Origin of the sequence: Microbaculum marinisediminis (genome assembly GCF_025397915.1) — a bacterium.
In the GTDB taxonomy this organism is placed as follows: Bacteria; Pseudomonadota; Alphaproteobacteria; order Rhizobiales; family Tepidamorphaceae; genus Microbaculum; species Microbaculum marinisediminis.
In genome coordinates this window covers 56,832-114,325 of the sequence record NZ_JALIDZ010000010.1, presented here as the reverse complement: position 1 = coordinate 114,325, position 57,494 = coordinate 56,832, and the positions used below count along the sequence as shown (strand labels likewise).

Sequence of the window (57,494 nt, the reverse complement as noted above, 5' to 3'; positions counted from 1 at the left end):
CGTCGGCGACAACCTGCGCGACCTTGATGAAAAGCCCCTGCCCCATCTCGGTGCCGCCGTGGTTCAAATGGACGCTGCCGTCAGTATAGACATGCACCAGGGCGCCGGCCTGGTTGAGATGGGTCGCGGTGAAGGAGATGCCGAACTTCACGGGCGTTATGGCGATGCCCCTGCGCAGGAGCGGCGCGGTCGAGTTGTGCTCGGCGATCGTCTGTCGGCGGTTTCGGTAGTCCGACACCTCCTCGAGTTTCGCCATCACGTCCGGCGCGATGTTGTCGAACACCGTCATGCCATAGGGCGTGACGTCCCGGTCCGGGCCGTAGAGATTGCGCGTCCTCAGATCGAACGGGTCGAGGCCGAGCGCATGGGCGGCCTGGTCCAGGACATGCTCGATCGCAAGGATCCCCTGCGGCCCACCGAAGCCGCGGAAGGCGGTGTTGGAGACCGTGTTGGTGCGCAGGCGTTTCGTTCGCGCCGCGATGTTCGGCACGAAATAGGCGTTGTCCGTGTGAAAGGCCGTACGGTCGACGACCGAGTCCGACAGGTCCGTGGAAAAACCGCATCTGGCGAGAAAGGTGATATCGACCGCACGCAGCAGGCCATCGTCGCCAAGGCCGACCCGCCAGCGCGCCAGCATGTCGTGGCGCTTGCCGGTCATGATCATGTCGTCGTCGCGATCGAGCCGCAGCTTGCACGGCCTGCCGGTGACGCGGGCCGCGAGCGCGGCCAGGCACGCCCATTGGCCCGCCTGGGATTCCTTGCCGCCGAAGCCGCCCCCCATGCGGCGCACTTCCGATGTGACGGCGTTGATCGCGATGCCCAGAACGTCGGCGACCGCCTTCTGCACTTCGCTGGGATGCTGGGTCGAGGACAGGACATACATGTCGCCGTCCTCCTGCGGTATCGCCAGCGCCGCCTGCCCCTCCAGGTAGAAGTGCTCCTGGCCGCCGATCGCCAACGTGCCGGACAGCCGGTGCGGCGCCCCACCGAATGCCTCCACCGGGTCACCGCGAACGATCTCGAAGTCAGGGGAAATATGGCTGCCCGCGGCCTCGGCCGTCTCGACGGTCAAGTGCGCTTCGGTGTCCTCTATCTCGATCCTGGCCCGTCGCGTCGCCCCTCGCGCTGCGTCGCGCGTCTCCGCGACAACGGCAAAGACCGGCTGGCCGTGGAACCGGACCTGGCCGTCCGCGAGCAGCGGGTCGTCGCCCGCCCCGACGGGGCTCACGTCATTGTGGCCGGGAATATCTGAGGCGGTGAGAACGGTGACCACGCCCGGGGCGGCGCGCACGGCGTCCAGGTCCAGCCTGGCGATCCGGCCGCGCGCTTTCGGCGATCCGCCCACCGCGACATGCAGCGTGCCCGCCGGTGTGCCGACGTCGTCGACGTAGAGCGCCGATCCGGAAACGTGCTTTTCCGCGCTGTCATGGCGGACGGCCTTGCGGACCGATCGCAGTTCACCGGTGGGGTTGTCGAAGGGGTCAAGTTCGAAGAGCATCATCGTGCTCCCGATATCCGACGAGGCGCGTCGTGCCCGTTTCAGCGCCAGAAACCTCGACCAGTGCCTTGTAGAGCAGGTTGCGGGCGACCTGCAGCCGGTAGCCGGCGCTGGCGCGATGATCGCTCATCGGTGTGAAATCCGACACCAGCGCGTCGAACGCCTCGGTCCATCTGTCGAAGTCCCGCAGCCCGGCGCCTCTCAATGCGGCTTCCGCGCTGCCGGCCCGCTTGGGGATGCCGGCCATTCCTCCGAATGCAACTCGCGCGTCCCGGATTTCGCCGGCGACGATATCGAAGGCGAATGCCGCGAGCACGGCCGAAATGTCCTGATCGAAGCGCTTGGAGATCTTGTAGGCGCGGATCTGGGTATGCGGTCCGGGCTTGGGAACATGGATGGACTCGACGAACTCGCCTGGTCCCCGGTCCTGCTTGCCGTAGTCGATGAAGAAATCCTGAAGCGGGACCACACGCGTCTGGGCGCCGCGCCTCAGCGTGATCTCGGAGCCGAGCACGATCAGCAGCGGCGGCGTGTCGCCGATCGGCGAGCCGTTGGCGATGTTGCCGCCGACAGTACCGGCCGCCCTCACCTGCGGCGATCCGAGACGGCGCAGGACTTCGGCGATGTCGGGATCGAGTGCCGTCAGCGCATCCCACGCCTCGGCATAGGTGGTCGCGGCACCGATGACGAGGGCATCGCCGGTATCGGCTATGCTGTTGAGGGCTGCCACACGGCCCAGATGTATGACCCGCTCGATGGGACGCATCTGTTTGGTGATCCACAAGCCGACGTCGGTTGCGCCGGCGACCAGGGTCGCGTCGGGATGCAGCACGTAGAGCGAGGCGAGTTCGTCGATGGTTGCCGGGGCTGCGAAAAACCGGGTCTCGTCACCGACGAAAAGTGACTTGTCGTCATCCAACCCGGCGAGTTTTCGAGCCGTTTCGATGGTCCCGAAACCATCGAGGGCAGGCGCCTTGCAGGCCTCCAGCGCGGCGGCGACGATTGGCTTGTAGCCCGTGCAACGACAAAGGTTTCCCGCGATCGCATCATTGACCGCCGCCCTGCCCGACTCTTCCGGGCTGCTTCGGTGGTAAAGCGCGAACAGGGCCATGACGAAGCCCGGGGTACAGAAACCGCATTGGCTGGCGTCGTGGTCCACCATCGCCTGCTGGATCGGATGCAAACGGTCATCCGTCGCCAGATCCTCGACGGTGACGACCTCGGCGCCATCCGCCATCCCGAGCAGGTGGATGCACGCATTGACCGGCCGGTAGACGACACCGCCGTTGCCGTCGAGGCGACCGATGGCGACGGTACAGGCGCCGCAGTCGCCTTCCGCGCAGCCCTCCTTGGTCCCGATCGCGTGGTCGCGCAGGCGCAGATAATCGAGCAGCGTCTCGGTTGGCGAAAAATCGGGGATCTCGACCGTCTTGCCGCGGCGCAGAATGCGAATGGCGTCACGGTCGGCCTGCATGTCAGCTTCCCCGATAGGTGGAATAGCCGTAGGGGGAGATGAGAAGCGGAACGTGATAGTGGGCGGTCGCGTCCGCGATCCCGAACCGGATCGGCACCACATCGAGAAATGGCGGATCGGGGAGCGTAACGCCGGCACCGCGGAAATAGTCCGCGACATGGAAGCGGAGTTCGTACGCTCCCGGCGTCAGCGGAGCGCCTTCGAGCAGCGGACTATCAAGGCGCCCGTCCGAGTTGGTTGTTGCGGTCAGAATGGCCTCATCCCGGCCGCTACGAAACAGCTCTATCGTGAGCCCGCCGGCGGGCCGCCCCGTGCTTGTGTCGAGGACGTGCGTGGTCAGTCGTCCCATGCTCACCTTTTGCGCAATTCATGAAACGCCCGTTTCGTGCGCAGACGCAAGGTATAATGGAGCGGGCCGGCGCGCGCTGCAAACGCGAACTTTGACCAAGTGGAAAAACTATTGGCCTTCGACCGGAGCCAGGCAGGCGTAGAACTTCTCCTCGTCCAACGCGACGTCGCCGCACCGGAGGAACTGCTCCAGTTCGCCCGGGAACCGGTAGTTGATGTAGGGATTGACGAGAAAGCGTCCGTCTTGCGACCGGAACGCGCCCAGGCGATCTATTTCGCCGTCGAGTTCCGGATATTTTGACGTGATGGCGTCGCGCAGCTCCTCCCCGGGAATGAAATTGTCGGGGAGCTGGTCGAAGGGGCCGTCGAAGTAATTGTTGGCTTCGACATTGCCGGCATACACGCCGACAAGGATCTTGCGCGGCTCGGGCGAAAAGCGATCCTCGTAGAAGGCGAAACCCGTCCGGGTACCGACGGTAAGCGCCGGATGATCCTCATTGTAGGGCAGCAAGACGTCATTCAGCAGTTCCGTCTCGTTCAGGACGAACAGGAATGCCTTGCGCGGTTCGTTGTAGACGAGAAAGAACGGGATGCCGGATTCGTCGAATGTCGGGCCAAGCAGCGTGTCACCTTCAGAAACGACACTGTCCGGCGCTTCCACGTCTCTCAAGTCGTTTAATTGGAAACGGACGGTCTTGCCGTCATAGGTGACGGCGTAGAGGAGGTCGTCGATCCGATCGACCTTCACCCCCTCCTTCTCGGTGAGCGGCCGGTAGTTGCTGAGGATCTCGACGTTCCACGGCTCGTTCTTGTTGAAATAGGCAAAATGCAGAACCCCGTCGTCTCGATCGGCGACGTCCAGGCGCATGTTGCCGGCAAACTCCATGCCGCTCCAAACGAATGTGAAATAGAAGTAGTTCTCGGTCGGATAAACGATCACGTCCGCTGGAAGCGCGGCGAAAACGTGCGCGAAAGCGGCCATCGGCTCGTCGATGTTGAATTCCGGCGCGCCGCGCAGACGATCGATCATCTGCTGGTTGAACTGGACTCCATATCCAGGCTCACCGGGATTCGGTTCGGCTAGGGCGGATCCAGCCAGAACCGCGACCGTCGCAGCCGCGGCCAGAGAACGCACTATCGATTTCACGCTATGCACGCGGTCCACTCCGCAAGATTCACTGTTTCACAGGGCCGGTATCCGGCACGGCGATGCACCTAGTCAGGCAGGAAGCCTATTTTTCGAGCTTCTGAAGTTGCCTCGACAATTTCTTGTCGTGCTGTTTCCGAGGCTGCTGTTTCTGAGTGGGCTTCTGCCGCGCCGGTCTGCTGGGAGCCGGTTTCGTGGCCTTCGGCTGCTGTCTCATCGCCGATACGGACGGATTGTGGGTCGGCTGCTTGGGCGCCTTCGGCTTCTGCCTGGCCGACGACACGGACCGGTTATGGGCCGGTTGCTTTGGCGCCTTCGGTTGCTGCTTCATCGCCGACACGGATGGATTGTGCGCCGGTTGCTTGGGGGCCTTGGGCTTCTGCCTTGCCGATGACTGGACCGGATTGTGGGCCGGCTGCTTGGGCGCCTTCGGCTGCTGCCTCATCGCCGACACGGATGGATTGTGCGCCGGTTGCTTGGGTGCCTTGGGCTGCTGCCTGGCCGACGACTGGACCGGATTGTGGGCCGGCTGCTTGGGCGCTTTCGGCTGCTGCCTCATCGCCGACACGGACGGATTGTGGGTCGGCTGCTTGGGCGCCTTCGGCTGCTGCCTTGCCGCCGACACGGTCGGACTGTGGACCGGCTGTCTGGGCGCCTTCGGCTGCTGTTTGATCGCCGACACGGATGGGTTGTGGGCAGGTTGCCTGGGCGTCTTCGGCTGCTGCCTGATCGCTGACACGGACGGATTGTGTGCTGGCGTCTTGCCCGCGCGCGACACCGCCGGCGCATGGACAGGCTGCTTCGGCGCCTTGATCGCCAAAGACTGAACCTGATTGTGCGACGGGGTGGTTGCTTTCGATGTGCGCCCCTGATGCTGCGCGGAGCCGCGGTTGCGGTGGAAGCTCGACACGGCCGGCTGATGCGCCGGCGAGACGCCGCCCGACGTCCGGTTGTTGTGCTGGGTCGACTTGCCGCTGCGGTGGAAGTTCGACAGCCCCATCTGGTGCGACGGCGAAACCCGGTTGGACGTCCGCGAGTTGTGAAGGCCGGACGCCGTATTGCGGTGGAAGCTCGAAACACCCTGCGCGTGGACCGGCGCCGCCCGCGACGTCGATGCGTTGTGCAGGCGCGACGGGCTGGTGCCGTGGAACGCGGAGATCCCGTTGGCGTGGGTCGGTCTGGCGCGCGACGTCGTGGGATTGTGCAGGCCCGAGACGTTGTTGCGATGGAACTGCGACAGGGTGCCGACGTGCTGGTTCAGGCGCTGCGTCGTGCGATTGACGTGGAGGGCCGACGGGTTGTTCCTGTGGAAGTTCGACAGTCCGGTCCCGTGCAGCGGGCGCACCCGCGACGTCAGCGCAACATGCTGTGCCGAGGCGTAGCTGCGATGGAAGCCGGAGATGTTGTTGAGATGTCCCGGGCGCCTGACTGACGTCGCCGGATTGTGCTGCGCGGATATGGCGTTGCGGTGGAATGTCGAAAGCCCGGGCTGGTGCAGCGGGCGCACCCGTGACGTCAGCGGGTCGTGCAGGTTCGACTGGTTGAAGTTGTGGAAGTTCGACAGCCCCGGATTGTGCAGCGGGCGCATCCGGGTGACGGCGCGATCGTGCAGGCCGGACGCGAAACGGCGATGGAACGCGGACAACTGCACCCAATGCAGCGGCGCCACGCGTGTCACGATGCCGTCGTGACGTGCCGAGTTCCAGGCACGGTGGAACCCGGACAGCTCGAAGCGATGGGCTGCCAGGAAGCCGGTCGTGCGGAAGTCGTGCATGACCGACCGGTTGGCGCCGTGGAAGACCGACAATGCCGGGGAATGCAGCGGAACGAACTGGGTGAACACGCTGTCGTGGAACGCCGACCCCCAGGTCAGATGGAACTGCGACATGGCCACGCGATGAAGCGGGATGGGCTCACTGACGGTCGCGTCGTGCAGCGAGGAACGCCAGGTCCGATGGAAGAACGACAGCTCCGGATCGTGGAAATCGTACGGTGCGCTGGTCGCCGGGTTGTGGTTGACCGAGTCGAAGCGGCGGTGGAAGCCGGAAACCTGGACCAGGTGGGCCGGCGGCGGCGGCACGTCGACCCGGATCAGACCGCAGTCTTGGTCGTTGGCCGGGCTCGCGTCCCCGTCCTGGCTGGCGTACTCGCCGAACAGATAGTCGACGAGATCCGGTGTGATCTGTCCCGTCTGAGCCATGCCGGCGGCCCCTTCCGCGGCGCGGATCGCCGCCGCGGTCTGCGGCCCCATGATGCCGTCGGCGGAGCCGGGATCGAATCCGGCCTGCTGGAGACCAGCCTGGACCGCGCGGATGCGGTCGCGCCCCTGCTGTCCAAGCCAGGTGACGGCGGCGCAGTTGTTGAGGCGCGGGTCGGAATAACCGCTCGACAGCCTCAGCGTCAGCGAGAAGGCCGTCGTCTCGCCAGGCGCCAGCGTCGCGGGCGGTAGCTGGCAGTAGACGTTACCGTCGGCCGGATAGCAGAACCACGGCTCCGGCTGGGCATCGGCAAGCGACACGCCGGGCGCACTGATGGTGTCGGTGAGGACGATTGGACCGTAATAGTCGACCGGGCCGACATTGGTGACCGAGATCTCGAAGAGGCAATCCCCGCCCGGGGCGCAGGAGCCGAGACCGGTCTTGGCGACGGCGAGATCCGGCAGCGGTGCTTCGGGCTGAAGCGCTTCCGGCGGCAGTTCCTCGACGATTTCCGGCGTCGGCTCGACCACCTGGACGATCTGGCTGACCGGTTCGCTCCGATAGATCGCGATATCGCCCATGCCGCCGAGAATGCCGCCGTCGGCGTCGGCGACCATGTAGGAGGAAAGCGGCCCCTCCGGCGGCGTCGCCGGGCGGGACGTATTCGCGCCCGGCTGTGCGGCTGCCGGTGGCACGAGTTCCACGGTGTTGGCGACGGGCGTCCCCTGGAAACCGCTGATCGGACCGTTGACGGTCGCCTGACCGGACTGGCGGTCGATGCACGGCCCGTTCGGCGCGCACAGCGGTGCGCCCGACATCCAGACGGTACCGTCTACGGCTTCGGGATCGAGGTCGCCGGTTTCGGTATAGCCGTTGCCAAGCGCCACGCCGCCGGCGGCGTTCGCGCGGATGTGCGGCGGCGAGTCGGGGCCGCGTTCGGGGAACCCGACGTCGTAACGGCCCTCGCTCTCCCAAATGCCGTCCTCGTTGCGGATGAACAGCAGGACGCGGGCGGAATCCGGCTCGACGAGAACCGGCGGACTGACGTCGAAATCGGGCGCGGGGCGACCGCGCTCGGCGAGCAGCATACCGCCGTCGGAGGAGAACGCGATATCGGTAACGGCCGGCGCTTCCGTCTGCCCCTCGCCTTCGACTTCGGGTACCAGCGGCGGAACGATGAACTCCCGCCGCACGTCGGTCAGGTCGAAACCGCCGTTTCCATCGAGAAGGACCGACCAGATAGTGGTGGCCGCGTCATCGCCGGCGGTGTCCCAGCCGTCGCTTCCCAGCGCCGCACCGCCCCAGACCGCGTAGTAGAGACGGACCGTATCCGTAATCGGGTCGCGATAGACACCGAGACCGAAGACCCGGCGGCGGAAGTCTGCGTAGTTCCAGCAGTCGGGCGTTTCTTCGAACCGGGCGGTCGCGCCCGACGCATCGGTGCAGTCGTCGAACCGCGGCGTCGTCTCCTCGCTGTCGGGAATGACGTCGAGCACCAGATATTCGCCGGAGGGGACGTCGAGGAAATAGGAGCGGCCGTCGAGGCCGTGGTCGAAAGTCTGCAGCGTCTCGCCGCTATCGAGAGCGATCCGGTGTATCAGGCCGGTCTGCAGGTCCGACACGAACAGCTGCTGGTTCCACGCATCGAAGGCGATGCCGCCAAGGCCCGGGCCTTCGTTCTCCGTGCCGTCGTCGCCGAGAAGGTTCGAGAACGGAACGGGGCTGTAGTTGTTGGTGGCGTCCAGTTTCCAGACGGTGCCGGGGCCGCCGCCGGGGCCCCACATGCCTCCGGCCCAGCCCTCGCCCGTCGGACTGCGATAGAGCCCGAAGACGGATGTCGCCGCCACATAGGCATTGGCCGGCTCGGCGTCGTCATAGGCGATGCCGAAGACCTGGCCGGTTTCGCGCGCGGTCAGCGAGAACATCACGGGGGGCGTGGGCCAGACCGACCCGTTTGCCGGAAATCCGGGATTGCCCATCGAGTTGGCGCGGACCGTCGCGCCGTTCGGATCGGGAAGAGGCTGGCCGGTCGGACCGGTCGTGAGGCCGGAGAATTGCGTGATGATGGCGTCGCCGGGAGACAGGATGCCGTCCTGCGCGCCGGCCGGCGTCAAAGAACCGGACACGATACCGGCGCCGGACGCGAAGAGCGCGCCTGTGACAATAATGCGGAGTGACTGGAGATTCAGTCTGGGGGCCATCAATTATGCCCGGCAGGACGCGATCGACCCGCCGCCTCTCTCAAATGATCCGTCCGTAGCCCCCGGACCTGAACAACTATACGGGTGGTTGGGGCCGATTCAAGGCAATCTGAATCGCATTGTTCGCGGCCGCGCGCAACGCAACCGTGCCATGGGCTAACAATGCGGGTTCGCTTCCGCTAGGGGATCAGCACCGTCGTGCCCGTGGTTTTCCGCCCCTCCAGGTCGCGATGCGCCTGTTCGGCGTCCTTCAGCGCGTAGGTCTGGTTGATCTCGATCTTCGCGACGCCGCTCTTCACGACATCGAACAGTTCGTTCGCGGTCGCGACCAGATCGTCCCGCTTGGCGACATAGGTGAACAATGTCGGCCGTGTGGCGAACAGCGATCCCTTCTGCGCGAGGATACCGAGATCCAGCGGCGGCACCGTTCCCGACGACTGACCGAACAGCGCCCACATGCCGAGCGGCTTGAGACAATCGAGAGACCCGGGGAACGTATCCTTGCCGACCGAGTCGTAGACGACTTCGACGCCTTCGCCGTTGGTGATCTCCTTGACGCGGTCAACGAAATTTTCCGTCCGGTAGTTGATCGTATGGTGGGCGCCGTGTGCCTTGGCGAGCGCGGCCTTCTCCTCCGAGCCGACCGTTCCGATCACGGTCGCGCCGAGATGGTTCGCCCACTGGCAGGCGATGAGGCCGACGCCGCCTGCGGCGGCATGGAACAGAATCGTCTGACCGGCCTCGACCCTGAACGTGCGGCGCAGCAGGTATCGCGCGGTCATGCCCTTGAGCATCATCGCGGCCGCGGTTTCATAGGAGATGCCATCGGGGACCTTGACCAGACGATCGGCGGCGATCACGCGCTCCTCGGCATAGGCGCCGACGGTCGTCGCGTAGGCAACCCGGTCGCCGACCGCCACCTCGGTGACGCCCTCCCCGACGGCGATCACGTCGCCGGCCCCTTCGCTGCCCGGTATGAGCGGCATCGAGGGAGCCTTGTACAGGCCCGTGCGGAAGTAGACGTCAATGAAGTTGAGGCCGACGGCCTTGTGCCGGACCAGCGCCTCGCCCGGCCCCGGCTTCGGCTGCTCGACCTCGGTCCATTTCATGACCTCGGGTCCGCCACACGCCTCGATCCGTATCGCCTGAACCATGTCGCACCTCCCTTGCTACGCACGCCCCGTGGCGGGCACCGTATCAGCGGCGGCGACCTTTCGGAAGGGTCGACAGGCCGGCCTCGACGATGGCCTTCTGATCGATCCGGTATTGACGGTAAAGGTCTGGAATTGTTCCGGTTTGGCCGAAATGCTCGACACCCAGCGATTCCGTCGGATGGCCGCGCACGGCACCCAGCCAGGAGAGCGTCGCCGGGTGGCCGTCGAGCACGGTAACCAGCCGGGTTTCACGCGACAACGGCTCCAGCAACCGCTCGACATGCGAGAGGGGCGGATCTTCGCCGATCTGCCTCGCCTTCTGCGCCGCCTGCCAGCCGGCATTGAGACGGTCGGCCGACGTCACGGCCAGAAGCCCGGCACCGGGCGAGAGTTCCAGCAACTGTCCGAGCGCCGAGGCGGATTCCGGCGCCACCGCGCCGGTATAGACGACGGCGAGATCGGCGCCCTCGGCGGGCGGGCGCATCCAGTAGCCGCCCTGAATGATGCCTTCGCGCAAGTCGTCGGTCATCTCGCGGATCGGCTGGTCGACCGGCCGGGTCGACAGGCGCAGATAGACCGAGCCGCCTTCGCGCTCGTGGAGCCAGTCGCCCTTCCCTGCCTTGGCGCCGCGCTGAATGTAGTTGAAGGCCCACTCGAGGATGACGGCGAGCTCGTCCACGTAGGCCGGCTCGAAGTAGGCCAGACCGTCCTGCGCCATGCCGATCAGCGGCGTGCCGACGGACTGGTGCGCGCCGCCCTCCGGCGACAGCGTGATGCCCGACGGCGTCGCGACAAGGATGAAGCGGGCGTCCTGGTAGCAGGCGTAGTTCAGCGCATCGAGGCCACGAGCGATGAACGGATCGTAGAGCGTGCCGATGGGCAGCAGGCGCTCGCCGAACAGGGAATGCGACAGACCGAGCGCGCCGAGATTGAGGAACAGGTTGTTCTCGGCGATCCCGAGCTCGATGTGCTGTCCGGTCGGGCTCATGTCCCATCGTTGCGCCGACATGAGCTTGCGTTCCTTGAACACGTCAGTGCGCGGCTCGCGGGCGAAGATGGCGCGGCGATTCACCCAGGGGCCGAGATTGGTCGAGACGGTAACGTCCGGTGACGTGGTCACGACGCGGTCGGCAAGCTCGGTATCGGACTTGGCGATGCCGTCGAGGATCTTGCCGAAGCCTTCCTGCGTCGACATGGCGCCGCGGATCGTCGGCAATGGCAGGTGCGGCACATCGATATGAGCGGCCTCCAGCCTGCGCCGGCCCTTTGCGTTGAAGGGCGCCGCGGCGAGCAGCTTCTCGAGCGCCGCCTTGCCCAGGCCGAGACCGGCGGCCGGCTCCCATTCTTCGCCGGGCGCGATCCCGTTGGCCTCGCGGAAGCCTTCCATCTGCTCCCTGGTCATCAGGCCGGCGTGGTTGTCCTTGTGGCCCTGGAATGGCAGTCCGTGCCCCTTGATCGTGTAGGCGATGAAGCACACCGGCTTGTCGCTGGGCGCGGACTCGAAGGCCTCGACCACGCTCTCCATGCAGTGACCGCCGAGATTGGTCATCAGCTTGTGCAGGCTGTCGTCGTCGAGAGCGTCGATGATCTTCAGCGTATCGGGTTCGTCCGACAGGTCTGCCTTCAGCTGGTTGCGGAAAGCGCCGCCGCCCTGGAAGACGAGCGCCGAATAGAGCATGTTCGGGCAATCGTCGATCCAGCGCCGCAGCGCCTCGCCGCCAGGCTTCTGAAACGCCGCTTCCTGCAGCTTGCCATACTTGATCATGACGACGTCCCATCCGAGCGCGCGGAACACGTCGGCATGCTTCTGGAACAGGGCGTCGGAGACGACGGAGTCGAGGCTCTGGCGGTTGTAGTCGATGACCCACCAGCAGTTTCGCAGGTCGTGTTTCCAGCCTTCGAGAAGGCACTCGAAGATATTGCCTTCGTCCAGCTCCGCGTCGCCCAGGAGCGCGACCATGCGGCCTTCCGGCCAGTCGGGCATCCAGCCGTGCGCGCGCACGTAGTCCTGCGCCAGGCTGGCAAACGCCGTCACCGCGACGCCGAGGCCGACCGAACCGGTCGAGAAATCGACGTCGTCGGTGTCCTTGGTGCGCGAAGGATAGGACTGGACACCGCCGAAGCCGCGGAAATTCTCCAGCTTGTCACGGGTCTGATGGCCAAACAGGTACTGGATCGCGTGGAAGGCGGGACTGGCATGCGGCTTGACGGCAATGCGGTCCTCGGGACGCAGCACCCGGAAGAACAGCGCGGCCATGACCGTCGACAGCGAGGCCGACGACGCCTGATGGCCTCCGACCTTGAGGCCGTCGGTATTGTGCCGGACATGGTTGGCGTTGTGGATGATCCAGGACGACAGCCACAGGATCTTTCGCTCGAGCATCTCCAGAGATGCGATATCGAGCAACTCTGACTTTCCCGCCTTTGCCGCCAGGGCCTTGGATCGAACAGCCACGGATCGCTCCTCCTACAGGGGTCGGTACAAACTATAGCGCGGTAGCGACCTTGGTCGACACGGCGACGGCGGGCGACCTGCACGGTCCGGCACCGTCGCGCTGGAAACCTCTGGCCGTCGTCATCCCCCCCTAGAGCCGATGCCGCGTTGACGCTGATGCCTGAAGGAATGCCAGCGACGGCGGGGTTTTAAATTGCTAACTTTGGCGCGATCGCTGAGCGATTTGGCAGAAAATTGCGCAGCACTCCAATGAAGCGACAAAAGACGATAGCCCAATCATGATCGATAGAATCGACCGCAAGATCCTTCGCGAACTGCAGGCCGACGGCCGCATCACCAACCAGGCGCTCGCCGAGAAAGTCGGCCTGTCGCCGTCGCCCTGCCTGCGCCGGCTGCGCAAGCTCGAGGACGACGGCGTGATCCGCGGCTATACCGCAACCGTCGACCAGGACCGCTACGGCCTGCCGATCAACGCCTTCGTCTCGGTGCGGCTGACGCGCCAGACCGAGGACGAAATTAGCGAGTTCGACAAGGCGATCGCCGATTGCGAAGAGGTGCTCGACTGCTATCTGATGACGGGAACGCGCGACTATTTGCTGCGCGTGGTCGCGTCGAGCCTCGAAGCCTACGAGCGATTCCTCAAGACGCGGCTCACGCGCCTGCCCTGTGTCGGCAGCATCGAGACGAGTTTCGCCCTCGGCACCATCAAGAAGACGGCGGTATATCCGGCGCTGTCGGACTGACTACTGCGCCCGCCGGGCACGGCGATTGCGGCGCGCGAGCACGTTGATCACCTCGACCCCGGCCGAAAACGCCATGGCGAAGTAGATGTAGCCGCGCGGAATGTGGAAGCCGGCACCGTCGGCGATCAGGGCGACGCCGATCAGGAGCAGGAACGACAAGGCCAGCATCTTGGTCGTGGGATGTTCCTTGATGAACTCGGAGACCGGACCGGAGGCCAGATACATCACGGCGACGGCGATCATGACCGCCGCGACCATGATCTCGATGTGCTGGGCCATGCCGATGGCGGTGACGATCGAGTCAATCGAGAACACCAGATCGATGACGATGATCTGGCCGACGATCACGGCGAAGGCGGCCGATGCCGACGCGGCGGCCGAATGGTCGTCGCCCTCGATGCCGGTGTGTATCTCCATCGTGCCCTTGACCAGCAGGAACAGGCCGCCGGCGATCAGGATCAGGTCGCGCCAGTTCACGGCCTCGCCGAAAACGACGAACAGCGTGGAGGTAAGCCCCATCAGCCATGTGAGCGTGAAGAGAAACAGAATGCGGAAGATCAGCGCCAATGCCAGGCCGACCTGCCGCGCGATGCGGGCACGGTGCTCCGGCAGCCGGCTGACCAGGATCGAGATGAACACGACATTGTCGATCCCGAGTACGATCTCCATGGCCGTCAGGGTGGCCAGCGCGGCCCAGGCATTGGGATCGGACAGCAACGCGATCATGGAACGCTCCGCATCGTGGCTGGTGGCAACCGCCCTCCGGCACAAGGGGCGGCCGGCCCGGAATCAGGACTTCGCAGCCTAACAAAACGCGCGCGGCGATTTAAAGTTCTGGATCTAGTCGGTCGACCCGAACAACGTGCGCCAGAGGCTGACGCCGAAGAGATAGACCAGCGCGGCGGCCAGACCGGCCTTCACCCAGTCCGCGGGATCGAGGTCCTGCAGGATGGCGATCAGCGCCAGCGGGATGGACGCCAGCGTGACCAGCAGGGAGGCGTGGCGGAACTTCGCCACCCGGACCGGATGGATGAACATGACCGGAAAGAAGGTGAGCAGCCCGAAGGCGATGGTCGATGCCATGACCAGTTCGGGACCGGAGTCGAACACCATCCAGTAAAACAGCACCAGATTCCATACGGCCGGGAAGCCGATGAAGTAGTTGTCGGGGCTCTTCTGGGCCCGTTTGGCGAAGAAACCGGCGGACGACAGGCAGATGATCGCCGCCCCGAACAGGCCAAAGCCGTCCGGGAACAGACCGGCCGCCACGGCCGCGTAGGCGGGAATGAACACGTAGGTCAGGTAGTCGACGACGAGATCGAGGATCTCGCCGTTCCAGCCGGGCAGAACCCGGGTGATGCCGACCTTTCTGGCGAGCGGACCGTCGATCCCGTCGACGAAGAGCGCGAAACCGAGCCAGGCGAACATCAAGGGCCAGTCACCCTGCACGGCCGCGATCAGGGACAGAAACGCCCAGACCACACCGGACGCGGTCAGGGCGTGGACTGCCGCAGCGGCAAGCCTGCGTTCATGACTGGCAACGTCGCCCATCGCGCCTACTTACGGTCCCCGCCACTCGATCCGGCACAACTCGGCACTGCGGCCCTCGAAATTCCAGTTCCGGCCGAAGCCTCGCATCCGGCTCTTGTCGGCCTTGCTTACCGTGATTTCGGGGGCGATCCAGTACTGGCTGTTCGTGATCACCACCTCCTTGTCCCGATCGTTGCCGGCGACCGGCGTAATGGCGCCGTCGATGATCTTGGGCACCTTCACGATACGCGTATCGCCGTCCATCGTATAGGTGACGGGCGCTTGCTGAACGCCGAGGAAGCGGCTGACGAGGATCGACAGAAGACCGGTGGTGCCGCCGGCACGGCCGGAGAATATGCGGGTCAGCGCCCGCACAGCCTGGATGCCGGCCTTCTCGTCGATGAAAAGGGCCGCGGTCCAGTTGCCGCGCGACATCAGGCCCGGGATCTCCAGCATCGCGGCGACGTTGATGCCGGACAGGTCGGTGTCTCCGTGGTGGCCGTCGTCGATGCGCACGCCGAACCACGCCAGGCAATAGTCCTCCGTGGGAGGATGCTGACCGAGCGACAGAACGCAGGGACAGAAAACCGTACAGTTACAACTCAGCGCCAGTTCGCCGTTGATCGACCAGGACTCGGACACGCACCTTCTCCCTGTTTATCTTGACTTTATCATAGCCCGTCGAGGGACAGACCTGCTATCGCGGCCGCGGCCCATGCCAGCAGAACCACGCCGATCGCACGGCTGAACCACCGTGCTCCCAGCAATTTCTCCACGGTCATGACCACCGTGAGGATGGCGATCCACACGATATTCATGGTCCCGACCGCGAACATCACCAGCATCAGTGCCCAGCAGCACGCCAGACAGTGCAATCCCTCGCGAAGGCCCAGGCGGAATACACCACCGGCTCTTTCCGTCCAGTTAGCGAACAGGAACGGAAACGGATTGGAGCATTTGATCAGGCAGGCGGCTTTCTGATTGGTGAACTGATAAATGCCGGCGCCCGCCAGAACGGCGATCGAGAGGCCGGTGGTCGCGATCGCGCCCGTCGTCGAAACGGCGCCGATATAGCCCAGGACCCATTCCAGCCCGGTCGCGAAGACCGCGAACGTCGACCAGATCGTCAGGTATCCGAGCGCCAGAACCACCGGAGAAACGACGCGTCGGCCCTTCTCGGCGGCGGTATCGGCAATTTCCGCATAGGTGCGCAGCATCGGCGTCGCGGTCGGCAGCATCATGGCGATGCCCATGGCGAGCCACATGGTGACGTGCAGGACGACCGTCTCGCCGGACCAGTCCGCGGCGCTTGCCGTACAGGCGGCGACAAGCCGGGAAAGCCAAGGGCTCGAGGCCAATAGCGGGAAGGCAACGGCGTCGAGGCCGGCCCACGCCGAGAACCGGTCGAGAACAGCCATGCCGGGGCCGAGCGATCCGAAGGTCGCTCCAAGCCCGATCGCCATGGCCAGAACGGCGATATAGGCCCAGGCGATGACAACCATGACGGTGAGCATCACCCAGGCGACGCGCCTGGGGTTCGCGCTTGCCGTGGCCATTATCGCCGCGGTGCCCCGAAGGTGTCTCAGTCGTCCGTCAGTCTCGGCGGCCAAGGCCCGCCCCTCGATCTTGAATTGGTCCACGCTCCAAGCTCAAATCACGGCGCGGTCCGGATTGCAACGCGCGCCTGAAGCGAAGGTTATTGCAGCGCAATCGGTGGTGTGCGGCAACGGGCGCGGTGACGCAGCCGCGATTTGGCGATATTCCCTGATCGGGAAGAGAATCTGCAATGCCAGAGAACGGTACGGAATTGGATGTAATCGTCGCAGGCGGCGGGCCCGCCGGGCTCTCGGCCGCGCTCGCCCTCGGCCGAAGCGGTGCGCGTGTAGTGGTCGTCGATCCCCTCGCCGATCCGGCAAAGGACCGGCGCACGTCCGCGCTGATGGTCGCCTCGGTGGCGCTTCTCACCGAGTTGGGCGTGTGGGCGGCTTGCGTCGACGAGGCCGCGCCGCTCGCGCGTATGCGGATCATCGACGATACCGGCCGGCTTTTCCGGGCCCCGACCGTGGATTTTTCCGCCAGCGAGATCGGCGAAGAGGCGTTCGGCTGGAACATCCCGAATTCGGTCCTGGTCGCGGCCCTGCGACGCCGTATCTCCGACTATCCTTCTGTCCGGATCATCAACGGAACGATTAACGGCGTCGATCTCGACGAGGACGCGGCGCGGGTTGCCCTGGCCGACGGCGAAACGCTGACGGCACAACTGATCGTCGCGGCCGACGGGCGCCGTTCCTTATGCCGCGCCGCCGCCGGCATCGATGTCGACGAATGGGCCTACGATCAGGCCGCGATCGTCCTCAACCTGACACATCAGAAGCCGCACGGTTTCGTCTCGACCGAGTTCCATCGTCCACCGGGGCCGTTCACGCTGGTGCCGCTGCCGGGCAACCGATCGAGCCTCGTCTGGGTGGAACCGCGCAAGATGGCCGAGGTGTTGTCCGAGTTCGACGACGACTCCCTCGCGCGGGACATCGAGCGCATCAGCCACCGCGTTCTCGGCCGGGTCGAAATCGACGGGCCGCGGGGGCTCTATCCCCTGTCCGGTCTGGTACCGCGCCGGTTCGCCGCGAACCGGGTCGCGCTCGTCGGCGAGGCTGCCCATGTGGTGCCGCCAATCGGCGCTCAGGGGCTCAATCTGGGCCTGCGCGATGCGGCTTCGATCGCCGAGGTCGTCGAAGACGCGCGTGCGGCAGGCGACGATCTGGGCGGTGATACCGCTTGCAACGCCTACGACGCCGCTCGCCGCGTCGACGTCATGTCGCGGGCCGGTGCCATCGATCTGCTAAACCGTACGCTGATCGCCGGATTCCTGCCCACGCAAATGCTGCGTTCGGCCGGCATCGCGGCGCTCGGTGGCGTCGGGCCACTGCGGCGCTTCGCCATGCGCGAGGGCGTCGCGCCGCGATACCGCCTGCCGCGGCTCATGCGGGGCGAGACCTAGCCTCGTCGTTCACCCGGCCGTGCCGCCTTCATCGTCGGCTCCGAGTGCCGGGGCCGTTTTCGCATCCGTCCTGTCCCCACGGAACTGAGGGGCGACCGGCACTGGCATTGCCGGAATACGCTTGCCCTGATCGTTCTCCAGAACGTAGTCGAACAGGCCGCGTTCGAGGAAATGCGGATCGCGAACCGCTTCGTCGAGCGTGCGGATGACGTTCGTCGCACAGTCCTGCCCGTCGAAGACCTGCCGCCACTCCTCCGCCGCCCGGTTGCCTATGATCGCCCGCAGCGCTCCGGTGGTCGCCTCCGGGTCGACGCTGTCGTCGCGCAGTCTTTCCTCGAGGCCGACGAGGTCGCACAGCGTGTTCCAGAACTTCTGTTCCAGTGCGGCCACTGCGACGAATCGGCCATCCCGCGTCGGGAAGATCTGGTAGCGCGGAGAGCCGCCTGTCAGCATCGCATCGCCGTTGCCCGGCCAGTCTCCCAGGGCATTGCCGAGGCCCAAGGCCCACCAGGCATAGGTGAACATCGTATCGGCCATGGCGATGTCGATATAGGCGCCCTCGCCGCTTGCGTTGCGACGCAGAAGCGCCAGCAGGATATTGATCACGGTCGGCATGGTGCCGCCACCGATATCGGCGATCAGCGCGGGCGGAACGACGGTCTTGCCGGTGTTGCCGAAGGACAGCGATAACAGCCCGGTCTCGGCGATGTAATTCAGGTCATGTCCGGCCACATAGGCCTTGGGACCATGCTGGCCGTAGCCGGTGATCGAGCAATAGACGATGTTGGGCCTGATCTTGCGAACGGTGTCGTAGTCCAGTCCGAGGCGGGCCATGACACCTGGCCGGAACTGCTCGATCAATACGTCGCTCTCGGCGATCAGCGGCTCGATGCGCGAGAGCGCCGCCTTGTCCTTCAGGTCGACGGTGACGCTCTTCTTGCCGCGGTTCAAAAGACTGAACTGGATCGATTCAGCACCCCAGCGGGGAGCGTACCGACGAATTTCCTCGCCCTCCGGGCGCTCGACCTTCGTCACGTCCGCGCCGGCTTCGGCGAGGATAAGCCCGGCCAGCGGGCCCGGCAGAAGCGTCGTGAAATCGAGTACCTTAATGCCAGAAAGCGGCTGCACGATTATCCCCCGGACTATCTGCGGCTCGCCGGCGGAGCCGCGAACCGTCGGCTCAAGGAAAGAGGTCGGCCGGCACCATATCGTTGGCCACGAGGTATAGCACGGTCGTCAGCGTGAACACCGAAATGATAGTGCCGAGCAAAATGCTGCTCGAGGCGCGTTCGATATAGACGTTGTACTGTTGGGCGAGCACGAAGACATTGAGCGCCGGCGGCAAAGCCGACATCAGCATTGCCGTATAGACCCAGACCGGCTCGAAATCGCCGACGAAACTCAAGAAGACCAGCACCAGAAACGGGTGCAGGATCAGCTTGATGAAGGCCAGGACCGGCAGTTCCCGCGGTATGCGCTTCAGCGGCCGCAGCGCCACCGTCACCCCCATCGCGAACAGGGCGCAGGGTGCCGCCGCGGAGCGCAAATAGGTCAGCATCGTATTGATCACCTCGGGCGGCTCGAAGCGGAAATAGGCGGCAAGCACGCCGGCGATGGTCGCCAGGATGAACGGGTGGAGCACGATGCGCCGGACAATCCCGATCGCCATCGACAGGCCGCCGACGTGATCCTCGCGGCCGAGCGCCATCAGGAGCGGCACCAGGGTGAACAGCAGCGTGTTGTCGAAGCAGAAGATCAGAGCGGTGGGAACGGTCGCCGCCGGCCCGAGCGCAGCGAGCGTGATGCCCGGGCCCATGTAGCCGATGTTCGAATAGCTGCCGACGAGCGCCTGGATCGTGGCTTCCTGGACGTTGCCACGCGTCACCAGCCAGCCGACCACGAAGGCGATCACGAAGACGCAGTAGGTGGCGAAAGTCGTCGTCATGACGAACGACCACTGCGCCAGTTCCTCGAAGGGCGTCTGGGCGAGCAGCTGAAAGAACAGCGCCGGAAGCGCGAAATAGACGATGAAGATGTTGAGCCAGGCCAGGCCCTCGGCCGGATGCTTTACGATCTTCCCGCCGAGAAAGCCGAGGAAGATCAGCCCGAAGAAGGGCATCGCCAGCGAGATTACCTGTTGCAAGCCGCTATGTCCCGTCGCGTGGCCGGCCGAGGCCCTTCCATTCGCCTAGCGCCTTTGCGCCGGGACGGTCAACGCCGTGCTGTTGCTGCACTGCGGTAAAACGGTTGCATTGCGGGTTGACCAACGACATGGTGGCGCCCGCCAAACGTCATGAGATCGACAGGACCGACGACACGATGAAACTCCCGCGCAACTTCTATCGCCCCCTCGCCGTTGGCGCTCCGGAGCCGTTTCGGGACATGCCCGTCCGCGCCGAGAGGATGATCCATTTTGTTCCCCCGCATATCGAGAAGGTGCGCGCCAAGATCCCCGACATCGTGAAGCAGGTCGATATCGTGCTGGGGAACCTGGAGGACGCCATTCCGGCCGATGCCAAGGAAGCCGCGCGCGCCGGCTTCATCGAGATGGCCGAGGCCAACGACTTCGGCGAGACCGGCCTGTGGACGCGGATCAACGCCCTGAACAGCCCGTGGGTGCTCGACGACATCGTCGAGATCGTCGGTGCGATCGGCGACAAGCTCGACGTGATCATGCTGCCCAAGGTCGAAGGCGCGTGGGACATCCACTATCTCGACCAGCTGCTGGCGCAGCTCGAGGCGCGTCACAGCCTTACGAAGCCGATCCTGATCCACGCGATCCTGGAGACGGCCGAAGGCGTCAACAATGTCGAGGCGATCGCCGCGGCCAGCCCGCGGATGCATGGCATGAGCCTGGGCCCCGCCGACCTCGCCGCGTCGCGGGCGATGAAGACGACCCGCGTCGGCGGCGGTCATCCGGGATATTCGGTCCTGCCCGATCCGGTCGAGGGCTCGGCACGGCGCGGCGTCCAGCAGGATCTCTGGCACTACACGATCGCGCGCATGGTCGATGCCTGCGCGGCCAACGGTCTGAAGGCGTTCTACGGCCCGTTCGGCGATTTTTCAGACCCGGACGCCTGCGAATCCCAGTTCCGCAACGCCTTCCTCATGGGCTGCGCCGGGGCCTGGACTCTGCATCCCTCGCAGATCGATATCGCCAAGCGGGTGTTCAGCCCGGATCCGGAGGAAGTGAAGCTCGCCGCGCGCATTCTCGAGGCGATGCCCGACGGGACGGGCGCCGTGATGATCGACGGCAAGATGCAGGACGACGCCACCTGGAAGCAGGCGAAGGTCATGGTCGATCTGGCCAAGCTCGTCGCGCGCAAGGATCCGGAACTGGCGGGCGCCTACGGCTTCGCGTGATGCGCCGCACTTGACAGTGTTCGGCGCCGCAACAACAATTCGGCTGTAATCTCAAGCGATTAATTTCGCAAGTAACGCACGTTACGGTGCGCCGGTGACGAAATGATGATGCTAAGGACTGCAAAATACAGGATTGGCCAGGTCGTTCGGCACCGCGTCTACCCGTTCCGTGGCGTGGTCTTCGACGTCGACCCGACCTTCTCCAATACCGAGGAATGGTGGGAAGCGATCCCCGAGGACGTGCGGCCGAAGAAGGATCAGCCCTTCTACCACCTGTTCGCGGAGAACAGCGAAACCGAGTACATCGCCTACGTCTCGGAGCAGAATCTCCTGCCCGACGATACCGGCGAGCCGGTGCGCCACCCGCAGGTCGCCGAGGTCTTCGACGGGATCGAGGACGGCGTCTATCAGAGCCGCGAGGAACGCAGCCACTGACGTTTTTTGCGGACAGTATCCGCCGGAATCAAAAACGCGCGCCCGAAAGGACGCGCGTTTCTTGTTTGTGTAGACCGATAGACGGTTATTCCGTCGCGCCCTCGGCCGGCTGCGGCACGGTGCCGCCCTGATCGATCATCTTCTTGCGGGCTTCCTCGGCGCGCTTCTGCAGCTCTTCCTGCAGCTTCTGGCGCTGCTGGGCGAGCTCTTCCATCGGCACGGGCGGGCCGTCCCAGGTCTTGGTGAAGCCCATCAGCGTCAGGCCGATGCCGACGGCCTTGCCCTGATTGTTGATGACGAGAACGACGAGATTGGTGCCTTTCTTGAGGCTTTCGATGAACGCATCATCGATTTCCATCTCGGCGTAGCAGGCGTTCGGAAGGCAGATCACATACTTGCCGGCGACCTGCTTGCCTTCGTCGATCTGCATCCGGATGCCGGGCTGAATCAGCGTACCGAGCGGCACGGCGGCGCGGACGAGGCGCTTGCCTTCGGCCGTCTTGGTCTCCTGCACGGAGACCGACGCCAGGAACTCGCCCGTCTCGGTACGGACTTCCTGGGTGACGAGGCAGACATCCTCTTTGCTCTCATTAGCCTGGTCGGGGGCACACAGCTTGATCCAGCTGCCGAGCTTCTGACCGCTGGATGGAGCCTGAACAGCCGGCGCGGCCGGCGGCGTGCCGCCGGCGTCCTGCGCCGATGCGGGAGCCGAAGCCCAGGAGATTGCGATCGCGGCTGCGATCAGCGCACTGCCGACGCCTTTCAGGTGGCGGCGCGAATTCGATATGACGGGCAACATACGTGCTCCTCGAAACCTTCTGAAATTCCCTCGGGTATGTTGACCACGCTCGCGGATTATACGGGCATGGCGACACTCATGACGCTAGCTCGCGGCGAATTGCGGCGACAGCATGTCGGAGCCGAGCGCGGGCTACGCAATAGCGCGGATCGAGGCCGATTTCCAGCAACGTCAATCGAAATTCTGGGGTATCCCCTCAATCGCGACTTCGCCGGCCTGTGCATCGGCCTATGTTAATGTGACTGAACACGATTCGGACAGAGACCGGTCATCTTGCGTATGTTTTCGCGGTTTGGTCGCCCGTTTGGCCGCGGTTTATTGGTGGCGGCAGGTATTTTTCTCGCCTTTTCGACGGCTATCGGGACCCCGGCCGCCGAACCATCCCATGCGATCGCCATGCATGGCGAACCGCATTATGGCCCCGACTTCCGAAACTTCGCCTATGTCGATCCGGACGCGCCCAAAGGCGGCAGGCTGACGCTGGGCGTCGTCGGCAGCTTCGACAGCCTGAACCCCTTCATCGTCCAGGGCGCGCCGGCTAGGGGCTTGCGCGACTATGTCTTCGAATCGCTGATGACGCGTAGTCTCGACGAACCGTTCACGCTCTACGGACTGCTCGCGGAGAGCGTCGAGGTGCCGGATGACCGGAGTTCTGTGACGTTTCGGCTGCGGCCGGAAGCGCGTTTCTCTGACGGCAACCCGGTCCTGCCGGAACACGTGATCTTCTCCTGGGAACTGCTGATGAAAAAAGGCAGGCCCAATTTCCGCACCTACTATTCGCAGGTCGACAAGGCCGAGCAGCTCGACGAGCGGACCGTGCGGTTCACGTTCAAGGGCACGCCGGATCGCGAGATGCCGTTGATCATCGGCCTGATGCCGATCCTGTCGTTCGACCACTACCTGTTAGACGATTTCGAGCGCAGCGGAAACATTCAGCCGGTCGGCAGCGGTCCCTATGTGGTCGAACAGGTGAAATACGGGGAATCGATCACCTTTCGGCGCGACCCGAACTACTGGGGCCGCGATCTCGCGGTGAACCGTGGCCGGTTCAACTTCGACGAGATCAAATACGAATACTACCGAAACGACTCGACCCTGTTCGAAGCCTTCAAGAAGGGCCTGGTCGACGTCCTGGCCGAGGACAATCCCGCGCGCTGGGCGACAGAATATGCCTTTCCGGCGGCCAGGTCCGGCGACGTGATCCGCGAGGAGTTCGAGTCCGGCGTTCCGCGCGGCATGTCGGCGCTGGTATTCAACACCCGCAGACCGATCTTCGCCGACAAGCGGGTGCGCGAGGCGCTGCTGACGCTCTTCGACGGGGCCTGGATCGACAAGAGCCTTTATCACGGGCTCTATCAGCGCACACAAAGCTACTATCCGGGGTCCGATCTATCGGCCCACGGCCGACCGGCAAGCGCGCGCGAGCGCGAACTGCTGGCGCCATGGGCCGATCGGATCGCACCCGAGATCATGGAAGGCACCTACCAGGTTCCCGGATCCGACGGGTCCGGGCGCGATCGGGCGGCGCTGCGGCGCGCGATCCAGCTTCTCGAGGCGGCCGGATATGCGCTGGATGGCGGGGTGATGACCGACAAGGCGACGGGCAAGCCGCTCGCCTTCGAGATCCTCGTGGGAACGCCCGACCAGGAGCGACTCGCCCTCGCGTACGTCAACTTTCTCAAGCGAGCCGGGATCGCGGTCTCGGTCCGGCAAGTCGACAGCGCCCAGTTCGAGCGCAGACGCCAGACGTTCGATTTCGATATGATGCCTTATTTCTGGTTCTCGTCGCTGTCGCCGGGCAATGAGCAGAAATTCTACTGGGGCAGCGAGGCGGCGCAGACCGAAGGGACCCGCAACTACATGGGGGCCTCGGATCCCGCGATCGACGCCATGATCGAGGCGATGCTCGAAGCGCGCGATCGCGCCGAGTTTGTCGACGCGGCGCGCGCGCTGGACCGGATTCTGATGTCCGGCACCTATGTGGTCCCGCTTTTTCACCTGCCGAAGCAGTGGGTGGCGCGGCGGGCGCGTATCGGACACCCGGACCGTGTATCCTTGTACGGTTACGACCTCGATTCGTGGTGGGACCGCGACGCCGGGGAGCGGAGCGACTGAACGGGGCGATGGGGCGAACGGGATGATCCTGGTCGATCGGGAAGCGGCTCAGCATTACGTTTCCGCCGGTATCTGGGGAAAGATACCGCTGGACGGCATACTGGCGCGCAATGCGTCGGTTCGGCCGAATACGGTCGCGTTGGTCGACCGCGGCGATCGGGTCGGCTGGCGGAGGACGATCCCTTCGGAAATGACCTGGCGACAGATCGACCACATGGTTTCGGCCGTGTCCGCCCTGTTTCTCGATTTCGGTCTCAAGCAGGACGCAATCGTCGCAATTCAGCTTGGAAACACCGCGGAAGCGCTGATTGCGCATCTGGCCGCGCTTCGGGCCGGTCTGATCCCGGTCGCACTGCCGCTTATCGCGCGCGAGCACGAGCTGAAGGCCGCCTTCGAGAGGATTGCTCCGCTCGCCGTCATAACCGGAACGCGGATCGGGCCGAACGACCATTGCGATCTGATGATGCGCGTCGCGGCGGAGATTCTGTCGATCCGGCATATTTTCGCGTTCGGCGACGCGGTACCGGATGGCGTTTGTTCGCTGAACGAGGCCCTGCTTCCCAATGCGTCGTCGGAAGGCGGCAATGGCGCGCCGAGGCCTGGCAATCCGGCCGATCACGTGGCAATCGCCACGCTCGCCAATTGGGATAGCCGGCTGGAACCGGTGGCGCGCAGCCACAATCAGTGGCTGTCCGCGGCGACGGAAGTGATTCTGAATGCGCGGATCGGCCCGGACGCCGCCCTGGCAACGACGCTCCTGCCCTCGTCTCTCGCCGGGATCGCTTGCGGGCTGGGCGCCTGGCTCCTGTCGGGATGCCAGCTCATTCTGGTCATGCCGTTGACCTCCGCGGCATTCTGTCGGGAGATCGGCGGTTTGGCAGCGACCCATCTGGTGCTGCCCGGCAAGCTCGCCCATCTCGCCGCGCGGCTCGATCCGGAGCGCCGTACGCGCCTGATCCGCTACTGGTGTTCGCCCGAGGCTTTTGATCCCGCGCAGGGATCGGTCCACGCCGACACGACGATGACCGATGTGGTTTCGCTGGACGAAATGGCGCTGACCGCCGGCTCGGGACGGCGGACTCTCGTTCTGCCGATCGCGCCCGTCGACAGCCCGGTGGACGATGCCGAGGCCGGTATCGAGGCAGATACGAGCGCCCCGCAGGCGGCGCTTTTGACGGCCCGAATGCCGGGCGCCATGGTCCGTGCGGGGAGCGGACTGATGCCCGGCGCGCTCATGAGCGGCGCGCTTCTGCTGGGCGGACCGCAGGTGCCGACAGCCCCGTTGCGCGCCGGCGATACCGATTTCGACGAGTCGTACCGTTTCGCGCCTCATCCCGACGGCTTTCGCGAGACCGGCCTGCGGTGCCGGCGCGTCGACGACGGGCCGCCGATGCTCGCCGTGCAAGGGCACCGCACGGAGACCTTCGTCACCGGCGGCATGGCGGTCGGCGCCGACAGCCTCGACACGGTCTTCAGGGCCTATGACGGTTTCGCCGACGCCGCGGCGGCGAGCGTTGCGGATCCGCTGTTCGGCGAGCGCATCGTCGCCGCCGTCGTGCCCAAGCCCGGCATGGACTGCTCGCTCGCGGCGTTCCGCGCTTATCTGCGCAGAATTGGTGTCGCCCCGTACATGGTCCCCGATCGCATCATTGCGGTTGCGGAAATCCCCCGCACCGGGACCGGTTCCGTTCTGCGGTCCGCGATCGCGACAAGCCTAGCGGCATGACGGACGCCGTATCGGCCTCAGTCTACGGCGGTCCGCCGCCGCCCGCGCATTTCAACATCGCGCAGGCCTGCCTGCGATACCAAACCGGGGCGTCGCCAGATAAGCCCGCGCTCGTCGTCGCGCACGATCCGGCCGACGGTTCGGCTGACGAGGTCTGGACCTATGCCCGCCTCGAGGATGCGGTACTGCGCGTTTCCACGGTGCTGTTGGCTATGGGTGTCAAGAAGGGCGACCGGATCCTGCTCCGGCTCGGCAATACGGCCGGGATGGCGATCACGTTTCTCGCCGCAACCGCGATCGGGGCGATCGCTATTCCGCTGTCGTCGCAGCTCACCGGCGCCGATATCGCCTTCATGGCAGAAGATACGGAGCCCGCTCTGATCGTCGTCGCGAGCGACCTTCCGATCGGCGATGCCGGGCGCGACAGGCGCGTGGTCGAAGAAGCCAACCTTCTCGCACGGGCCGAAACGGCCGACCGGGCCGCCTATCTGGACACCGCCTGCGACGATCCCGCTTACCTGGTCTATACGTCGGGGGCGACATCGCGGCCCAAGGGCGTGCTGCATGGGCAGCGGGCGCTATGGGGCCGGCGACCGATGTATGCCGGTTGGTACGGCATCTGCGCGACCGACATCGTCCTGCACGCGGGGACCCTCAACTGGACCTATACGCTCGGCACCGGCCTGCTCGACCCGTTGGTCAATGGCGCCACCGGCGTCGTCTTCACCGGAGACCGCAGGCCAGACATCTGGCCCGCGCTGATCGACCGGTTTCAAGCAACGTTATTCGCTGCCGTTCCAACGGTCTATCGTCAAATCCTGAAGTATTGCGCGATGTCCCCGTCGGCGGTGCCGACGCTGCGTCATGGGCTTGCCGCCGGAGAGCCGCTGCGCCCCGAGATCGCGAACGCATGGCACCAGGCGACCGGTCGGCGGATCTTCGAGGCCTTCGGCATGAGCGAGGTGTCGACCTACATTTCGACGCCGCCGACCGAGACACCGCGCCCGGGCTCACCCGGCAGGCCGCAGGATGGACGGGCGGTTGCGATCCTACCGCTCGAGGAGGGAACCAAGCCCATAGGGCGCGGCGAAACCGGTCTGATCGCGGTGCACCGCTCCGACCCGGCGTTGATGATCGGCTACTGGAACCGGCCGGACGAGGATCCCTTTCGCGGCGACTGGTTCGTGACCGGAGACCTCGCCGTCATGGACGAAGATGGCTACGTCTGGCCCAAGGGGCGCGGCGACGACGTGATGAAGGTGATGGGCTATCGCGTCTCGGCGGCCGAGGTCGAGGATGTCCTATGCGCCGCTCCCGGCGTGGCGGAGGTGGCGGTCGTCGCAATCGAGCCCAGGACCGGCGTCTCGGTCATCCGCGCCTGCGTCGTGGCGCAGGACGGAGCCGCGCTCGCTCCCGAAAAAGTGCTCGAATTTGCGCGTTCGCGCCTTGCCGCCTACAAAGTACCACACGAGATTGTGGTGACGGGCGCTTTGCCACGCACCGCCAACGGCAAGATCCAGCGGGCAAAGCTGCGCGACCCTATAGCCTGACCGTCCGCGCCTTGAAGCCCGCGGGCCAAGAAGGAGGACAGCCATGCCGACACCGGTCCAGCTCGATGTGATCTCCGACACGATCTGCCCGTGGTGCTACATCGGCAAGCGACGGCTGGAAAAGGCGCTGAAGCAGCGCCCGGATGTCGATGTCGATATCCGCTGGCGGCCCTACCAACTCGATCCGACCATTCCAGCCGGAGGGGTCGATCGGCGCGAATACCTGGAGACCAAGTTCGGCGGGCCGGACCGGGCCAAGGCCATCTACGACCGCGTCCGCGAGGCGGGGGCCGAGGAAGACATTCCGTTCTCGTTCGAGACGATCCAGCGCACGCCGAATACTATCGATTCCCACCGCATCATCCGCTGGGCCGCGACAGCCGGCACACAGGACCAGGTCGTCGAGCGGCTGTTCCAGCTCTATTTCATCGAAGGCGGCAACATCGAGGATCCCGAGACGTTGATCGGCGTCGCCCGCGAGGCGGGAATGGATGCTGACCTTGTTACGGAACTGCTCGGCGGAGACGCGGACGTGGAGCTGGTGCAACGGGAAATCCGGACGGCGCAGAAGATCGGGGTGACCGGCGTCCCCTGCTTCATCTTCGCCAACAGTTTCGGGGTCATGGGCGCGCAGCCGCCGGATGTCCTCGCCGACGCAATCGACCGCGCGCTGGCGCAGCCGTCCGAACCGCAAGGCTCCGAAGCGTCCGCCTGAGCACGTTTCAGGCCCCCAATTGCAGCAACCGCGCCCCCTCTGCCGGCGCGCGTTTCGGCCATTATCGAATTCCGACATAGTATCGGTATTCCCGCGGACCGATTCCGGGGCATCTGCGCCGGTTTTAGCGCGCGACGCGGTCCGTAAAGGGGCTTTCCGGGCCGATCGAACAGGGGCACTGCATGAGCGAGATCACCGCGCCGACCGAAAGCCGACTGGCGCATTTCCCCGTCGCCTTCTTCGCAATCGTGATGGGGCTTTCCGGAGTAACCCTTGCCTACCGGGCTTCGGAACATGCGCTCGGCGTGGACAATGGCGCCTCTCAGGTCGTCCTGATCGCTACGATCTGCGTCTTCCTCGTCATTTCGGCGTTCTATGCCGCCAAAGCGTTCACCTGGACCGAGCGCGTCAGGGCGGAATGGGACAATCCCCTGCAGATCGCGTTCTTTCCGGCGATCTCGATTTCGGTTCTGCTGATCGCCACCGCGATGGCGCCGATCTGGCCGGAGACGGCGCGGCCGATCTGGTTCGTCGGCATGCTTGCACAGGGGCTGCTGAGCCTCGTGGTGGTCGCCAACTGGATCGGCCACCGTACCTTCCAGCAGATGCATCTGACACCGGCCTGGTTCATCCCCGCCGTCGGCAACATTATCGTGCCGGTCGCCGGGGTCGGGTTCGGCTATCCGGATATTTCCTGGCTGTTCTTCTCGGCCGGGCTGATGTTCTGGATCGTACTGCTGACGCTGGTGTTCAACCGGCTGGTCTTCCACGATCCCCTGCCCGGCCGCCTGGTGCCGACGCTGGTCATCCTCATCGCGCCGCCGGCGGTCGGCTTCGTCTCCTACCTCCAGCTCGGCGGCGACCTCGATCCCTTCGCCCTGATCCTGCTCAATGTCGGCTACGTCTTCGCCGGCATCGTCATCACGCAGGTACCGAAGTTCCTGACACTGTCGTTCGCGCTGTCGTGGTGGGCGCTGTCATTCCCGATCGCGGCGCTGTCGATCGCCTCGCTCGTCTACGCGGAACGAACCGGCTCGCAGGCGCACCAGACGATCGGGCTCGTGCTGGTCGGCATCCTGACCGTCCTGGTCGCCGGACTGGCGGTGCGCACGATCAAGGCGATCGGCGGAAACGAGATCTGCAAACCCGAATAGCCGCGGCCTTGACCAACTGCGGCGTTCAGGCGGCGTTTTCGGTCGTTTCCACCAGCGACACGATCCGGCGCAGGATCGTGGTGGTCCCGCGCAAGCGGTCCTCCGGCGTCGCCCAATCGCGCAACAGCACGATGGTGTGGTCGGAGCGGATCTTGGCGCGATGGCCTTCCTCGCCGACGAACTGGACCAGGCCCTGCGGGTTGGCGAAGCGGTTGTTCCTGAGGCCGATGACGAGCCCCTTCGGCCCCGCCTCGAGGCGATCGATGCCGGCGTCGCGGCACAGGATCTTGACCCGCACCACGTCGAGGAGCTGATCGGCTTCGGTCGGCAGGCGGCCGAACCGGTCGGCGAGTTCCGCGCCGAACGACTCCACCTCCAACTCGTCCGAAAGCTGCGACAGGCGCCGGTACAGCCCGAGGCGGACATCGAGGTCGGGCACGTAGTAGTCCGGGATCAGCACCGGCGTACCGAGCGTGATCTGCGGCGACCACTGGCCTTCCTCGACCTCGCCGCCCTCCTTGAGGCTGGCGACTGCTTCTTCCAGCATCGACTGGTAGAGCTCGTAGCCAACTTCGCGGATATGGCCGGACTGCTCCTCGCCGAGCAGGTTGCCGGCACCGCGGATGTCGAGATCGTGGCTCGCCAGCATGAAACCGGCGCCCAGCGTATCGAGCGACTGCAGGACCTTGAGGCGTTTTTCCGCCCCGGCGGTCAGCTTGCGTTTCGCCGGCACCGAGAAATAGGCGTAGGCGCGGGCCTTGGAGCGGCCGACGCGGCCGCGCAGCTGATAGAGCTGCGACAGGCCAAACATGTCGGCACGATGCACGATCAGGGTATTGGCGGTCGGAACGTCCAGGCCCGACTCGACGATGGCGGTCGACAGAAGCACGTCGTAACGACCGTCGTAGAAGGCGCCCATGATGTCATCGAGCTGGGCCGGCGGCATCTGGCCGTGGGCGACGGCGACCTTCACCTCCGGCACGGATTCGCGCAGGAAGGCCGCGTTCTCCTCGAGATCGGAGATGCGCGGGCAGACGAAGAAGGTCTGCCCCCCGCGATAGTGCTCGCGCAGGATCGCCTCGCGTAGCACCACCGCGTCGAAGGGCGTGACGAAGGTGCGAACCGCAAGCCTGTCGACCGGCGGCGTGGCGATGATCGACAGTTCGCGGATGCCGGTGAGCGCCAGTTGGAGGGTGCGCGGAATCGGCGTCGCCGTCAGAGTCAGGACGTGAATCTCGGCGCGCAGATCCTTCAGCCGTTCCTTGTGGCTGACGCCGAAATGCTGCTCCTCGTCGACGATGACGAGACCGAGATCGCGGAACGTCACCGACTTGCCGAGCAGCGCGTGGGTGCCGATGACGATGTCGATATCGCCGGACTTGAGGCCCTTCTTGGTCTCGCCGAGTTCCTTCGAGGTGGCGAGCCGCGACGCCTGGCCGATATTGACGGGAAAGCCGCGGAAGCGCTCGACGAATGTCTTGTAGTGCTGGCGGGCAAGCAGGGTCGTCGGCACGACGACGGCGACCTGGCGGCCGGACAGCGCGGCGACGAAGGCCGCCCTCAGTGCCACCTCGGTCTTGCCGAACCCGACGTCTCCGCAAACGAGGCGGTCCATCGGATTGCCGCTCGCCAGATCCTCGAGCACGGCGGTGATCGCCTGTTCCTGGTCTTCGGTCTCCTCGTAGGGGAACCGCGCGCAGAACTCCTCGAAGGCGCCTTCCGGCGTCGTCATGACCGGCGCGGGGCGCATCGTGCGCGCGGCGGCGATGCGGATCAGCGCCTCCGCCATCTCGCGCAGGCGCTCCTTCATCTTCGCCTTGCGCGCCTGCCAGCCGTGGCCGCCGAGCTTGTCCAGCTGGGCGGTCGCGTCCTCAGAGCCGTAGCGCGACAGGAGCTCGATGTTCTCCACGGGCAGGAACAGCTTGTCGCCGCCGTGATAGTGGAGCTCCAGACAATCGTGCGGCGCTCCCGCGGCCGTGATCGTCTGCAGGCCGATGAAGCGGCCGATGCCGTGATCGACATGGACGACATAGTCGCCGGGCGAAAGGCTCGTCAGCTCGGTCAGGAAGTCGGCGGCACGCTTGCTCTTGCGTTTCGGTCGGACGAAACGGTCGCCGAGAATGTCCTGCTCGCCGATGACGACGAAGGACGGCGCCTCGAAGCCGCGCTCGATGCCCAGCACCGTGAGCGCCACCCTGCCCGGCTGCAGTTTCTGTGCATCGGGCCAATCGTCGGCGACCGCGAGGCCTTCCAGGCCATGATCGGCCAGCATGTCGCCCATCCGGTCGCGAGAGCCTTCGCTCCAGCAGGCGACGATGACACGGCGATCGGGAGACGAGAGCGCCCCGGCATGTTTCGCCGCTGCGTCGAACAGGCTTTCGGCGTGGTCGGTGCGTTCGGGGGCGAAGTTGCGGCCCTCGCGCGCGCCGAGATCGAAGACCGGACCGGTTTCCGCGGTCTCCGGCACGTCGAAGGGCGTCAGCGCGGCGACGGCACGGGACGCGAGCGTAGCCGACCAGTCTTCGTCGAGCACGTAGAGATCGCTTGGATCGAGCGGCTTGTAGGGCGCGGAGTCGCCATCCGGCAATTCGAGCGCCTCGACGCGCGCCTCGTGGTAGTCCGCGATGTGGTCGCGTCGCTCGATCCGGGCTTCCTCGATCAGCGCATCGAGCAGCAGCGGCGTCTCGCCGATGTAATCGAACAGCGTTTCCATCCGCTCGTGGAAGAGCGGTAGCCAGTGCTCCATGCCCTGATGGCGCCGGCCCTCGCTGACCGCAGAATAGAGCGGGTCGTCCGTGGAGGGCACGCCGAAGCGGGCGACATAGCGGCTGCGGAAACGACTTATGGCGGCCTCGTCGAGGCGCAGCTCACTCATTGGGATGAGCGACAGGCCTTTTTCCTGCGCGGTCGTGCGCTGGGTCTCCGGATCGAAGCTGCGGATCGATTCCAGCGTATCGCCGAAAAAATCGAGGCGGATCGGTTCGGGGCGTCCCGGCGGGAACAGGTCGAGGATGCCGCCGCGAACAGCGAATTCGCCGGTTTCGCGAACCGTGCCGGTGCGTTCGAAGCCGTCGCGGGCAAGCCAGGCGACGAGGCCATCCATATCGACCTGATTTCCGGGCTTCAGTGTCCACGAAGACGCCGCCACCCAGTCGCGCGGCGGCACGCGCTGGGTGACCGCGTTGACGGTCGTGGCGATGATGACCGGACCGTCCGACTCTTGGCGATGGCTGAGACGCGACAGGGTCGCGAGGCGCTGGGCCACCACCTCGCCGTTCGGAGACACCCGGTCGTAAGGAAGACAATCCCAGGCCGGAAACGGCAGGATCTCGACATCGGGGGCGAAGAACGCCGCCGCGTTGCGGAAAGCGGCGAGCCGCTGGGCGTCGCGAACGACGAACAGAAGCAGAGAGCCGGCGCCGCGCGCACGGGCGAGATCGGTCGCTGCGACCGCGTCGAACCCGTCGGGCACATGGGCGAGCGTTACCCGCCCAGGGGTCTCGAGGATGGAGGCGGCGAACGGGCGCGTACGGATGGAATCGGGAGCGGTCATAGGCTTTCAGACGGCATCGGCCGTCGGATTGTCGCGATGGTAGTCGCGGATCGCTTTCAGGATCGGCAGGTCGTAGTTCGCCGGCACGGGCTTGCCGCCGGTGACCCAGGCGAATAGCTCGGGATCGGGCGCCTCCAACAGATGCTCGAGCGCCTCGATATCCGCATCACTCAAACCGGCAATGTGGCGGTCGACGTACCGGCCAAGCAGAAGATCCATCTCGCGCGTGCCGCGATGCCAGCAGCGGAACGTCAGCTTTCGGCGCCGCACGTCCATGCCGGCGGTGTCGTTGTTCGCGGTCTCAGTCACGGTTTTGGCCTTGCAGGATACGGTGCCGTTGGCTTTCGCGGGTGGTAGATAGCGCGCGGGCGCGCTATCTACCACCCGCCGATCGCCGCCCGCAGCGAATTACCGGTTTGTATATGTCGACTCTCGGCATAATCCGCTAGACCTTTGCCATGCGGCCATCGTCCCTGAACAGCCTGTTCGCACCGATTTCCAGTCTGCCCGGCGTCGGGCCGCGGCTTTCGAAGCTGTTTTCGAACTTGCTCGGCGCCGACGACGAACTCGGCGAGCCGCTGGTCGTCGACCTGCTCTGGCATCTTCCCTCGGGTCTCGTCGACCGGCGTCAGCGGCCGACGATATCCGAGGCCGTACCCGGGACGGTCGCCACGTTGCGTGTCACCGTCGACAGGCACCGGCCCTCGCCGCCGGGCCGGTCGCGGGCGCCTTACCGCGTTCAGTGTCACGACGAAACCGGTGATCTGACACTTGTTTTCTTCCATTCCAACGCGCAATGGCTGGAAAAGACTCTGCCTGTCGGCGAGGTGCGCTGGGTCAGCGGGCAGATCGAGGAATTCGGCGGCGCGCTGCAGATCGTTCATCCCGATCACATCGTCGACGAGGACGATTTCGCCAAGCTGCCGCTGCTCGAGCCTATCTATCCGCGCACTGCGGGCCTGAGCGGCAAGGTTATCGCCAAGGCGGCAACGGCGGCGGTCGAGGCGGTGCCGGACCTGCCGGAATGGCAGGACGCGGCATGGCTGAAACGGCGGACGTTTCCCGGCTTCAAGGCGGCGCTCGCGCATGTCCATCACCCGCAGGAGCCGAGCGAGGCGGCCGAAGAAAGCCAGAACTGGCAAAGACTTGCCTATGACGAACTGCTTGCCGGACAGCTGGCGCTGACGATCGTGCGCAGCCGGATGAAGAAGGCCGGCGGCAAGGCGCGTGTCGGCGACGGACATATCCAGACAAAGATCATCGACGCCCTGCCCTTCAGCCTGACGGGCTCGCAGGCGGAGGCGGTCAAGGACATCCTGGCCGATCTCGCCGCGCCGACGCGAATGCTGAGACTGCTGCAGGGCGATGTCGGCAGCGGCAAGACGGTGGTCGGCTTACTCGCCATTTCGGTCGTCGCGGAGTCGGGCTCGCAGTCGGCTTTCATGGCGCCGACGGAGCTTCTGGCGCGGCAGCACTTCCGCACCATCGCGCCCCTCGCCGAAGCCGCGGGTCTGACGGCCGCGATCCTCACCGGACGCGAGACGGCGAAGGAGCGCAAACCGATCCTCGCGGGTCTCGCCGAGGGATCGATCGACATCCTCGTCGGCACCCATGCCCTGTTCCAGTCGGAGGTGGACTTCGCCGACCTCGGGCTGGCGGTGGTCGACGAGCAGCACCGCTTCGGAGTGCATCAGCGCCTGGCGCTGGCGGCCAAGGGCGAGGCCGTCGACATGCTGGTGATGACGGCGACGCCGATCCCGCGCACGCTGCTGCTCACCCATTACGGCGACATGGACGTGACCAAGCTGACCGAGAAGCCGGCCGGCCGGAAGCCGGTCTCGACGGCGGTCGTGTCGCTGGACCGGCTGAGCGACGTGGTGACCCGCGTCCAGCGCGCGGTCGACACGGGGGCCCAGGTCTACTGGGTGTGCCCGCTGGTCGACGAATCCGATGTGCTCGACGTTGCCTCTGCGGAAGAGCGCTTCGCGGCGCTGAAACCGGTATTCGGAGATCGCGTCGCGCTGATCCACGGGCGCATGAGCGGGGCGGAGAAGGATGCGGTGATGCGCCGCTTCATCGACGGTGCCGTCCGCGTCCTGGTCGCGACCACCGTCATCGAGGTCGGCGTCGACGTGCCGGACGCCAGCGTGATGATCATCGAGCATGCCGAGCGCTTCGGCCTGGCCCAGCTGCACCAGCTGCGCGGCCGCGTCGGCCGGGGGCGCGCGGAATCGAGCTGCCTGCTTCTCTACAAGGGCCCGCTCGGCGAGACGTCGCGGGCGCGGCTCGAAATCATGCGCGAGACCGAGGACGGCTTCCGCATCGCCGAGGAGGACCTGCGGCTGCGCGGCGGCGGCGAGGTACTGGGCACGCGCCAGAGCGGTATGCCGGAATTTCGCGTCGTGCGCACCGGCGTCCATCTCGACATGCTGGAGGCCGCCCGGGACGACGCCCGGCTCGCCCTCGAACGGGATCCGGCCCTGACGGGCGCGCGTGGCGAGGCGCTGAGAACGCTGCTCTATCTGTTCCGCAAGGATGCGGCGATGCGCCTGATAGAGGCCGGATAGGCCCGCCTATTCGGCGGCGTTCTTCGGCTCCAGCGGATCGGTGTCCCCGGTCTTCTTGCCGCTCTTGCGGCCCGGCAGGGCGCCTTGCGCCACGGTGTCCCGTGTCGGCGTCACCAGACCGCCCGAAATCACGACCTTGGCGGCTTCCTCGACGGTCATGTCGAGGACGATCACGTCCTTGCGCGGCACGAACAGCAAGAAGCCGGAGGTGGGGTTGGGCGTGGTCGGCAGGAACACGCTAAGCAGATCGGTTTCGTCCCCGCCGGCCTTCTCGCTGAGCTCGCCCCGTGTCTCTGTGGCGATGAACACGACAGCCCACAGGCCCGGGCGCGGATATTCGATCAGTCCGACATCCTTGAAGGACTGATTGGTCTGCGACAGCACCGTCTCGAAGATCTGCTTGAGGCCGCGGTAGATCGAGCGGACCAGTGGCGTGCGGTCCAGCAGCAGCTCGCCATAGGAGATGATGGTGCGGCCGAACAGGTTCGCCGTGGTCGCGCCGAGCACGATCAGCAGGACGATCGCGACGATCAGGCCGAAGCCGGGCACGGTGAACGGCAGATAGTGGTCCGGGTTGTAGCGTTCCGGAATCCACGGCTTCACCCACGCGTCGACCCAGCCGATGAAGGTCCAGGTGATGTAGATGGTGATCGACAGCGGGGCCGCGATCACGAGACCGGTCAGGAAGTAGTTGCGCAGGCGCATGCCAAGCCCGATCCGCCGTTTCACCGGCGGTTCGTGCGGCAGAATGGGGCCAAGGCCCCCGCCCTCGCCTTCCGGATGGTTCGTCATACCTGGTCCAATCGTGAGGAGCAGGCCGGGCCGGACCCGGCGTTCAGTCCGCGCTCACGCATCATATAGCCCAATTCGCGGGGGGCGGGAGGGGAATCCGGATCGAAGCGCTGCCGTTTTTGTCGGCATCGCGCCGGTTATTCCACCGTTACCGATTTCGCCAGATTGCGCGGCTGGTCGACGTCGGTGCCCATGAAAACCGCCGTGTGATAGGCGAGCAGCTGAACCGGGATCGCGTAGATCAGCGGCTGAACGAACTGGAACATCTTCGGCAGCACCAGCGTCGCCTGCGGCTGGTCGCCGGAAGCTTGGGCGCCGTCCTCGTCGGTCAGCAAGATGATGTTCCCGCCGCGCGCGGCCACCTCCTGCATGTTGGAGATCGTCTTGTCGAACAGGGAATCGGACGGCGAGACGACGATGACCGGCACATTCTCGTCGATCAGCGCGATCGGGCCGTGCTTGAGCTCGCCGGCGGCGTAGCCCTCGGCGTGGATGTAGGAGATTTCCTTGAGCTTCAGGGCGCCTTCGAGCGCGAGCGGGTAGTTGAGGCCGCGCCCGAGATAGAGAACGTCGCGGGCCCGCGACAGGTCCCTGGCGATATCCTCGATCTGCGGCTCGAGCTTGAGCGCCTGGGTCGCCAGCCGCGGCACCTCGACGAGGGCGTGGACGAGCTTGCGCTCGTCGCTTTCCGCCAGGATGCCGCGCTGGCGGCCGGCGGCGATCGCCAGGCAGGCGAGCACCGTGAGCTGGCAGGTGAACGCCTTGGTGGAGGCGACGCCGATCTCGGGGCCGGCGAGCGTCGGAAACACGGTTCCGGATTCACGCGCGATCGTGGACTCGCGCACGTTGACGATCGACAGGATGTGCTGGCCCTGGGAATCGCAATAGCGCAGCGAGGCCAGCGTGTCGGCGGTCTCGCCGGACTGGGAGATGAAGATCGCCAGCCCGCCCTCCTCCAGCGGCACCTCGCGGTAGCGGAATTCCGAGGCGACGTCGATGTCGACGGGAAGGCGCGCGTATTTCTCCATCCAGTACTTGCCGACGAGGCCGGCATAGTAGGCGGTACCGCAGGCGCAGATGGTGATGCGCTTCAGCTGGGAGAAATCGAAGGGCAGATCCTCCGGCAGCCGCACGGTCTCGGTCGCCATGTCGATGTAGTTGGCGAGCGTGTGCGAGATGACCTCGGGCTGCTCGTAGATTTCCTTCGCCATGAAATGGCGGAAGTTGCCCTTGTCCACCAGCAGCGCGGTCGCCAGCGAGCGGTTCATCGGGCGCACCACCGGATTGCCGTCGCCGTCGTAGATGGAGGCGCCGGCACGGGTCAGCACTACCCAGTCGCCATCTTCCAGATAGGTGACACGGTCGGTGAACGGCGCGAGCGCGATGGCGTCGGAGCCGAGGAACATCTCGCCGTCGCCATGGCCGATGGCCAGCGGGCTGCCGCGCCGCGCGCCGATCATGAGGTCGTCCTGACCGTCGAACATGATGGCGAGCGCAAAGGCGCCCTCCAGACGCGAGAGCGTGCGGCGCACGGCTTCCGCCGGCGGCTGGCCGGCCGCCAGCTCACGGCTGATCAGATGGGCCACCGTCTCGGTATCGGTGTCCGTCTGGAACACCGCGCCGCCGGCTTCCAGCTCGGTGCGCAGGTCGCGGAAATTCTCGATGATGCCGTTATGGACCACCGCCACGCGATCCGTGGCGTGGGGATGGGCGTTGGTCTCGTTCGGCGCGCCGTGGGTCGCCCAGCGGGTGTGGCCGATGCCGATATGCCCCATCAGCGGGGCATCGCGCAGGCGCGTTTCCAGATTGCGCAGCTTGCCCTCGGCGCGCCGGCGCTGAAGATGCTTGTCCTCCAGCGTGGCGACGCCGGCGGAGTCGTATCCCCGGTACTCGAGGCGCCGCAACGCCTCGACGATGCCCTCGGCAACCGGCTCGTTGCCGATGATGCCTACAATCCCGCACATGTGACTATCGACTCCCGGTCATCGGCCCGACGCCGCTTTGAAGGCCGTCGGTCATATCATGGCGTCGGATATCGGCTTTCGCGATTTTGGAGAATTCAAACTTTGTGACCGACTCTGACACCTATTTTGGGGAACTATCCCTCGGATTTGTTAGAATCCGGTTTCCGCGCGGCCAATTTCGCTCTTGCAGCGATCCGACTGGCGCCCCCCTCCTTTTCGATCTGCCGGGCGCGTCCGAAGGCAAGCGCATCGGGACCGACGTCCTTGGTGATGACGCTGCCGGTGGCGACGTAGGCACCGTCGCCGATCGTCACCGGAGCCACCAGCGCGGTGTTCGAGCCGATGAAGGCGCCCGCTCCGATATCCGTGTGGTGCTTGGAAAACCCGTCATAATTGCAGGTGATGGTGCCGGCCCCGATATTGGCGCCGGCGCCGACACGGGCATCGCCGATATAGGTGAGATGGTTGACCTTGGCGCCGTCCTCCACGGTTGCCGCCTTGACCTCGACGAAATTGCCGACCCGGGCTCCGGCCCCGATCACCGATCCCGGCCTGAGCCGGGCATAGGGACCAACGGTCGCGCCGGCGGCGATCGAGGCGCCCTCGATATGCGAGAAGGCGCGAACGGTGGCCCCGTCGCCGACGGACGATCCCGGCCCGAAGACCACGTTGGGCTCGATCAGAACGTCCTGGCCTATGCGGGTGTCGCGGCTGAGGAAAACGGTCTCGGGGGCGACCATGGTGGAACCGCCGTCAAGCGCGGCGGCGCGCAGGCGGGCCTGCATCGCGGCTTCGGCGGCGGCGAGCTGGGCGCGGGTATTGACCCCCTGCACCTCGGCCTCCGCGCAGGTGACCGCCGCCGTCGTCAGGCCGCGCGACCGGGCGATGGCGATCGCGTCGGTCAGGTAGTACTCGCCCTTGGCGTTGTCGTTCCCGATCGCGTCGAGAAGGTCCGGAAGAAGCCCCCTTGAGAAGGCCATAACACCGGCATTACAAAATGTTATGCTTTTTTCCTCATCCGAAGCCTCACGTTCCTCGCGGATGGCCGTGACGGTGTAGCCCTCGGTGATCAGGCGGCCGTAGCCGGTCGGGTCGGCGGCTTCGAAGCCGAGCACGACGATATCGGCGCCGGCGACAAGCGCGGCCCGCATGCGCTCCAGCGTTTCCGGCGTGACGAGGGGGGTGTCGCCGAACAGGACCAGCGTGTCGCGGTCGGCGGTCATGGCGTCGCGGGCCGCCAGAACCGCGTGGGCGGTGCCGAGCCGTTCCGATTGCAGGTGGACGGACGCCTCGGGCACGCGCTTCGACAGGAAGGGGGACACGGCGTCCATGCCCGGCCCGACGACCACGGCGACGGCCCTGTCGCCCGTCGTGCCGGCGGTGGTGTCGCTAATCGAATCGAGAACGTGGCCGAGCATCGGGACGCCCGCCACGGGATGCATGACTTTCGGGATCGCCGAACGCATCCGCGTGCCCTCACCGGCCGCGAGGACGATGTAGAGGCATGGACGGTCGGTCATGGGTAGCTCCGCAGGCACATGGTTACCGGTTAATTAACTGGATCGCTGCAAGGTTGGGGAGAGAATCGGTTAATTCTGGTTAACGGCTTTAACTCGGAAACGGTAGACATCTTGGCCACCAAAATCGGATCCGCGAAGAGGCGCAGGCCTCCCCGTGCGCGCCGTTTGCGGCGCATATGGGGCGCGATGGCTATCTTGTCGGCCGCCGGGGCGCTCGCTTCGATGATCGATGCGCCGGGCCGGGCGCGCATGGCTGCGCTTTTCGACCCGGCACCCGATGTGCAGCTAGCCGCGGGCTTCGCCACCCAGACAGAGATCGCCGACCTGTCGGCCGAGCTCACCCGGCTGCGCTCCGAGACCCGCCTGCTGGCGCTGGAAAAGGAAGCGATGGCGATCAAGATCGCCACGCTGGAAGACGGTTTCGGCCCGATCACCGGCTCCATTCCCGATCCCGCCGAGCCGGACCTCGCAGAACTGGCCCCCGCAGATCTGGCCCCCGCAGATCCGGGCCCCGCTGGAACCCCGCCGGAAGCAGCCCCCGCGGAACCGGACAGGGCCGCTGAAACTGCGCCCCGATCCGTGCGGACGATCGAAATCGGTTACGTGCCGCGTCCGGGCAAACAGGATCGCTACGCGACGCCGCCGACGCCCGCGCCGAAGCCGGTGGCAACCGCCACCCCGGACGATGCGTCGGTTCAGGCGGAGACCGCTCAGGCGGATACGGCTCAGGCGGAGACGGATCTCGCCGCGCTCGCCAGCCCGACCGCGCGCGTCATTCCCTCGGCGGTGGGCCAGACCCGTTTCGCCGTTCAGCTCGGCACCGCGGATTCGATGGACGAGGTCCGCCAGATGTGGACGGCGATCGCGAATGCGCACGACATCCTGGTCGGCCGGCTCGAGCCGGCGGTCGCGATCGCCGAGGCCGACGAAACGATCCGCCTGCGCCTGCTGGCGGGACCGTTCGCCGACGCCGGCGACGCGATCCAGGTCTGCAGCCTGCTCAACGAACGCGGCGTCGACTGCCGGGCGGTTCGCAGCGAGGGCCAGAAGCTCGTCATGCGGTGACGTCATGGTGGCCACGTCCTCCGCGCCCTTGTCGAGCGCCGGGAAGCCCTGTAGGTCCTGAGTTCCTGTGATCGGGGATATCAGAGGGCCGGACCGAGACGCGCCATGAGCGAGCAGACCCGCGCCTACGTGATCCTCGCCTTCATGCCCCTGTTCTTCTCCTCGAACCTCGTGCTCGGCCGGGCGGCGCTCGAATTCGTCGAGCCGTGGACGCAGGCCTTCTGGCGCTGGGGCCTGGCGAGCGTGATCCTGCTGCCGTTCGCCTGGGCGGGGATACGCCGTAACGCCGACGCGCTCCTGGCCCAGTGGCGCCTGATTGCCCTGCTCGGCTTCCTCGGCATGGTGGTGTGCGGCGGCTTCGTCTATCTGGCGCTGCGCCACACCACGGCGACCAACGCCACGCTGATCTACACCACGTCGCCGGTCTTCGTTCTGGTGCTGGAGGTCTTGTTCCGCGGCCAGCGCGTGAGCCTGCGCCAGATCGCCGGCATCGTGCTGGCGTTCGTCGGCGTCGTCGTCATCGTCATGCACGGCGAGCTTCAGCGGCTGCTTGGCCTCAGCCTCAATCCCGGCGATCTGGGCATCGCCTTCGCCGCCTTCGCTTGGGCGATCTATTCGGTGCTGCTGCGGCGGCCGTCGCTGCAGGGCTTTCCGACGACGGTGCTGTTCGACGTCATCGCCTTGTCGGGCGCCGTGCTGCTGATCCCGTTCATGGCCTGGGAGACGGTGGCGGTGGCGCCGGTCCCGCTCGAAGCGGCGGCCTGGATCAGCCTGATCGGGCTGGCCATCTTCTCCTCGGTGCTGCCGTTCCTGTCCTACCAGTACGGCGTCAAGGTCGTCGGGCCGTCGATCACCTCGGCGTTCCTGTACCTGCTGCCGGTCTACGGCGTGCTGATGGCGGTGACCTTCCTCGGCGAGGAGTTCCACACCTATCATGCCGTCGGCTTCGTGCTGGTGACGGCGGGCGTGATCCTGGCGACGGCGCAGTTCGGCCGCCGCGTCGCGAAGGCGGCCTGACGGGGCAGCCCTTCCGGCCAGGCCTATCCGCCCAGGAACAGGCGGCCGACGTCGGGATCGGTCAGCAGGTCGTCGCCCCTGGCCGCCTTGGCGAGCTGGCCGGAGACGAGGACGTAGCCGATATCGGCGAATTCCAGGCCCTTCTTGGCGTTCTGCTCGACCATGACGATGGTCTTGCCCTCGCTGCGCTGGAGGTCGTCGAGGATCTCGAAGACCATGTCGATGAAGCGCGGCTCGAGACCGATCGAGGGTTCGTCGACCAGCAGGACATCAGGGTTCATCACCAGCGCGCGGGAGATTTCCAAGAGCCGCCGCTCGCCTCCGGAGAGAACCCGGGCGGGCTGCCGGCGCCGCTCGGCAAGCCGGGTGTACTTGTCGAAGACCCTCTCGGCCGCCTCCCGGGCCTCCCTGGGATGGGGCTTCAGGAACCCGCCCATCCAGAGGTTCTCCTCCACCGTCATCTGCGGGAAGACCGAGTTGTCCTGCAGGATGTAGGCGATGCCGGCGTCGCGCAGCTTCTCGTTGGGGTCGAGGCCGGTGATGTCGCGCCCGCCGACCGAGATGGTCCCGCCCATGATGTTGGTGAAGCCGAAGATCGAATGCAGCACGGACGACTTGCCCGCGCCGTTGGGGCCGATCAGGCACAGCGACTGGCCCTTGGCCACCCGCAGCGAGAAGTCGTGCAGGATCTCCATGCGGCCGTAGCCGGCGCGCAGGGAGTCGATCGACAGGAACGGCTCGCCGGCAAGCGCGTCGAGCACCGCCGGGTCCGGCGCCTCGGCGGCGATCTTCTCGGCCTCCAGCTGCACCGCCTCGACCGACATGACGGTGGAGATGTCGCCGATGCCGTAGCCGCGGGTCCGTTTTCCGCCCTTGTCCTCGCCGGCCATCAGTGCGCCCCCAGATAGGCTTCGACAACGCGCTGGTCGTTCTGGATCTCGTCCGGCTTGCCCTCGGCGAGCAGCCGGCCGTGCGCGAGGCAATAGATGTGCTCCGCCAGGTTCATGATGACCCGCATGTTGTGCTCGATCACGAACAGGGTGATGCCGAAGTTCGCGTTGGCGTGGACCAGCCGGTCGATCAGGCCGTTGATGAGGGTCGGATTGATGCCGGCGGTCGGCTCATCCAGCATCAGCAGCTTCGGCTCGTTCATCAGCGCCATGGCGAACTCGAGCAGCTTCTGCTGGCCGAAGGAGAGATCGCCGGCGAGCAGGTAGCGCTTCTGGTAAAGGCCAACGAATTCGAGCAGTTCCTCGGCGCGGCCGTGCTCGCCCGACCGCTGGCTGGCGAACAGATGCACCAACGTCTGGCCGCGCATGGAGGTGGAGATGAGCATGTTCTGCATGCAGGTCATGCCGCCGTAGATGCGGGTCTGCTGGAAGGTGCGCAGCAGGCCGCGCCGGGCGATCTGGCGCACGCGCAGCTTCGATATCTCGTTGCCCTCGAAGCGGATCGAGCCGGAGTCGATCGGATGATAGCCGACGATCGAGGAGAACAGCGTCGTCTTGCCGGAGCCGTTTGGCCCGATCAAGCCGATGATCTTGCCTTCCGGAACCCGCAACGAAATGTCGACATTGGCCTGGACGCCGCCGAAGGCCTTCGACACGTCCCGGACTTCGAGGAGCGTGGTCATTCGGCCGCCCCCCCTGCCCCGCGCGCCAGCGCCGGATCGACCTTGTGGCCGAAGCGCTCGGGGAAACGATCGCGCAGGAAGCCGAGGATGCCCTGCGGGAAAAACACGACGATGAGCACGATCATCAGGCCCAGCGCCACGCGCTGCCAGCCGAGCAGGTAGGTCCAGAAGACCTCCTTCAGGACCTGGAAGACGACCGCGCCGATCACCGGCCCCCACAGCGTGCCCTTGCCGCCGAGGATGGCCATCAGCACCATCCAGACGCCGAAGGTGGCGCCGGCGAAGGCGACCTCGATCGGGTCGATGAAGCGCTTCAGGTTGCCGAGGATGCCGCCGGCGACGCCGAGGAACAGCGCGGAGATGACCCAGGCGGAGACCTTGATGCGGGTGGTCGGCAGGCCCATCGCCTCGGCCTTGTCCTCGTCGTCGCGGATGGCGTTGATGGCGAGGCCGAAACGGGTCGTGTAGAGCCAGGCGACCACGATGAAGGTGATCACGGCGAGCACGAAGGCGAAATAGTAGTAGAAGCGGGCCGTGTCGCCGATGCCGGACGGCGCGTGGGGCACGACCATGCCGGAGCCGGCCCCGATCCACTCCCAGCCGTTGGCGATCTGCCCGGCCGCGACCCCGAGGCCCAGCGTGCAGATCGCGAAATAGTGGCCGCGCATGCCGAGCACCGCGGAGCCGAGGATCGCGGCGACGATGCCGGCGGAGACGGCGGCCAGCGGCAGCCCCAGCGCCAGGCCTTCGAGATACTGGGCGACGTCGAAGGTGAAGACCGTCTGGCCGCCGCCCTTGGCCGCGTTGTACTCGGCAACCGAGTAGAACAGGCCGACCTGGGTGATCGCGCAGACATACATGCCGACGCCGATGAAGACGACGTTGCCGAACGAGTTGTAGCCCATCTGCCCGCCGACCAGATCCCAGGTCAGGGCGAAGACGATGAACAGCCAGAGCTCGGCCATCTGCGACTGATAGTTCGGGAACAGGTACGGGGCGGCGGCGCCGATCGCCAGCAGCGCCGCGTAGCCCAGCAGTCTGCTGGCGCCGACATTCATTTGAGGTACTGCCGCTTGGCCGCCAGCCGCCAGTTGCGCCATACCAGCACGACGACGAGAAGCGCGAAGACGAAGGCGAGCTGATACTGGGCACCGAGGACGAAGCCGGCGATGTTCTCCGCCGCGCCGAGCCCGAGCCCGGCGAGGATGACGCCCGCGAAGTTGCCCAGCCCCGCGACGACGACGATCATGAAGGAACGGATGGTATAGGGCAGCCCGATATAGGGATGGATGTTGTAGGCCATCGCCACCAGCGCGCCGCACGACCCGCAGATCGCCGCGTTGAGCCCGTAGGTGACGGCATAGACCCGGTCGGTGTTGATGCCCATCACGCGGGCGGCCCGGGCGTTCTGGGCCGTGGCGCGGATCGCCTGGCCCATGCGCGAGCGCTTCAGGAAGACCACCATGCAGCCGCCGACCACGATGGCGAGCACGAAGGCGACGACCTTGATTTCCGACAAGGTGACGAGCCCGTCGAACAGGAACACGGTGCCGAGCCCGGCTTCCGCGATCTGCACGTTGCCGCTGAAGGCCGTATTCATCAGCTGCTGCAGGAGGATCGACAGGCCGAAGGTGGCCAGGATCGAGACGAACAGGTCGCGGTCGACGACGCGGAATATCACCGCGCGATAGAGCGCCCATCCGACGATGAACATCACGACCGCGGCGACCGGCACGGCCAGCAAGGGATGGATGCCGCCCCAGTACATCATCACGGCGACATAGCCGCCGAGCATGACGAACTCGCCCTGGGCGATGTTGATGATGCTCATCACCCCCCAGACGAGCGCCATCCCGTATGCCGCGAGCGCGAAGATCGCCCCGAGCAGAAGTCCGTTGAGGACCAGGTCCACGGTGATCACCGGAGCCTGGAACAGTATCATCAGGTTGTCGAACACGACCCGCCCCGTCCTGGAAGACTGTTTATTGTCGTAGGCGAATTGCACGGCTCCGGGGCGTCGTTTCCCCCCGCCCCGGAGCCGTGCCTTGGGTGTCCGGTCAGTTCATCGCCGGCCGCGGGATCACCGCCTTGGTCTCGGCGACGGCGCTCGGGGCGACGATCTTGTATTCGCCGTCCAGCACCTGATACAGCGCCATCGGCTTGGCGATGTTCTTGCCGGTCTCGTCGAACTTGATCTTGCCGTAGAAGGTCTCGATGTCGGTTGCCGCGAGCGCGTCGCGCACGGCCTTCGGATCGGTCGAGCCGGCCCGTTCGAGCGCATCGGCGAAGACCTGCACCGCCGCCGAGGACTCGGCCGCCTGATACGGCGGGGCGTATCCGTACTTCGCCTCGAAGGTCTTGGCGTAGTCCGCCGCCGAGCCGAACAGGTCGTCCTTGTAGGACAGGGTCGGCGCCCATTGCGTGGCGCACAGCGTGTATTCCGACGCCACCCCGAAATTGCCGATGATGTCGGCGGAATCGCAGTGGGTCATCGCCAGGATCGGCACATATACCTTCTGCTCGCTGACCTGGCGGATGCCGGTCGCGGCACCCTTGGAGTGGCCGGAGACGATCAGGACGTCGGGCTTCAGCGCCTTCACCTTGGTCAGCGTCGCCGACATGTCGTTCAGCTCGCGCGGGAACTGATCGTCGATGACGAGCTGCATGCCGTACTTCTTCATGTCGTCGAGCACGCCCGCGCGCACGTCGGCGCTGAACGGATCGTTCTCGACCACGACCGCGACCTTGATCTCCTCGGGCTTCTTGCCGAGCGCTTCCGCGTTCTCGGCCGCCAGGGCGATCGCGCTCGCCAGGTACTGCTCGGACGTCGACAGGGTGGCGAAGATGTATTTCCAGCCGTTGGTGAACAGCGACCGGGACGCGCCGTTGGCCTCGACCATCGGCACCTGCAGTTCTTCCGTCACCGGCGCCACGGCCTTGGTGAGACCGGAGCCGTAGGGGCCGAGGATCAGCTTGATCCCGTCCTGCTTGACCAGACGTTCGGCGAGTTCGGCGCCGCGCGCCGGGGTCGACTCGTCGTCGTAGTACTTCACCTCGAGCTTGTAGGTCTTGTCGCCGACCTTGATCCCGCCGGCCTCGTTGATCTTCTCGACCGCGAGATCGTAGCCGCGCTGCGTATGCTCGCCGTTGGTCGAGTAGTTGCCGGTCAGCGACACCGCGGACCCGAGCGTTATGGTGTCCTGGGCGAACGCGGCACCGCCGAACGCGACCAGTCCGGCGGCGGCGATTGTCAAAGTGGGAAATATTCGCATTGTATTTCCTCCCCTTAGGTGACGTAGGCACGGCACTTGTGTGCCGTTTTTATTGGTCCACCTAAACAATGCCGCTGTTTTCCCAGAGGTTCAAGGTCGGGATGCGGCCTCCTTGATGGCAACAATGTTTTTCCTGTACGCGTCAACGCCGTCCCCCTTGAAGACGGCGGAACCGGCGACGAGGACGTCCGCCCCGGCCGCGACGACATCGCGGGCGGTCTGCGGAGAGACGCCGCCATCGACCTGCAAGCGGATGTCGCGGTCTCCGATCATTTTGCGGATCTTCCGGATCTTGGGGAGCTGCGAGGGCAGGAAAGACTGTCCGCCGAAGCCCGGATTGACCGTCATGACGAGGATCAGGTCGACCGTGTCGAGCACGTATTCGATGGCCGATTCCGGCGTCGACGGCGTCAGCGACACGCCGGCTTTCTTGCCCAGCGCGCGGATAGCCCGCATCGACCGGTCCAGGTGCGGGCCGGCCTCGGCGTGGATGGTGATGATATCGGAGCCGGCCTCGGCGAAGGCCTGGAGATAGGGATCGGCCGGCGCGATCATCAGGTGCGTATCGAGCACCTTGTCGGTGACGGGGCGCAACGCCTGCACGATCAGCGGTCCGATGGTGATGTTCGGGACGAAGTGTCCGTCCATGACGTCGACATGGATCCAGTCGGCGCCGGCGGCGACGACGTCTTCAACCTCGGCGCCCAAACGGGCGAAATCCGCCGACAGGATCGACGGTGCAATCAATGGCTCGGCCATGGCTACTCCTCTTGTGATCCGCTCCTAGAGCCATGCGGCGGCGGCGAAATCAAGACACGGCGCCGAAATACCGGCCGGCATCCCTACCCCGCATCCGGCGGGCGCCGATTGCCGCAAGATATCCACACCCCGCGAAATAGCGTGGCGAAACTCGTCACCGGCCGGCATCATGGCGGGCTAACGAAGGGGCAGGATTCATGGCGGGCGGGGAGAGCACAGTGGGAATACCGTGGTACCGGAGGCGCGACTACGAGCGCATTCTGGCGATCATGGCGGATCGGGCGCAGTTGCCGCGATCCTACGAGACATGGCGCAACCGCGCCGAATTCCTGGAACAGAAGGTGCGCGACAGCGGCCGTCCGACGGTGCGCCTGACGATCGACCCGAAGGCGTTCTCGCGCTGGTGCTCGGCGAACCGGCTGAACACCAACGCGCACGCGCGCCTGCTCTACATCGACCAATCTGTGCGCGGCGAACCGTCCGGCGACGGCCCCTCCGGCGACGCCCCCTCCGGCGACGCCCCCTCCGGCGCCACCGACGGCTAGCCGCGCCGGCCGGCCCCTGCTTTCAGGCGCGACTGGCCCCCGCGACTGTCTGATGACTCCTCCCGGCTTCGGGCGTAGCCTCGTTGCACAACGCATCGCGGTCACCAAGAACCGGGAGGGAGGAATGCACGGACGCAGCCGCTACCAGGGGCCAGGCTACTCTTCGACCTTCGTTTCGCCGACGCCGAGCTACCGGGGCATGCCGGGCAGCAACGAGATGCGCGGCACCGACATCATCGCCGAATATCTCGTCAAGGAACGGGTTCCCTATATCCTCGGCTATGCCGGGCACGGAGCGATCGGCCTTCTCGACGGCATCTACAAGCACACCGACCGGATCAAGCACATCTCGCCGCGCATCGAGCAGGGCGCCGGTTTCATGGCCGACGTCTACTTCCGGCTGACCGGCCAGCCGCTCGCGGTCTATGCCTCGACTGGGCCCGGGCCGATGAACCTGATGATCTCGGTCGCGAACGCCTTCTACGACAATTCGGCGTTCTTCGTGATCACCGGCCAGGTGCCGACGACCCAGGTGAACAGCGGCGCGCTGCAGGACGACTACCGCTACAACGGCGACATGTCCTCGATCTTCACGCCCGTGGTGAAGAAGTCCTATCGCATCCGCCGGGTGGAGGAGCTGACGACCGCCCTGCCGGAAGCCTTCCAGATGATGCGCACGGGCCGGCCGGGGCCGGTCCATTTCGACATGCCCTACGACCTGTATATCGAGACGGCGCCGGTCTCGACGCCGGAGCCCGCCGGCGGGCCGCCCGCCGGGCATCGGGCCAACGGCGTCTCCGACTACACGATCGAGCGGGCGCTCGAGATTCTGTGCAAGAGCAAGAAACCGCTGATCCTGGCCGGCGGCGGCATCCGCGTTTCCCGCGCCTTCGACGAACTGAGGGCGCTCGCCGAGCAGCTGGAGATCCCCGTCTACACCTCGTTCATGGGAAAAGGCGCGATGCCGGCGGATCATCCGCTGCATCTCGGCGTCGCCGGCGTCTGGGGCGAGTACCCGGCGACCGAAGCCTGCCGCAACGCCGACGTGATCCTGGCGATCGGCGCGCGCTTCAACGACCTGCACACGGGGTCGTGGATACCCGGCTACGTCTACAGCATTCCGCCGACGAAGCTCATCCAGGTGGACATCGACGCCAACGAGATCGGCCGCAACTATCCCGTCGAGGTCGGCATCACAGCCGACGCCCGGCAGTTCCTCGAGCAGGCGCTTCGGATCGCCCGCGGCAAGGGACTGAAGCTTGCCGACGGCGACGCGTGGCGCAGCGATATCCGGGCCTGGCAGGCGGACTGGCGCAATTTCTGCGATCCCTACGCGCGCAGCGGCGAGGTGCCGATCGAGCCGCGCCGCATGCTGGCCGACATGAACCGGGTGTCGCCGCACGACACGATCATGGTCGACGACGTCGGCAACTGCCAGGTCTGGTCCGAGCAATACTGGATGCCGAAGGTGCCGGGCTCGCACATGACCGCCGGCGGCTTCGCGGCGATGGGCTTCGGCGTCTACGGCGTGCTCGGCGCCCGGCTCGCCCGGCCCGGATCGCCCTGCGTGACGCTGTGCGGCGACGGCGGATTCTCGATGTGCTCTCACGCCGTCGCGACCGCCGTCGAATACGACCTGCCGGCGGTCTGGGTGGTGCAGAACAACTACGCGATCGGCACGATCCGCGACCTGCAGCGGGCCTATCTCGACGGCCGCGAGATCGGCACCAGCTTCGTCAACCAGAAGACCGGAGAGTTCTGGAACCCGGACTTCGCCCGCATGGCCGAGGCGATGGGCGCGCGCGGCATCCGCATCGATCATCCCGACCAGTTCGCCGACGCCTATGCCGAGGCGATCCGATCCGGCGTGCCGACGGTGCTCGACGTCATGGTCAACCGCGACACCGGCATTCCGGTGACCGGGACGTGGCAGATGCCGCCGATACCCGAGGTGCAGCCGACCTTCGGGCAGCGCAAGGTGCGCTGACCCCGGTCGCGAAGGCTGGCCGGATATCGGCCTCGGTCAGCCACCGACCTGCCAGCGCGAGATGGCATCGCTCTGGAAGATGAGCTGGACGATATTGAGGGTCAGGTTGTCGCGTATGGCCAGGCCCAGGATCAACTCGATGGCGACCACCAGGACGATCGATGTCCAGACCGGCAGGATGCGCGCGAGCGCGAAGCCGACCGCCGCCGTCACGGTGTCGAACACGGAATTCACGACGCTGTCGCCGAAATAGCCGCGGGCGAGCGCGGTCTGCCGATAGCGCTCCATGATGAACGGCATGTTCTCGACGACCTCCCAGCCCGCTTCCAGGCCGACGGCGATCGCGAACCGCGCCGCGACCGACATACGTGGCGCCGCGAGCCACAGCAGAAGGTAGAACCCGATCCCATGCGTGAGGTGAGTGACGGTGTACCAGTCGGTCAGGTGCTGCGACGTCTCCGGGCCGGACGGATTTCCGTGCCACAGATCCAGATGGCCGCACGTACAGATCAGCGGAAGGCCCAGCGCCAGCAGCGCAATCCCCTGCAGGGCGACGAAGCCGGCCGCCAGCGCGAACCAGATGCGGGTCGTCATGGGTCGGGCCTCCCCCACCGGTATCCGAAGCGCATGCAGGCCTTAGCCAAAGGGGCTCCACGCGGAACGATACGAAACCCAACCATACGAAAACCGGGGCCGTCTTGGCGATGCTGGCCGATTCGGGTTGAGTCGCCGCGCTTGCATCGCGACGTCACGTCGGATGGAATCCCGGTTCGCCCAGGTCTGCCCAAGACCTCTGCCTAGGACACCTGCCAGAGACGATGGAGTGGCCCCGACATGAGAGCTTTGATCCTCGCTGCGGCGCTCTTCGCGGCATTGGCGCCGTTTTCTCCCGCCGAGGCGCAGGAGATGGTTTTTGTCATGAGGCATGCCGAAAAAGAGTTCACCGGCGCCGACCCGCACCTGAGCGATGCCGGACGGAAGCGGGCCCACGACTGGGCCGCGTTTCTCAGCAACGCCGACATCGACATCGTCATAAACACGGATGCGACGCGGTCCCGCGAAACCGGCGAGATCATCGCCATGTCGCTCGATGCCGACCGCGCCGAAGTTCCAATGGCTGACGTGACGGGGCTCGTGGACCTTCTGGACTTTGACCACGCCGCAGACAGGGTTCTCGTCGTCGCGCATACCGAAACCATCCCGGCCATCCTGCAGCGTCTGGGCGCGCCGGAGATCGCCCCCATTGCCGCCGATGACTACGCCAACATGTACGTCGTCGTTGCTGCCGATGGCCCGGCTGCGTCCTTCGTCCATCTTCGCATGCCCTGACGACGTCGCTCACGGGCTTTCCCGGCTTGATCGCCGTCTCTGGCGCCCCCACACTGATCGAAGCGATTGCGCCCCCTCAGGATTCGAGGACACCAACACGATGACTGGCCCCGAAAGCCGGATCCTCGACATCCCGGATTTCCTGGCCATCACGATCGGTTTCGTCGTCTTCTTCCTCGGCGCCTTCCTGACGCGGCATGTCGCGTTTCTGCGCAACTACAACATCCCCGAGCCGGTGTCCGGCGGCATCGCCGTGGCGCTGGCGACCTGGGTGGTGTATTCCTGGTTCGGGATCGAGACCGTCTTCGATCTTTCGACCCGCGACGAGCTGCTGGTGTTCTTCTTCACGACGATCGGGCTCAACGCGCGCCTGTCGGATCTGATCGCCGGCGGGCGCATGCTGGCGCTGCTGCTGGTCATGACGCTCGCGTTCATCGTCCTGCAGAACGTGATCGGTCTCCTCGGCGCGACCCTGTTCGGCTTTCCCGCCCCTGTCGGCACGCTCATCGGCTCGGCCTCGCTCATCGGCGGCCACGGGACGGCGATCGCCTGGGGCCCGACAATCCAGGCGCAGACCGGGTTTCCGGCCGCCAGCGAGATCGGCATCGCGGCGGCGACTCTCGGCCTGATCGTCGGCGCGCTGATGGGCGGGCCGATCGCCAAGACGCTGATCGACCGCAATAACCTTCAGTCGATCGCGACGGACGGAGAAATCGTCGGCGTCGGCTACGAAAGCGACGGCGCAGAAAAGAAAACCATCGACCACGTGATGCTGATGCGCGTGCTGCTCGCGGTCAACGTCGCCGTCATCATCGGCTATTTCGCACATCAGGCGATCACCGAGTGGGGGCTGAAGCTGCCGCTCTTCGTGCCGTGCCTGCTGGCCGGCATGCTGCTGTCGAACACCGTGCCGCATCTGTTTCCGCGCCTGCCATGGCCGGCACGGACGCCGGCGCTGGCGGTGGTCTCGGACTACTGCCTGTCGCTGTTCCTGGCGATGTCGCTGATGAGCATGCAGCTGTGGACGCTGGCCGGCCTCGGCGGGCCGCTGATCGCCGTCCTGGCGCTGCAGGCCATCGCGACCGCGGCGATCATCCTGTTCGTGTTCTTCCAGGTCCTGGGGTCGGACTACACGGCGGCGGTTCTGAGCGCCGGGTTCGCCGGGTTCACGCTGGGAGCGACGCCGACGGCCATCGCCAACATGTCGTCGGTGACGAAGCGCTACGGCCCTGCCCCGCTGGCCTTCATCGTGCTGCCGCTGGTCTCCGCCTTCTTCGTCGACCTCGCCAACGCCTTCGTTATCGGCTGGTTCGTGACGTTCTGATCGGCGCAAACCTTGGCGCGACAGACCGCGCAGGTCGGCGGGATCCCCAATACCGCCACTCGCCATCAACCACCTGGAATGCTAGCACGGTCACATGACCGAGATGATCCTGAAGACGTTCGATTGGGTTCCCGAACCGCCGCGCGGCTTTGTCCGCGACCTTCGGGTGAGATGGGCGCTTGAAGAGGCGGGTTTGCCCTACCGCGTCGAAGGCGTTCCGTTCAAGGACCGCGATGCCGACCACTTCGCGCACCAGCCCTTCGGACAGGTGCCATGGCTGGTGGACGGGGATATCTCGATCTTCGAGAGCGGCGCGATCCTGCTGCACATCGCCGAGCAAAGCGACGCGCTGATGCCGGCGGACCCGAAGGGGCGCAGCGACGTCATCCAGTGGCTGTTCGCCGCGCTGAACTCCGTCGAGATGGCCGTGTTGCCATACTCGATCTTCCAGTTCACCGGCGACGACGAGCAGACCGCAGGCCGGCAGGCGCTGGACGGTTTCCTGACGGCGCGCCTCGGTCACATGGACCGGGTCCTGGCGGACCGCGACTGGCTGACCGGCGCGTTTTCGGTTGCCGATATTCTCATGTCCGACGTCTTGCGCCTTGTCGACCGTTTCGGCGGTCTGGCCGAGTTTCCCGCCTGCCGGGCCTATGTCGACCGCGCCGTGGTGCGCCCCGCGTTCAAGAAAGCCCACAGCGATCAGTTGGCGTATTTCGCGGCCGCCGATTGACGCGCCTGCCGGTCTGGCGCGAAGCGCCGGCCCCGCGTCGGATCCACCCTATACTGACCCGGCGAAACTCCTGGCAGGATCGGAGCGTTTCCAGGACGTATAAGTGATGTGGGGAGCGCCGAAGCTTGACCCCGTGTCGCGCGGACGCGCATGGGCGGCAAGGTGAAGGAGAGCAGGCGACATGAAACCAATCGATTTCTGGTATTCGATCGGCAGCACCTACACGTATCTGACCGTGATGCGTCTGCCCGAATACGCAAAAGCGAACGACATCGCCTTCAATTGGCGTCCATTCAACGTTCGCGACATCATGATCGAACAGAACAACATCCCGTTCAAGGACAAGCCGGTGAAGTCCGCCTACATGTGGCGTGACATCGCGCGCCGGGCGGAGATGTACGGGATGGCCGCGTCCCTGCCCGCGCCCTACCCGCTCAAGGAGCTGGCACTCGCCAACCAGATCGCGCTCGTCGGTCGAAACGAAGGATGGGTGCAGGACTATACGGTGGAGACCTACCGGCTCTGGTTCGTCGATGGCCTGCCGGCCGGCAGCGACCCCAACGTGTCTGAGAGCCTGCGGCGCATCGGCCAGGACCCGGAGCGCGTGCTCGACCGCGCGCAATCCCCCGAGATCGTCAACGGCCTTGCCGCCGATACGGACCTGGCCCGAGATCTCGGCGTGTTCGGCTCCCCGACCTTCGTTGTCGAGGGTGAGGTGTTCTGGGGCGACGACCGGCTCGACGATGCCGTTTCCTGGTCCCGGCGCGGCCGGGTCGTTGGTGGTTAAGCGTCTTTTTGCTGAGAAGCACGGCAGCGCTGGCCGATGCGTCCGCGACAAGGGACTTTCTGCCAGGCCGTTCAAACCGGCCTGGATCAATCGTCTCTAAGATCTTGAAAACATTGGTGAGCCCGCAGGGATTCGAACCCTGGACCTACTGATTAAAAGTCAGTTGCTCTACCAGCTGAGCTACGGGCTCTCAAGGTCGCCGGAAACCTATGTGGGGGCTATTCCAAGGTCAAGCGTTCAAACGGCTTTTCGACAGCGCATCCCAGAATCAGCCCGTTACGGCTACACTTTTCGAAGGATCCGAAATCGTCCGCCCCGCGTATCCGGGCAAAGAGCGGGAGATATCGATGACCCGATTCGTCAGTCGCGTGCTCTTCGCGGGCCTGTTCGTCGCTTGGCTCGCCGGCCCCGTCTCCGCCCCCGCCCAGGAATCGGGAGAGGACGTGTCGGCCATCCAGGACGTGATCGCCGCGCAGATCGCCGCATTCCGGGCGGGCGACGGCAGCCGCGCGTATTCCTTCGCCTCGCCCGGCATCCAGCGCATCTTCCCCTCGCCCGGCGTATTCATGCGCATGGTCGAGCAGGGATACGAGCCGGTGTTCCGGCCGCGATCCTTCGCGTTCATGGACAACCAGATGGTGGGCCCGGACGACGCTCTGCAGTTCGTCGACGTCGTCGGGCCGGACGGCGCGGCATGGATCGCCGCCTACACGTTGCGCAGACAGCCGGATGGAACCTGGAAGATCACCGGCTGCCAACTCAAGCCGGGCGTCGGCGCCTGAACCGCGTCTACAGAGGCGCGGGCGGGGCGTCCGGGGTTTCGTCGCTGGGACCGATGCCGCCCGGCAGGTCGTCCAGGGATTCGAGCGACTGTTCCGCCGTCGGCGCGGCCAGCGGCTCGACGTCAGGATCGCCGGCGCCGCCGTTGCACCCGCTCACGAACAGCATGGCGGCAAGGATTGCGGCGGCGCGAACGGTGGCGGTTACGGGCGTCATGGTGGCATCCTGATCGTGGGTGGCCCTGTCGGTCCGCGCCCGGACAGCGCGGACGGCGACGGCGATTTCTTGCGTCTGTCCGTGGTCTAGTCCCGGCGGGAGCGGCCGCACCCTAGGTTGCGGCCCGGGCGAGGTCAAGAACCGTGGTCACGACACGCGATCCGGCGTGCCAACGCGGCACTGGCTGCGTCACGGCCTTGGCGGAATATCCCCCCTGGCCCATTCGGCCTGTGTCTGCGCCGCGAAGTCGGGCAGACGCCCCTCCCCGATCGCCTGACGGATGCCGGCCATCAGCGACTGGTAGTAGTGGACGTTGATCCAGGTGAGCAGCATGGCGCCGAGGATCTCGCCGGCCTTCACCAGGTGATGCAGGTAGGCACGCGAATAGTCGCGCGCGGCCGGGCAATCGCTTTCCGCGTCGAGCGGCCTCGGATCGGCGGCGTGGCGGGCGTTGCGCAGGTTGATCCTGCCGAAGCGCGTGTAGGCCTGGCCGTGGCGGCCGGCCCGCGTCGGCATTACGCAGTCGAACATGTCGATGCCGCGCATCACCGACAGCAGCATGTCCTCCGGCGTGCCGACGCCCATCAGATAGCGCGGCCTGTCCTCGGGCAGCACCGGAACGGTGACGTCGAGCGTCGCCAGCATCACGTCCTGCGGCTCGCCGACGGCCAGGCCGCCGACCGCATAGCCGTCGAAGCCGATATCCTGCAGGCCTTCGGCCGAGCGGACGCGCAACGCCTCGACGGTGCCGCCCTGGACGATGCCGAACAGGGCGCGGGCGGGATCGGAACCGAAGGCGGCCTTGGAGCGTTCCGCCCAGCGCCGCGACAGCAGCATGGCGCGCTCGGCTTCCTCGTCGGGACAGGGCAGCGCCACGCATTCGTCGAGCTGCATGGTGATATCGGCGCCGAGAAGCCGCTGGATCTCCACCGAGCGCTCCGGCGTCAGGTGATGCTCGGAGCCGTCGAGATGCGAGCGGAAAGTGACGCCGTCCTCGGTCAGTTCGCGCAGGCTCGACAGCGACATGACCTGAAAGCCGCCGGAGTCGGTGAGGATCGGGCGCGGCCAGTTCATGAAGCGATGCAGGCCGCCGAGCTCGGCCACCCGTTCGGCGCCCGGACGCAGCATCAGGTGGTAGGTGTTACCGAGCACGATGTCGGCGCCGGTCTGGCGCACGGTTTCCGGAAACATCGCCTTGACCGTTCCCGCCGTGCCGACCGGCATGAAGGCCGGCGTCCGCACCGCGCCGCGGGCGAAGGTGATCTCGCCGAGACGGGCCTTGCCGTCGCGGGCTTTCACATCGAAGGCATAGGCAAGGCTCAAGCGGTTTCCCCCGGATACAGAAGACAGGCATCGCCATAGGAATAGAAGCGATAGCCGGATTCGATCGCGTGGGCGTAGGCGCGCCGCATGGTTTCCAGGCCCGAAAAGGCGGAGACCAGCATGAACAGGGTCGAACGCGGCAGATGGAAGTTCGTCAGCAGGATATCGACCGCCTTGAAGCGGTAGCCGGGCGTGATGAAGATATCGGTCGCATCGGCGAAGGGCGCGATCGTGCCATCGTCGCGGGCCGCGCTTTCGAGCAGGCGCAGAGACGTGGTGCCGACGGCGACGATGCGGCCGCCTTCGGCCCTTGCGCGGTTCAGCCGGTCGGCGGTCTCCGACGTGATGTGGCCCAGCTCCGAGTGCATCCGGTGCTCCTCGGTCACGTCCGCCTTCACGGGCAGAAAGGTGCCGGCGCCGACATGCAAGGTGACGAGGACCGTGCCGACGCCGCGGTCCTGAAGCGCCGCCATCAGGGCCGGCGTGAAATGCAGGCCGGCGGTCGGGGCGGCGACGGCACCCTCCTCGCGCGCGAACATCGTCTGGTAGTCGGACTGGTCGCGGTCGTCGGTCGGCCGGCGCGCGGCGATATAGGGGGGAAGCGGCATCTCTCCGACCTGGGAAATCGCCTCGTCCAGGACCGGGCCATGGAAGGAGAAGGCGAGCGTGACCTCGCCGCCCTCGCCCTTGTCCTCGACGATCGCGTCAAGCATACCGAGCAGGCA

At 65.8% G+C, this 57,494-nt stretch carries 48 protein-coding genes and 1 tRNA gene (2 of these 49 cut by a window edge); 19 read left to right on the top strand and 30 right to left on the bottom strand.

Going from position 1 to position 57,494, the window contains the following annotated elements; genetic code table 11:
* The 7 genes from xdhB to MUB46_RS19755 all read right to left on the bottom strand — a co-directional run.
* Nucleotides 1–1,498 carry the 5' portion of a xanthine dehydrogenase molybdopterin binding subunit gene (gene xdhB, locus MUB46_RS19785; RefSeq protein ID WP_261617689.1) on the bottom strand. It extends 836 nt beyond the left edge of the window, so only the first 1,498 of its 2,334 coding nucleotides appear in the window; the start codon lies at nt 1,496–1,498; its stop codon lies off the left edge, out of view.
* A complete protein-coding gene (xdhA, locus tag MUB46_RS19780; RefSeq protein ID WP_261617688.1) occupies nt 1,482–2,972 on the bottom strand; it encodes a xanthine dehydrogenase small subunit in 1,491 nt (496 codons plus the stop codon). The genes xdhB and xdhA overlap by 17 nt, the downstream gene beginning before the upstream one ends.
* A gap of 1 nt (nt 2,973) precedes the next feature.
* Nucleotides 2,974–3,321: a hydroxyisourate hydrolase gene (gene uraH / locus MUB46_RS19775; RefSeq protein WP_261617687.1), complete on the bottom strand. Its 348-nt coding sequence runs from the start codon at nt 3,319–3,321 to the stop codon at nt 2,974–2,976.
* A gap of 108 nt (nt 3,322–3,429) precedes the next feature.
* Nucleotides 3,430–4,350, bottom strand: coding sequence for a hypothetical protein (locus MUB46_RS19770; RefSeq protein ID WP_261617686.1), 921 nt, complete (start codon nt 4,348–4,350; stop codon nt 3,430–3,432).
* 202 nt (nt 4,351–4,552) lie between these two features.
* Complete coding sequence (locus MUB46_RS19765; RefSeq protein WP_261617685.1) at nt 4,553–8,791, bottom strand: peptidoglycan-binding protein; 4,239 nt, start codon at nt 8,789–8,791, stop codon at nt 4,553–4,555.
* A gap of 254 nt (nt 8,792–9,045) precedes the next feature.
* A complete protein-coding gene (locus MUB46_RS19760; RefSeq protein ID WP_261617684.1) occupies nt 9,046–10,020 on the bottom strand; it encodes a quinone oxidoreductase family protein in 975 nt (324 codons plus the stop codon).
* Between the two features lie 43 nt (nt 10,021–10,063).
* Nucleotides 10,064–12,403 carry a transketolase gene (locus MUB46_RS19755; RefSeq protein ID WP_261617759.1) on the bottom strand — a complete coding sequence of 780 codons (2,340 nt, stop codon included), beginning with the start codon at nt 12,401–12,403 and terminating at the stop codon, nt 10,064–10,066.
* Between the two features lie 350 nt (nt 12,404–12,753).
* Here MUB46_RS19755 and MUB46_RS19750 point away from each other — a divergent pair, with 350 nt between their 5' ends.
* Entirely contained in the window at nt 12,754–13,218 is a 465-nt protein-coding gene (locus MUB46_RS19750; protein WP_261617683.1) for an Lrp/AsnC family transcriptional regulator, read from the top strand.
* On the opposite strand, the gene MUB46_RS19745 is transcribed toward MUB46_RS19750, so the two are convergent.
* The 4 genes from MUB46_RS19745 to MUB46_RS19730 form a co-directional block, all read right to left on the bottom strand.
* Entirely contained in the window at nt 13,219–13,944 is a 726-nt protein-coding gene (locus MUB46_RS19745) for a TerC family protein (protein ID WP_261617682.1), read from the bottom strand.
* A 114-nt stretch (nt 13,945–14,058) separates the two neighbouring features.
* A complete protein-coding gene (locus MUB46_RS19740) occupies nt 14,059–14,769 on the bottom strand; it encodes a CDP-alcohol phosphatidyltransferase family protein (RefSeq protein WP_261617681.1) in 711 nt (236 codons plus the stop codon).
* A 9-nt stretch (nt 14,770–14,778) separates the two neighbouring features.
* The gene (locus MUB46_RS19735; RefSeq protein ID WP_261617680.1) at nt 14,779–15,390 is read right to left on the bottom strand and encodes a DUF1326 domain-containing protein; all 612 of its coding nucleotides are present in this window, start codon (nt 15,388–15,390) and stop codon (nt 14,779–14,781) included.
* A gap of 29 nt (nt 15,391–15,419) precedes the next feature.
* The gene (locus tag MUB46_RS19730; RefSeq protein WP_261617679.1) at nt 15,420–16,304 is read right to left on the bottom strand and encodes a DUF2182 domain-containing protein; all 885 of its coding nucleotides are present in this window, start codon (nt 16,302–16,304) and stop codon (nt 15,420–15,422) included.
* Nucleotides 16,305–16,534: 230 nt separating this feature from the next.
* Between MUB46_RS19730 and MUB46_RS19725 the strand changes: the two genes are divergently transcribed.
* Nucleotides 16,535–17,746: a UbiH/UbiF family hydroxylase gene (locus tag MUB46_RS19725; RefSeq protein WP_261617678.1), complete on the top strand. Its 1,212-nt coding sequence runs from the start codon at nt 16,535–16,537 to the stop codon at nt 17,744–17,746.
* 9 nt (nt 17,747–17,755) lie between these two features.
* On the opposite strand, the gene MUB46_RS19720 is transcribed toward MUB46_RS19725, so the two are convergent.
* Both MUB46_RS19720 and MUB46_RS19715 read right to left on the bottom strand, forming a co-directional pair.
* Nucleotides 17,756–18,874, bottom strand: coding sequence for a CaiB/BaiF CoA transferase family protein (locus MUB46_RS19720; protein ID WP_261617677.1), 1,119 nt, complete (start codon nt 18,872–18,874; stop codon nt 17,756–17,758).
* Nucleotides 18,875–18,926: 52 nt separating this feature from the next.
* Nucleotides 18,927–19,889 (bottom strand): AEC family transporter, encoded by a 963-nt coding sequence (locus MUB46_RS19715; protein WP_261617676.1) that lies wholly within the window; start codon nt 19,887–19,889, stop codon nt 18,927–18,929.
* 176 nt (nt 19,890–20,065) lie between these two features.
* On the opposite strand from MUB46_RS19715, the gene MUB46_RS19710 reads away from it, so the two are divergent.
* Both MUB46_RS19710 and hspQ read left to right on the top strand, forming a co-directional pair.
* Entirely contained in the window at nt 20,066–21,109 is a 1,044-nt protein-coding gene (locus MUB46_RS19710; RefSeq protein WP_261617675.1) for an HpcH/HpaI aldolase/citrate lyase family protein, read from the top strand.
* A 102-nt stretch (nt 21,110–21,211) separates the two neighbouring features.
* Complete coding sequence (gene hspQ, locus MUB46_RS19705; protein WP_261617674.1) at nt 21,212–21,544, top strand: heat shock protein HspQ; 333 nt, start codon at nt 21,212–21,214, stop codon at nt 21,542–21,544.
* Nucleotides 21,545–21,629: 85 nt separating this feature from the next.
* On the opposite strand, the gene MUB46_RS19700 is transcribed toward hspQ, so the two are convergent.
* The gene (locus MUB46_RS19700) at nt 21,630–22,343 is read right to left on the bottom strand and encodes an invasion associated locus B family protein (protein WP_261617673.1); all 714 of its coding nucleotides are present in this window, start codon (nt 22,341–22,343) and stop codon (nt 21,630–21,632) included.
* 279 nt (nt 22,344–22,622) lie between these two features.
* Between MUB46_RS19700 and MUB46_RS19695 the strand changes: the two genes are divergently transcribed.
* The 5 genes from MUB46_RS19695 to MUB46_RS19675 all read left to right on the top strand — a co-directional run bounded on the left by MUB46_RS19695 (nt 22,623) and on the right by MUB46_RS19675 (nt 29,603).
* Complete coding sequence (locus MUB46_RS19695) at nt 22,623–24,458, top strand: extracellular solute-binding protein (protein ID WP_425256293.1); 1,836 nt, start codon at nt 22,623–22,625, stop codon at nt 24,456–24,458.
* A gap of 22 nt (nt 24,459–24,480) precedes the next feature.
* Nucleotides 24,481–26,184 carry an AMP-binding protein gene (locus MUB46_RS19690; protein WP_261617671.1) on the top strand — a complete coding sequence of 568 codons (1,704 nt, stop codon included), beginning with the start codon at nt 24,481–24,483 and terminating at the stop codon, nt 26,182–26,184.
* Nucleotides 26,181–27,734, top strand: coding sequence for an acetate--CoA ligase (locus MUB46_RS19685; RefSeq protein WP_261617670.1), 1,554 nt, complete (start codon nt 26,181–26,183; stop codon nt 27,732–27,734). The genes MUB46_RS19690 and MUB46_RS19685 overlap by 4 nt, the downstream gene beginning before the upstream one ends.
* A 43-nt stretch (nt 27,735–27,777) precedes the next feature.
* Entirely contained in the window at nt 27,778–28,449 is a 672-nt protein-coding gene (locus MUB46_RS19680; RefSeq protein WP_261617669.1) for a DsbA family oxidoreductase, read from the top strand.
* Nucleotides 28,450–28,631: 182 nt separating this feature from the next.
* Nucleotides 28,632–29,603, top strand: coding sequence for an SLAC1 anion channel family protein (locus MUB46_RS19675; protein WP_261617668.1), 972 nt, complete (start codon nt 28,632–28,634; stop codon nt 29,601–29,603).
* 25 nt (nt 29,604–29,628) lie between these two features.
* Here MUB46_RS19675 and mfd read toward each other — a convergent pair whose 3' ends face one another.
* Together mfd and MUB46_RS19665 are read right to left on the bottom strand one after the other, a co-directional pair.
* Entirely contained in the window at nt 29,629–33,156 is a 3,528-nt protein-coding gene (gene mfd, locus MUB46_RS19670; RefSeq protein WP_261617667.1) for a transcription-repair coupling factor, read from the bottom strand.
* Between the two features lie 6 nt (nt 33,157–33,162).
* Nucleotides 33,163–33,432 (bottom strand): FAD assembly factor SdhE, encoded by a 270-nt coding sequence (locus MUB46_RS19665; RefSeq protein WP_261617758.1) that lies wholly within the window; start codon nt 33,430–33,432, stop codon nt 33,163–33,165.
* A gap of 182 nt (nt 33,433–33,614) precedes the next feature.
* Between MUB46_RS19665 and recG the strand changes: the two genes are divergently transcribed.
* Nucleotides 33,615–35,723 (top strand): ATP-dependent DNA helicase RecG, encoded by a 2,109-nt coding sequence (gene recG / locus MUB46_RS19660; RefSeq protein WP_261617666.1) that lies wholly within the window; start codon nt 33,615–33,617, stop codon nt 35,721–35,723.
* A 6-nt stretch (nt 35,724–35,729) separates the two neighbouring features.
* Here recG and MUB46_RS19655 read toward each other — a convergent pair whose 3' ends face one another.
* The 3 genes from MUB46_RS19655 to glmU form a co-directional block, all read right to left on the bottom strand.
* Nucleotides 35,730–36,428 carry a DUF502 domain-containing protein gene (locus MUB46_RS19655; RefSeq protein WP_261617757.1) on the bottom strand — a complete coding sequence of 233 codons (699 nt, stop codon included), beginning with the start codon at nt 36,426–36,428 and terminating at the stop codon, nt 35,730–35,732.
* 224 nt (nt 36,429–36,652) lie between these two features.
* Nucleotides 36,653–38,479 (bottom strand): glutamine--fructose-6-phosphate transaminase (isomerizing), encoded by a 1,827-nt coding sequence (gene glmS / locus MUB46_RS19650; RefSeq protein ID WP_261617665.1) that lies wholly within the window; start codon nt 38,477–38,479, stop codon nt 36,653–36,655.
* A gap of 134 nt (nt 38,480–38,613) precedes the next feature.
* Complete coding sequence (gene glmU / locus MUB46_RS19645; protein WP_261617664.1) at nt 38,614–39,999, bottom strand: bifunctional UDP-N-acetylglucosamine diphosphorylase/glucosamine-1-phosphate N-acetyltransferase GlmU; 1,386 nt, start codon at nt 39,997–39,999, stop codon at nt 38,614–38,616.
* Nucleotides 40,000–40,185: 186 nt separating this feature from the next.
* Between glmU and MUB46_RS19640 the strand changes: the two genes are divergently transcribed.
* The gene (locus MUB46_RS19640; RefSeq protein ID WP_261617663.1) at nt 40,186–41,064 is read left to right on the top strand and encodes an SPOR domain-containing protein; all 879 of its coding nucleotides are present in this window, start codon (nt 40,186–40,188) and stop codon (nt 41,062–41,064) included.
* 105 nt (nt 41,065–41,169) lie between these two features.
* Nucleotides 41,170–42,081, top strand: coding sequence for a DMT family transporter (locus MUB46_RS19635; protein WP_261617662.1), 912 nt, complete (start codon nt 41,170–41,172; stop codon nt 42,079–42,081).
* Between the two features lie 23 nt (nt 42,082–42,104).
* On the opposite strand, the gene MUB46_RS19630 is transcribed toward MUB46_RS19635, so the two are convergent.
* From MUB46_RS19630 to rpe, 6 genes are all read right to left on the bottom strand, one after another.
* Entirely contained in the window at nt 42,105–42,971 is an 867-nt protein-coding gene (locus MUB46_RS19630; RefSeq protein ID WP_261617661.1) for an ABC transporter ATP-binding protein, read from the bottom strand.
* A complete protein-coding gene (locus MUB46_RS19625; protein WP_261617660.1) occupies nt 42,971–43,714 on the bottom strand; it encodes an ABC transporter ATP-binding protein in 744 nt (247 codons plus the stop codon). Before MUB46_RS19625 ends, MUB46_RS19630 begins: the two co-directional genes overlap by 1 nt.
* Nucleotides 43,711–44,772 carry a branched-chain amino acid ABC transporter permease gene (locus MUB46_RS19620; RefSeq protein ID WP_261617659.1) on the bottom strand — a complete coding sequence of 354 codons (1,062 nt, stop codon included), beginning with the start codon at nt 44,770–44,772 and terminating at the stop codon, nt 43,711–43,713. Before MUB46_RS19620 ends, MUB46_RS19625 begins: the two co-directional genes overlap by 4 nt.
* A complete protein-coding gene (locus MUB46_RS19615) occupies nt 44,769–45,671 on the bottom strand; it encodes a branched-chain amino acid ABC transporter permease (protein ID WP_261617658.1) in 903 nt (300 codons plus the stop codon). Before MUB46_RS19615 ends, MUB46_RS19620 begins: the two co-directional genes overlap by 4 nt.
* A 100-nt stretch (nt 45,672–45,771) precedes the next feature.
* A complete protein-coding gene (locus MUB46_RS19610; RefSeq protein ID WP_261617657.1) occupies nt 45,772–46,986 on the bottom strand; it encodes an amino acid ABC transporter substrate-binding protein in 1,215 nt (404 codons plus the stop codon).
* A gap of 90 nt (nt 46,987–47,076) precedes the next feature.
* Complete coding sequence (gene rpe / locus MUB46_RS19605) at nt 47,077–47,745, bottom strand: ribulose-phosphate 3-epimerase (RefSeq protein ID WP_261617656.1); 669 nt, start codon at nt 47,743–47,745, stop codon at nt 47,077–47,079.
* A 218-nt stretch (nt 47,746–47,963) separates the two neighbouring features.
* Between rpe and MUB46_RS19600 the strand changes: the two genes are divergently transcribed.
* Complete coding sequence (locus MUB46_RS19600; RefSeq protein WP_261617655.1) at nt 47,964–48,290, top strand: hypothetical protein; 327 nt, start codon at nt 47,964–47,966, stop codon at nt 48,288–48,290.
* Nucleotides 48,291–48,414: 124 nt separating this feature from the next.
* Complete coding sequence (locus MUB46_RS19595; protein WP_261617654.1) at nt 48,415–50,277, top strand: thiamine pyrophosphate-binding protein; 1,863 nt, start codon at nt 48,415–48,417, stop codon at nt 50,275–50,277.
* 36 nt (nt 50,278–50,313) lie between these two features.
* Here MUB46_RS19595 and MUB46_RS19590 read toward each other — a convergent pair whose 3' ends face one another.
* A complete protein-coding gene (locus MUB46_RS19590; RefSeq protein ID WP_261617653.1) occupies nt 50,314–50,871 on the bottom strand; it encodes a DUF2585 family protein in 558 nt (185 codons plus the stop codon).
* A 249-nt stretch (nt 50,872–51,120) separates the two neighbouring features.
* On the opposite strand from MUB46_RS19590, the gene MUB46_RS19585 reads away from it, so the two are divergent.
* The 4 genes from MUB46_RS19585 (at nt 51,121) to MUB46_RS19570 (ending at nt 54,450) form a co-directional block, all read left to right on the top strand.
* Complete coding sequence (locus MUB46_RS19585) at nt 51,121–51,606, top strand: histidine phosphatase family protein (RefSeq protein ID WP_261617652.1); 486 nt, start codon at nt 51,121–51,123, stop codon at nt 51,604–51,606.
* Between the two features lie 100 nt (nt 51,607–51,706).
* Nucleotides 51,707–52,930: a sodium/glutamate symporter gene (gene gltS, locus MUB46_RS19580; protein ID WP_261617651.1), complete on the top strand. Its 1,224-nt coding sequence runs from the start codon at nt 51,707–51,709 to the stop codon at nt 52,928–52,930.
* 94 nt (nt 52,931–53,024) lie between these two features.
* Complete coding sequence (locus MUB46_RS19575; RefSeq protein WP_261617650.1) at nt 53,025–53,663, top strand: glutathione S-transferase family protein; 639 nt, start codon at nt 53,025–53,027, stop codon at nt 53,661–53,663.
* Nucleotides 53,664–53,844: 181 nt separating this feature from the next.
* The gene (locus MUB46_RS19570) at nt 53,845–54,450 is read left to right on the top strand and encodes a 2-hydroxychromene-2-carboxylate isomerase (RefSeq protein ID WP_261617649.1); all 606 of its coding nucleotides are present in this window, start codon (nt 53,845–53,847) and stop codon (nt 54,448–54,450) included.
* A 114-nt stretch (nt 54,451–54,564) separates the two neighbouring features.
* Here MUB46_RS19570 and MUB46_RS19565 read toward each other — a convergent pair.
* Nucleotides 54,565–54,640 (bottom strand) — tRNA-Lys (locus tag MUB46_RS19565).
* A 157-nt stretch (nt 54,641–54,797) separates the two neighbouring features.
* Between MUB46_RS19565 and MUB46_RS19560 the strand changes: the two genes are divergently transcribed.
* Nucleotides 54,798–55,232, top strand: a complete 435-nt coding sequence (locus MUB46_RS19560; protein ID WP_261617648.1) for a DUF4864 domain-containing protein — start codon at nt 54,798–54,800, stop codon at nt 55,230–55,232.
* A 7-nt stretch (nt 55,233–55,239) separates the two neighbouring features.
* On the opposite strand, the gene MUB46_RS19555 is transcribed toward MUB46_RS19560, so the two are convergent.
* The 3 genes from MUB46_RS19555 to queA form a co-directional block, all read right to left on the bottom strand.
* Entirely contained in the window at nt 55,240–55,446 is a 207-nt protein-coding gene (locus tag MUB46_RS19555) for a hypothetical protein (RefSeq protein ID WP_261617647.1), read from the bottom strand.
* Nucleotides 55,447–55,635: 189 nt separating this feature from the next.
* A complete protein-coding gene (tgt, locus tag MUB46_RS19550) occupies nt 55,636–56,769 on the bottom strand; it encodes a tRNA guanosine(34) transglycosylase Tgt (RefSeq protein WP_261617646.1) in 1,134 nt (377 codons plus the stop codon).
* Nucleotides 56,766–57,494, bottom strand: partial view of a tRNA preQ1(34) S-adenosylmethionine ribosyltransferase-isomerase QueA gene (gene queA / locus MUB46_RS19545; RefSeq protein WP_261617645.1) — the 3' portion only. 360 nt of this gene lie beyond the right edge of the window; 729 of the gene's 1,089 nt are visible here — the last part of the coding sequence; its start codon lies beyond the right edge, outside the window — the gene reads right to left on this strand; it ends in the stop codon at nt 56,766–56,768. The genes tgt and queA overlap by 4 nt, the downstream gene beginning before the upstream one ends.

What these genes read in the sequence shown, in the direction of transcription:
- MUB46_RS19555 (WP_261617647.1), bottom strand. Translation starts at nt 55,446, where the DNA reads ATGACGCCCGTAACCGCCACCGTTCGCGCCGCCGCAATCCTTGCCGCC.
- xdhA (WP_261617688.1), bottom strand. Translation starts at nt 2,972, where the DNA reads ATGCAGGCCGACCGTGACGCCATTCGCATTCTGCGCCGCGGCAAGACG.
- MUB46_RS19685 (WP_261617670.1), top strand. Translation starts at nt 26,181, where the DNA reads ATGACGGACGCCGTATCGGCCTCAGTCTACGGCGGTCCGCCGCCGCCC.
- MUB46_RS19620 (WP_261617659.1), bottom strand. Translation starts at nt 44,772, where the DNA reads ATGAATGTCGGCGCCAGCAGACTGCTGGGCTACGCGGCGCTGCTGGCG.
- MUB46_RS19750 (WP_261617683.1), top strand. Translation starts at nt 12,754, where the DNA reads ATGATCGATAGAATCGACCGCAAGATCCTTCGCGAACTGCAGGCCGAC.
- MUB46_RS19560 (WP_261617648.1), top strand. Translation starts at nt 54,798, where the DNA reads ATGACCCGATTCGTCAGTCGCGTGCTCTTCGCGGGCCTGTTCGTCGCT.
- MUB46_RS19740 (WP_261617681.1), bottom strand. Translation starts at nt 14,769, where the DNA reads ATGGGCGACGTTGCCAGTCATGAACGCAGGCTTGCCGCTGCGGCAGTC.
- glmU (WP_261617664.1), bottom strand. Translation starts at nt 39,999, where the DNA reads ATGACCGACCGTCCATGCCTCTACATCGTCCTCGCGGCCGGTGAGGGC.
- recG (WP_261617666.1), top strand. Translation starts at nt 33,615, where the DNA reads ATGCGGCCATCGTCCCTGAACAGCCTGTTCGCACCGATTTCCAGTCTG.
- MUB46_RS19760 (WP_261617684.1), bottom strand. Translation starts at nt 10,020, where the DNA reads ATGGTTCAGGCGATACGGATCGAGGCGTGTGGCGGACCCGAGGTCATG.
- MUB46_RS19575 (WP_261617650.1), top strand. Translation starts at nt 53,025, where the DNA reads ATGACCGAGATGATCCTGAAGACGTTCGATTGGGTTCCCGAACCGCCG.
- MUB46_RS19655 (WP_261617757.1), bottom strand. Translation starts at nt 36,428, where the DNA reads ATGCGCCTGCGCAACTACTTCCTGACCGGTCTCGTGATCGCGGCCCCG.
- uraH (WP_261617687.1), bottom strand. Translation starts at nt 3,321, where the DNA reads ATGGGACGACTGACCACGCACGTCCTCGACACAAGCACGGGGCGGCCC.
- MUB46_RS19690 (WP_261617671.1), top strand. Translation starts at nt 24,481, where the DNA reads ATGATCCTGGTCGATCGGGAAGCGGCTCAGCATTACGTTTCCGCCGGT.
- MUB46_RS19700 (WP_261617673.1), bottom strand. Translation starts at nt 22,343, where the DNA reads ATGTTGCCCGTCATATCGAATTCGCGCCGCCACCTGAAAGGCGTCGGC.
- MUB46_RS19730 (WP_261617679.1), bottom strand. Translation starts at nt 16,304, where the DNA reads ATGGCCACGGCAAGCGCGAACCCCAGGCGCGTCGCCTGGGTGATGCTC.
- MUB46_RS19630 (WP_261617661.1), bottom strand. Translation starts at nt 42,971, where the DNA reads ATGGCCGGCGAGGACAAGGGCGGAAAACGGACCCGCGGCTACGGCATC.
- MUB46_RS19665 (WP_261617758.1), bottom strand. Translation starts at nt 33,432, where the DNA reads ATGGACGTGCGGCGCCGAAAGCTGACGTTCCGCTGCTGGCATCGCGGC.
- MUB46_RS19710 (WP_261617675.1), top strand. Translation starts at nt 20,066, where the DNA reads ATGAAACTCCCGCGCAACTTCTATCGCCCCCTCGCCGTTGGCGCTCCG.
- MUB46_RS19625 (WP_261617660.1), bottom strand. Translation starts at nt 43,714, where the DNA reads ATGACCACGCTCCTCGAAGTCCGGGACGTGTCGAAGGCCTTCGGCGGC.
- MUB46_RS19770 (WP_261617686.1), bottom strand. Translation starts at nt 4,350, where the DNA reads ATGATCGATCGTCTGCGCGGCGCGCCGGAATTCAACATCGACGAGCCG.
- MUB46_RS19725 (WP_261617678.1), top strand. Translation starts at nt 16,535, where the DNA reads ATGCCAGAGAACGGTACGGAATTGGATGTAATCGTCGCAGGCGGCGGG.
- glmS (WP_261617665.1), bottom strand. Translation starts at nt 38,479, where the DNA reads ATGTGCGGGATTGTAGGCATCATCGGCAACGAGCCGGTTGCCGAGGGC.
- MUB46_RS19755 (WP_261617759.1), bottom strand. Translation starts at nt 12,403, where the DNA reads ATGCTCGAGCGAAAGATCCTGTGGCTGTCGTCCTGGATCATCCACAAC.
- MUB46_RS19610 (WP_261617657.1), bottom strand. Translation starts at nt 46,986, where the DNA reads ATGCGAATATTTCCCACTTTGACAATCGCCGCCGCCGGACTGGTCGCG.
- gltS (WP_261617651.1), top strand. Translation starts at nt 51,707, where the DNA reads ATGACTGGCCCCGAAAGCCGGATCCTCGACATCCCGGATTTCCTGGCC.
- rpe (WP_261617656.1), bottom strand. Translation starts at nt 47,745, where the DNA reads ATGGCCGAGCCATTGATTGCACCGTCGATCCTGTCGGCGGATTTCGCC.
- MUB46_RS19570 (WP_261617649.1), top strand. Translation starts at nt 53,845, where the DNA reads ATGAAACCAATCGATTTCTGGTATTCGATCGGCAGCACCTACACGTAT.
- MUB46_RS19590 (WP_261617653.1), bottom strand. Translation starts at nt 50,871, where the DNA reads ATGACGACCCGCATCTGGTTCGCGCTGGCGGCCGGCTTCGTCGCCCTG.
- MUB46_RS19675 (WP_261617668.1), top strand. Translation starts at nt 28,632, where the DNA reads ATGAGCGAGATCACCGCGCCGACCGAAAGCCGACTGGCGCATTTCCCC.
- MUB46_RS19635 (WP_261617662.1), top strand. Translation starts at nt 41,170, where the DNA reads ATGAGCGAGCAGACCCGCGCCTACGTGATCCTCGCCTTCATGCCCCTG.
- MUB46_RS19745 (WP_261617682.1), bottom strand. Translation starts at nt 13,944, where the DNA reads ATGATCGCGTTGCTGTCCGATCCCAATGCCTGGGCCGCGCTGGCCACC.
- MUB46_RS19695 (WP_425256293.1), top strand. Translation starts at nt 22,623, where the DNA reads ATGTTTTCGCGGTTTGGTCGCCCGTTTGGCCGCGGTTTATTGGTGGCG.
- MUB46_RS19680 (WP_261617669.1), top strand. Translation starts at nt 27,778, where the DNA reads ATGCCGACACCGGTCCAGCTCGATGTGATCTCCGACACGATCTGCCCG.
- MUB46_RS19640 (WP_261617663.1), top strand. Translation starts at nt 40,186, where the DNA reads ATGGCTATCTTGTCGGCCGCCGGGGCGCTCGCTTCGATGATCGATGCG.
- hspQ (WP_261617674.1), top strand. Translation starts at nt 21,212, where the DNA reads ATGATGATGCTAAGGACTGCAAAATACAGGATTGGCCAGGTCGTTCGG.
- MUB46_RS19595 (WP_261617654.1), top strand. Translation starts at nt 48,415, where the DNA reads ATGCACGGACGCAGCCGCTACCAGGGGCCAGGCTACTCTTCGACCTTC.
- mfd (WP_261617667.1), bottom strand. Translation starts at nt 33,156, where the DNA reads ATGACCGCTCCCGATTCCATCCGTACGCGCCCGTTCGCCGCCTCCATC.